The following is a 57,671-nucleotide window of genomic DNA, read 5'->3' as shown; positions in this document are numbered from 1 at the left end:
CAATTCCTTTAATTGCTTCTTCAATTATGTCTAAGAAACTTGCAACTGGTTCAAATTGCATTTTGCTTGACGTTAAATGCGGTAATGGTGCATTTATGAAAAATTTAGATGAAGCTAAAAGACTTGGTACTTTAATGATTGCCATTGGCAAAAGACTTAATAGAAAAATTGCTGTTGAAATTACTAATATGAGCCAACCTTTAGGTAAAACTATTGGTAACAAAATTGAAGTTTTAGAAGCAATTGAAACCATTAAAGGAAATGGACCAAAAGATTTTAGCGAAATAATTTATTCATCAGGAGCAACACTTCTACAACTTGCAGGTAAAGCAAAAAATGAAAAAGAAGCAATATTAATGATTGATGAAGTTATTAAAAATGGCAAAGCATATGATAAATTTGTTGAGTGAATCAATGCACAAGGTGCAAGTGAAAAACAGCTTACATCTTCATGATTTAATCCTAAGTACAAACACGAAATTATTGCTACAGAAAGCGGTTTTTTAAAAATCAACTCTGCAATAGATTTCGGAATTGTAGCAATGAAACTTGGTGCTGGAAGAGTTAAAAAAGAAGATAAAATTGACTTTGAAGCTGGAATTTATTTAAACAAAAGTACTAACGAATTTGTTAAAAAAGGTGAAGTACTATTTACCTTATATTCTTCAAAGAAAATTGATAAAAACCTTGAACAAGATCTTCTAAAGGCTATTGAATTTTCTAAGACACCACTTTCTATAAAACCAGTTTTGGCAAAACTAATTTAAAATAAAATAAGGAGAAATATGGAATATAACAGAATAATTGACCACACTTTATTAAAACCAGAAGCTACATTAAAAGACATTACGAAACTAATTGATGAAGCTAAACAATATAATTTTTACACAGTTTGTGTTGCCCCATATTGAGTAAAACATTGCAAAGAAAAACTTGCTAGAACCGACACCAAAGTTATTACCGTGATTGGTTTTCCTTTAGGATATAACGTAACCAGTGTTAAAGTTTTTGAAACTAAAATTGCTATTGATCATGGTGCTGATGAAATTGATATGGTAATCAATATCGGTGCCTTAAAAGAAAAAAAATATGAATATGTTTTAAACGAAATTAAGGCAATCAAAAAAGAATGTGGAAACGTTCCTTTAAAAGTTATTGTTGAAACTGCGTTATTAACCGAAGCTGAAATTAGAAAAGTAACTGAACTTGTTATGCAATCTGGTGCAGAATTTATAAAAACATCAACTGGTTTCTCATTCCGTGGAGCATCATTTGATGACATCAAGATTATGAAAGAAATTGCTAAAAACAAACTTTTAATCAAAGCATCAGGCGGAATTAAATCTGGAGACGATGCAATTGAAATGGTAAAACTTGGTGCAAGCCGTTTAGGAATGTCAAAATCAGTTGATATCATGGAAGATTTAAAAAACAAAAAATAAATAATTAAAAAAACTAGAAAAGTAACTAATTAAAATTAGTTGCTTTTTTTTAAAATTTCTTCTTTAATTCAATACTTTCTTTAATAAGCATAAATTTCAACCTAACCATTTTTGTGTTATAATTTGTGCAAAATTATTACTACTATACTTAACAAAAATTAGCAAATATTTTGAAAGGAAAATATGGCAAAAAATAAAGATTCAAATGAAAGAAGATTTCTTTTTGCAATTGACCTAGATGGGACTTTATTAGCTGATTCAGCAGCAGGAACTATTCATCCTAAAACTGAAGAAATGATTAAAAAAGCTATTAGTCTTGGTCATATTGTATCAATCATTACCGGTAGACCATGAAGAAGTACCAAGCCTATTTATGAAAGACTTGGAATGAATGCAATTGTTGGAAATTATAACGGAGCACACATTCATAACCCATTTGATCCATTCTTCATTCCATCAATTCAATATTTAGACTTAAATGAAGTTTTATATATTTTAGGTGATGAAAAAGTAAAAAAAGAAATTACGAACTATGCAATTGAAGGACCAGATTGAGTCCAACTTATGCATCATGATGAAAACCTTGAAAAAGTTTTCGGCTTTAATAAGGCTACAAAATTTAGAGAAGAAATTAATCTAGCAAAAATTCCACTAAAACCAACCGGTATTATCTTCGACTGTAAACCTGATACAGATGCAGTTGCACTTGTAAGTTATTTAAAAAGAAGATACGGTGATTTAGGAGAATTTACTACTTGATCTAAAGGTGCTGGACTTTCGCCAGTTATGGATATTACTTCAATTGGTGTAAGCAAGGCAAAAGTTATTTCATTAATGCTTAGATATTACAACATTGATCCAGATGATTCTATCGTCTTTGGTGACTCATTCAACGACGGACCTATGTTTGAAGTTGGAAATGTTGGTGTTGCACCAAAAAATGCAGAACCATATATTCAACAAAAGGCGCTTGTTGTTATGCCTCAAACTAATAAAGAAGGGGCAGTTGGCTATTTTATAGAAGCATTTTTGAAAAATCCTGACAAATACATTAAAAAAGGTAAAAAGAGAAGAGAAAAACTTGCTGAAGAAGCAAAAATTGTTTCTGCCGACCACTTTTACAGTGAAAATGAAAATTAGTTAGGACATAAAATATGAAAAATGAAAATTTAGATTTAGTTGTAGGTGTTGATGAAACTGGAGTTGGTGATTACTTTACACCTATAGTTTCAGTTGCTTGCATTATCAAAGAAGAAAACTTATCAAAAGTTTTAGAACTTGGAATTAAGGACAGCAAAAAATTAACTGATAAAAAGATTGAAGAAATTTATCCAGAGTTAATTAAACTTGTTAGTTTCACTAAAACAATTATGAGCCAAAAAGGTTATAACAACCTAATTGATAAATACTTGAATAATAATGAAATTAAAACTTTAATTCATTCAAATTCAATCAATAGACTTTTAAGAATTAACAAGTTAAAAGATGCAGATGTTTTAATTGACCAATATGTTTTTAATGATGAAACATTAGAAAAGCATTTTGAGAAAATTGAATCTATTGATTGAATGAAATTTAGCAGACCTAATGCTAATATATTACTAATGACAAAAGCTGAAGATAAATCTCTTTCAGTTGCAGCAGCATCAGTAATTGCAAGAAAACTTTTACTTGATTGAATGAAAGAACAAGAACAAAAATGAGAATTAAACTTTCCTCTAGGTGCAAGTGATAAAGTAATTGAAACATGCATAACTTTTATTAAAAAATATGGAAAATTTAAATTAAATGAAGTTGCAAAAGTATCTTTCAAAACTACAAATAAAGCCTTAGAACAAGCAGAAAATCAAGAAATTGAGTAAGACAAAATCAAATAAAAAATCCAATGTTGAAACAAGTTGGATTTTTTTATATTTCTATTTTTTTTCTTTAGTTTCTTTTTTAGCTTCTTTTGATTTTTTTAACATTTCTTCATAAAATGCTTTTGAAGTTTCACTTTGTTTTTTAGTGAATTTTTCAACTTCCTTTTTAACTTTTAAATAGTCTTCTAAAACTTTAGGTTGATTTAATTTTAAAAGAAGTTCTGCAACTTTATCACGGTATAAAGTATCAGCAATTTTTTCGGTTGAAATATATTGTTTAATTGTTGAAATTGGTAGGTTATATAGATCTGCAAAGATTTGATATTCTTTATCAAACTCTTCATCTTTAAGTTCAATTTTGTTATCTGCAACAATTTGACCAAAAGTAAAGATTTTACTCAAGTTTTTCTTGGCTTGTTCAGCGAATTGTTTTTCAAGCCCTTCGGCAGTTGTTTTAGTAAGTTCTAAATATTCTTTTAAATTAACATCTTGTTTTTTAAGTTTCCCAACTAAATCTTGCATGTAACGATTAGCTTCTTGATGAATTAAACTTTCATTAATATTCATTTTTGAAGTTTTTGCAACTTCAATTGATGCAGTGTCAACATATTCATTTACAGCACTGGTTAATTTGTTTTTAGTTGCATCAAGTTTAACTGCTTCATCAAAATCTTTTTTGCTTTTAATTCAAGGAAAGTTAAGTTGTTTAACAAAATCTTCATTAACTTCTGGATATGTTTTGGTTTTAACTTGTTTAATTATCACTGTAAAGGTTGCTGGCTTTCCTGCTAATGTATCTACATGATAATCTTTAGGGAAAGTTACTACTAAATCTTTAGTTTCACCTTTTTTAAGTCCAATCATTTGATCTTCAAAGCCTGGAATAAAAGTATTTGATCCAATTTCAAGTTCAAAATCATCTGCAGAACCGTGTTCAAAAACTTCTCCATTAACTTTTCCAATAAAATCAAATATGGCAATATCACCTTTTTTAATAGGACCTTCGCTATCAAGAGTAACCATAAAACGAGCAAGTAAGTTTTGTTTTGCATCTTCTTCGTCGGGTGAAGTTAATTTGAAATTTGGCATTTTAGTTTTAAGTTTTTTATAGTCGCCCAAAATTACTTCTGGTTGTACTGGAAAATCAAATTGTAAAGTTAACTTATCAAGTGATACTGAAATTACTTTAATATCAGGTTGTCCAAAAAGTCTGTCTTTTTTAACATCAAGTTGTTTGTAAATCTTATCATCATAAACTTTATTAATAATTACATCAACTGCTTTGTTAAATAGTTCGTATATATCAATTCTTTTATCAGCTTCTCTAGTAGGAGCATGTCCTTTACGATATCCTTTAACGGTAATGTTTTTTCTAAGTTCTACTCTAACTTTTTCAAGAGCACTTTCTCATTCTTCGCCTTCACTTACATATTCAATTCTAATAAGTGATTCTTTTTTTAATAATGTTTTTGACATTTTTTCTCCTTATTTTTTATTAAAATTGCTTTATTAATTATAACTAAAACATTAAGTTTTAAGTAAATAAAATTACAAGTAATTCCTAAAATTTTAGGTAATATTTTTTAAGCAAAAATTTCGTAAATTTTTCTTTCATTTTCATTTAATTCGTCTTTATTTTTATCGCCTAAAAGCACTTGAGTAACATTAATAATTGCTTGTTCATCATTAATAGTATTATTGAATAAAATTTCATCTCAATAAGTAAAAAGATAACCAGTAAATACTTTTGAAGCAGTTTTATATTTAGCAATATCTTTTTCAAAAAAGCCAAGCACATGATCTTGTGCTTTTTTAATTTCGCTTTTATCAGCAAGATTTCCTAATTTCTTCGGATTAATTTTTCTTTTATTAACGATAAAGTCATAATCAATTTTTTGAAATGCTAAAAACTCATAAAGTAAGGTTTGAAAACCACGTGCTTGAAAATCGTTTTGATTAAAGAAAAACTGAAACTCGCTAGCATAGTCTTGAACATCATCTCTTGTTTTAAGCTCGTTATATATAACCATGAAAGCATGGTCCATTTTTTTATTTTTAAGACAGTTTATTAATTTTAAAGTATCAAGTTTTGTTTGAGCTTTTAAATTTTTTCTTTTAAGTTCAAAGATAATGCTTTCACGCATTGCATTTATTTCTCGAAGTTGAGCTTCTATGAATGTTTTTTTGCCAAGTTCATCTAAAAGAAATATGGCTTCAAGTAAATCTTTTTCTCTAACAATTTGTATATCATCAAGTGTTTTTTGAAATTCTTCTTCTTTCATAATAAAAATGATACCTTAATTTATAAAATTATCATTTAAACTTTTGGTAAAACTTTATTTATATCTTTTATAATTTTATTATTAGTTTTTACAAAAAATTAATTGAAAATAAGGAGAAAAATGTCAAAAATTTTAAAAATTCATGCTCTTGAAGTTTTAGACAGTAGAGGAAATCCTACTGTTAAAGTAGAAGTTACTACTAATAAAGCTTTTGCTGAAGCATTTGTACCTTCAGGAGCTTCAACCGGATCAAAAGAAGCACTTGAAATGAGAGATAAAAATACTCAATATGAAGAAAATTGATTCGGTGGAAAAGGTGTTCAAAGTGCAGTTGATAATGTAAATTCAATTATTAATGATAGCCTTGTAGGAATCGAAGTTAAAAATCAAAAACAAATTGATAAAATCATGCTTGAACTTGATGGAACTGCTACTAAATCTAAATTAGGTGCTAATGCTATTTTAGCCGTTTCTCTTGCTTGTGCAAAAGCAGCAGCAATTGAAAATAAAATGCCACTTTATGCTTATTTAGCAAAACTTGACAAAAGAGATGCCTATAAAATGCCTGTTCCAATGTTAAATGTTATTAACGGTGGAGAACATGCTTCAAATACAATCGATTTTCAAGAATTTATGATTATGCCAATTGGAGCAAAAAGCTTTAAAGAAGCTTTACAAATGGCAAACTTTGTTTTCCATACTTTAGCAAGTCTTTTAAAAGAGGCAGGACATGGAACACAAGTTGGTGATGAAGGAGGCTTTGCTCCAAACTTAAGAAGCCATGAAGAAGCATTAAATTTCTTAGTTAAAGCAATCAAGAAAGCTGGTTTCAAACCAGGAACAAGCGGAAGAAAAGCAATTGCTATTGCTCTTGATGCTGCTTCAAGTGAACTTTACAACCCTGAAACTAAAAAATACGTTTTCAAAAAACTTAAGAAAGCCATTGATGAAAAACGTAGTGGATTCAAGAAATTTTATAATACTCAGTATGAATTCACAAGTGATGAGTTAGTTGAATATTTCGGTAATTTAATTAATAAATATCCAATTATTTCAATTGAAGATAGTCATGATGAAAATGATTGAAATGGTTTTAGAAAAATGATTAAACTTTATGGCGATAGAGTTCAAATTGTTGGTGATGATTTAATTGTAACTAATCCAAAATACATTAAAGAAGCAATAAGCAAAAAAGCAATTAATGCTTCTTTAATTAAAATTAACCAAATTGGTTCATTGACTGAAACTATTGAAGCTATTAAGATGAGCCAAAAAGCATCATTAGTTCCTGTTATTTCACACCGTTCAGGTGAAACTGAAGATACATTTATTGCCGACCTCGCAGTTGCTTTTAATACAGGTGAAATTAAAACTGGTTCTCTTTCAAGAACAGATAGAATTTGTAAATATAATAGACTTTTAAAAATTGAAGAAGAACTTGGCAAAAAAGCAAAATACGAAGGTTTAAAATCATTTTATAATCTTAAAAAAGATTAAATAATACTTGACAAAAGCTAGTTTTCAATAAAACTAGTTTTTTTGTTAATTTAGTAGTTTTGATAATATAAAATGTTGCCAAACTATGCATTTATGCTAGAATTTGGTTGTGCAAAATTTCTTATTTTAAGTTTTATTATTGTGAAATTTAGCACAATTTTTATTGTAAAAATTTTGAAGTAAACTTAAAAAAGCAGACGCTCAGGTCTGCTTTTTTTCTAATTTGATTATAGTTCAATTTTAACTTTAATACTTGGGCTCATTGTAGTTGAGATTGTAATATTTTGAACGTAAGTTCCTTTAACTGCAGTTGGTTTTAATTTCTTAATAGTTTGAATTAAAGTTTCAGCATTTTCTGCAAGTTTTTGAGTTGGCATTGATTTTTTACCAACAGAAGCGTGGATAATTCCACCTTTATCAGCACGATAATTTGCTTTACCTTTTTTAAGTTCTTCAACTGCCTTAGCAGGAGTTAATGTTACAGTTCCAGTTTTTGGGTTAGGCATCAAACCTTTAGGTCCAAGTTTTTTACCGTATTTCCCTAAAACTAACATCATTTTAGGATCAGCAACAATAACATCAAAGTCATATTTATCAGCTGCTAAAACCTCTGGAAGTTCTTGAGAACTGTAAACGAAATCAGCTCCGGCTGCTTTTGATTGTTTTTGTAAATTAACATCATCAGTAACAACCATAACTCTTACAGTTTTTCCGGTTCCGTGAGGTAAAACTACTGCTCCACGTAGTTGTTGATCACTTTTTCTTGTGTCAAGATTTAATTTGATTGCAATATCAACTGATTCATCAAATTTTGCAAATGAAACTTTTTTTGCTAAATCAATAGCTTCTTTTAGAGGTAAAACTTCGTTTTTGTTAACAAGTTTTTTTGCTGTTTTTACATTTTTTGAAAGAAATCTTGCCATTAGTTTTTACCTTCTTTCAATCATTCTTCATAGCCTTCAACGCTAACTCCCATTTGTTTAGCAGTTCCGGCGATTTGTTTCATTGCTGAGCGAACATCTTTTGTATTTAAATCGGGTAATTTATATTGAGCAATTTCTTCAAGTTGTTTTAAAGTTAAAGATGCAACTTTTTGTTTGTTAGGAGTTGAACTTCCTTTTTGTAATTTTAATGCGTTTGCAATTTTATAAGATGCTGGAGAAGTAAAAATTTTAAAATCAAATGATTTGTCCTTGTAAACTGTAATTTGTACAGGAACAGGTTCTCCATTTCTATCTTTAGTTTGATCATTAAAAGCCTTAGTAAATTCAGGCATGTTAATTCCGACACCAGCTAGTGCTGGGCCTGGTTTTGCTTGACCAGCTAGGAATTGTAATTTAGCTACTTTTACAATTTCTTTAGCCATAAAAATAAATCCTTTCGATTAATGTGGTGCAAATGAATTTTTGAAATTCTCCCACTTGCTAGAGGGCAATGTAATAATTGCTTTTTTATTATACTAAAATTTGAAAATTTTTAAGTTATTTGCTTTAAATAATTTAATTACTTAAATTCTTTAGCATGTTCTTTTAAAACTTCTAAATTACTATTAATTCACTCATCCGCATTTTTAGTTTTATCTAAAAATTCTTTTACTTTTGTTCCAGCAATTACTATTGGTTTAGTAACTTGCATTCCTAAGAATTCAAAAGTTCCTTTCAAATAAGATGTTGTGTTAGAAAATGGATATCAGCCAAGAGGAGCACCTTGTGAACTAATAATTTTTACTTTTAAATTATTTAAAAGCCCAACACTGCCATTTTCTTTAGCATATTTGTATGAAAATGTCTTATTTGCAACACAAATGTGGTCAAGATAATTTTTTAAAGTTGCAGGGACGTTGAAATTTATCATTGAAGAAGATACGATTAAATAATCGCTTTCTTTTAATTCATTAATAAAAAAGTCGCTATCTTCTTCATTTCAATAAGTTTTCATATTTTGACTTGTAAGAGTTTTTTGACTTATTTTTTCTAAGTTTAAATCTCTAACCTTAAACTCTCAAGTCGGGTTAAATTCTTTTAAAAATTCAACAAATTTTTCACATGCTTTATATGAAAATGAGGAATCCTTCAAAATCGGGCTTGAATGTAAAATTAACACTTTTTTCATTTTTCACTTCTTTCGTTTTTTTGTTTTCTCTCTTTAATTTTACCAAGCTTATTACTTTAATATATATACGAATCAATAATATTAAAGAGTAGGTGTTTATTAATAAAATATAGCATAAAAACTCGGTCAAAAATTGCGGTTTTTTGCAAATTGTAAAAATGAATTTTTTTACACAAAATTTTCAAAATTGCATTTTAAATGTCATATAATGCAGAAGCAAGTTAAGGTTGCGAAAAAAATAAAATAAGGAGAAATATGTATAGAGATAAAAAAACTGGAAGACTTGTTTGAGAAAGTGCTGAGATAGAAGAAGCACAAACTCTTAAAAGTTTAAATGAGGAATATAGAAGAAGTCCTTTTTATAAAAAGGGCGAAGAAATTATTTCAGATACCAGCGAAGAGGGATTAGAATTTTTCTGTAATTACGATGAAACTAAAATTGATGATGAAGATGATGAAGACGATGACTATGAAGAATACAATTAATTTTTGAGTTTAAAAGTTTAATAAAAAGATTAATTAAAAAAGCGATAGAGTTATTCTTTCGCTTTTTTTGTCTTATTTATTTCTTAATAACGTCTTATCTTATTAAATACAGTTAGTAGGATAGTGGCAACTGCTGCTAATCCTAGAAGTAACAAAATATTAAGAGCAAGTCCAGCTTTTGCACTATTTCTTAGTGAGGCTGAGATTTTAGGGCGTGCTAGAAGAGTTTCTAGGTCTAAAATTTCTTGTCTAATTTTTGCAAGATCAGCAGAACTTGTTGCTTTATTGGTTTTATCTTTAAAGTTATCTTTTTGTCCTTGGTTAAGTTTGGCATTATTATCAATTTCAGTTTTAATTTATCTTTTTCTGCTTGTACTCTTAAAAGTCCATCTAGGTTATCCTTAGCGTCATTTGCATTTTTAATTAAAGTTAAAACTTCATCATTTGCTTTGCCATCAGTAAATGTTAATGCTTGGTAAGCATTATCAAATGCTTGTTTTTTAGATTGTTCTGCTTCTTTATAGTTAGGTTTATCAAATACTGGTTTTAGATCAACTATTAATTCTTTTAAGGTCTTCATTGTTTGATCAAGTGTTTGACCTTTATCATATTGAGTAAATAATTCAGTGATTTTGGTTAATTTACCAGTTTCAGTTTTAAGTTGATCGTTTTGTGCTTGATTTAAGTTTACAAGTTTTTGTAAATGATTTTGTAGCATTACTTTTAAATCATTTGTAACTTCAGAAATAGTTTGGGCAATAGTTGCAGAAGTCATTTTGTCAGCTTTTTGAATTAGAGAAGTTTTTTCACTAGATGTTGTTCATTGTGATGCATTGATTTGATCTTTTAAAATGTTTGCATCACCATTTAAGGCATTTTTAGCTAAGAATAGAGCATGTCTTAGGTTAGAAACTTCACTGTGCCATTTAAAATCGATAAAGGTAGAGTTTGCAAAAGCTTCATCATAAGCCTCTTTTTTATCTTGATCAGCTTTTAGATAATTGTCAGTTGTTATTACGGTTGCGTATTGGTTTCTTTCATCATTTAATCTCTTCATATAATCATCAAGTTCTTTTGCTTGCATCGCTCAAGGTTTAATTGCTACTTTATTAAGAGCCATCATGTTATCACCAATTTTATCATTAGAAGCTTCATAATTAGGAACTAGACCTTTATAATAATCCTTTTGAGCATTATTTAAATTAACTAATCTTCTTGCAATATATTCATTTTTAAAGTCGTTTGTTATTAGATTATAAATATAACGAGTTTTACTATGAACTTGATCATCTTCTCATTTAAAAGTTTCTCAGTGTTGAGGGGTAGAGCCAGTAAATTCACCTATTTCTTTCTTCATTACACTTTGTCAAACAGTGTCAGTTTTCCTTCATTCCACCCGTGGAACAAGATTACATAAAAAATTTCAGATTTTAAAAGTACCAGTTAAATTATTTTCTGCATTAATTATTTCTTCAGATATATGATTTAATTCTGAAACATCAATTGAAGTTATATTTTTAATTTCAGCAATTTTTCTGTCATATGTCTCTTTTTTATTTTGATCGGCTTCTTCAATGTAATTAATTGATTTTATTCTCTTTGAGTATTTATTTTCAAGACCACGAATTAAGCGCATTTTGTCATTAATTCTTACATATGTGTCAAATATTGTATCGATTCTTAGAATCATTCACTGCTTAATCAAATCAGTATTGAATTCCTTAGTTAAAATAAATTCATCAAGAGTTTTTGGTTGATTTGGCAATTCTCATAATTTATTACGTTGATTTGGTGTTATATAATAGCCAAATCTAGATATAAATTTTCCATTTATTAAGTTAGAAAAGTAATTATAGTAAACACTGTAAAATTGCGTTTTAAAATCATTTATGTCATTCGTGTCAGGTTTTCAAATTAATAATTCTTCAAGTTTATTTTTTAGTATTGCATCAAGATTTATATCATAATAATATGAATTATTACTATTTATAATATTTCTTAATTTGCTTTTAAAAAAATTGACATCTCAATCAAGCGATTTTTGATATAATTTCGCCTTAGCATTTAAAATTTCAGTTAAAGCATCCGAAACATCTTTATAATCTTTAAAAGTTTGTAATGATTCATAAATTTCATATACCTTTTTTTTACACACTCTTTGTTGTTCTAAAGTTGAGCCAATATATTTATAATCATGTGTGAGATTTCTATATGAAAAATCTATTTCTTTCAATTCATCATGTACTTTTTTAAATTTGTTAGTAAAACTTAATATATTGTCTTGAAAAAGATATTCGAATCTAGAAAATTGCTGAAAAACAGTGCCAACAGCTATGCCCCCTTGCTTAACAATTGAAAAAAATACCTTATAATCTGATCCAATATGTGGTAAATTAGAATAATCTTTTTTTATTTTCAGCCCAAGTGTCATTGGATTATGCATAAAGATTAAGCTTTTGTTTACTAAAAAACTAAACATTTCACCTATTATTAAATCTTTGTTATCAATGTTTGTTTTATCAAACAATTCCATATAAGCACGTAAGGCATTGTTATTTAGGTAGGTGCCCTCAGTAATATTGAAGTCTGATATTTTTAAATCAGACAAAAGAGAAGCTTTTAAATTTTGATCTAATCATCATGCTGAATTTATGTTGGATAAAAGGCTATTATATGCTTGCTCTTGTCAGGTTTGTGCTCTAGTAGTTCTTAATTCATAATTATTATTTTTCTTGTCAGTTTTTAAAGAAATACTTGTAAGAGGTAAAACCGTTGCGGGTAAAAGTGATAATAATACAAGTAATTTCTTAAATTTTGGTTTAGACATAAATTTTTCCTTATAAAAAATTTTTAGTGAATAAAAAAATACTTACTAACTCATAACGTAAAGAAATAGTTATTTTAAAATAACAAATGAAATATAGTAAGTTATAAGATGAGTTAATAAGTTTATTAATTAATAATAATTAATATAGTTAATATTTTTTTATTCATTAGAAAATATAAGGAAAATGGTAATGAATTTACCTAATACCAAAGGTATTTAAACCTTCTTTTATTGAATAAAATTAACTTTTCTTCTACTTTTTTTGCTTTTTTTTTTTTTTTTGATTTGCGAAAAAAAGGAACTAAAGGTTATTTCTAAAGAAATGAGGCAAAAGAAAGGGGGTAAAAACAAAAAGCGAAAGTTTTCTCCTTCGCTTTTTATAATTGTTTTTTATAGTTAATTATCTAAACTTTTTGAACACTGTTAGTAGCATTGAAACAATAGCAGCAAGTCCTAGGAATAGAAGAATATTAAGAGCAAGTCCAGCTTTTGCACTATTTCTTAGTGAAGCTGAGATTTTATCTTGTTTAGAAGGAACAGGCATTGCATCGCTTGCTTTTTTATTAAGGTCCTTTACTCTTGGAATTAAGTCTTTTATGTCGTTAAGGTCATCATCTTGTTGCAAGTCTTTTTCTCCATCAAGAGCAAGCAATTGTTTTGATTTTTGTTTAACTTCTGTGTAACCTGGCAAGGTTTTTGCATATTCTTCTTTAGTTAATAAACTTTCAAATTCACTTTTTAGAATCTTCATTAAGTTGTCAAGTTCATGAGCGTTGTTTAATACTGTGTTAACGTCAATTGAATGTTTTGCAACTAAATATTGTTTTTTAGTTCAATCTTTTTGAACTTGAGTTAAGTATTGTTTTTTCATCAATTCTTGTATTAAATTCACCAGTTCTAATTCATTTAATTTTGTAATTTCACTTTTCATTGAATTTACAAGATCAATATTAATTTTGTTTGGATCTTTTCCATCTAAAATTAATTGTTTTAATTTTTCAACAGATGCTTTAATATCTAAATTGTTGTGCAATGGTTGAGTTTTTTCAATCAATGTTTCAGCTTCAGCTGTTGCTCTTGCAATTTGTTTTTGTAAATCTTCTAAGCTTTCTTGTTCATTGTTTAATTTACCGTTAAGTGCTTCTTTAGCTTCACGAGCTTCTTTGATAATAGCAATAACTTCTTCTCTGTTTTTGTTTTCTGAGAATTTCAAGTTTAAGTAAGCTATATCAAATCTATCTTTTTTAGCTTGAATATCATCTAGATAAATACTTAAAGTTGTAACGTCTTTATAATCATTAATCAAATCATTTACTATTTTCATTTCTTTATCTAAAGCTTCAGATTCAATAAAGATTTGATTCATTGTTTTTACTTCACCAAAAGTTTTAAGTTGGTCTTTAAAGTGTTGAGTTTGTGAACTATTTAAATTTGTTAAACCTTGAACAAAGGCTTTTAGAATGCTTAATAGTTCGCCAGTAACTTCATCTTTAATAACATTAAAGTTTTGTGAAGCTGCAGCTTCTACTTTTTTAATTAATTCTTGTTTTTTACTATTTTCTGGTCATTTAGTTTGATTAATTAAAGTAATTAGTTTAGCTTTACTTGCATCTAAATCTTCAAGATCAGAAATTTCTTTTCTAATTGCATCAAGGTCAGCAAAACTTGAAGCAGCGTCAACTTTACCTTTAAAGTAACTCTTTTGACTTGGATTTAATTTAGGATTGTTTTCAATTTCAGTCTTTAAATCTTTTTTAGCTTGTTCAAGAGTTGAAACACCTTTTAAAGCATTTTTAGCTTCTTTAACGTTTTCAATTAAAGTTTCAACTTCTTGTTTGGTTTTAGCATCAGTGAAAGTTAAGGCATCATAAGCTCTGTCAAATGCTTCTTTTCTTTCTTGTTCATCTTCAGTGTAAAGTGCTGATGTTTTAACATCTTTGTAAGCGTATTTTATATCAGCAAGATCTTTCATTGCTTTTTCAAGTTCTTTAATTTTAGTTACTAAATCGTTTAAAGTTGAAGCGGCATTTTCAGGTAAAGCTTCACCTTTTAGTAAATCTTTTTGAGCTTGATTTAGGTTTAATTGAGAATCTATTAATAAATCAAAGGCATTTTTGATTTTGTTATTTATGTCAAGTTCTACAAAATCAATAGTTGTAATTGTAGCATCGTCAATTGTTGTAATAATTGCAGGTTTTGCACTAGCTTCAATTATTTCTAAGGCATTAACTTTAGCTTTTAGAGCTTCTTTTTTAGCATTAAGTTTTTGTTTATTTTCTAAACTTAATTTGTCTTTTAAGTTTTTAACAGTTCAAACTTCAGCCATAGTATTTGCTTTATTAACTTCATCACCTAGCATTAGTTTTTGATCTGAAGTTAAGTAAAGATCATTGGTAATTTCAGTTCTTAGTTTATCTTTTTCAGCTTGAACTCTTGCAAGACCGTCTAAATTATTTTTAGCATCGTTTGCGTTTTGAATTAAAGTAAGAACTTCATCATTTGTTTTACCATCAATAAAGGTTAATGCTTGGTAAGCTTGCATAAATGATTGTTTTTTAGCTTCTTCTGCTTCTTTATAGTTAGGTTCATTAAAGACATCTCTTAGACTTTCGATTAAGTCTTTTAAAGTCTTCATGGTACCATCAAGTTGGATGGCTTTATCATATTGAGTAAATAGTTCAGTAATTTTTGTTAATGAACCTGCTTCAGTTTTAAGTACATCTTTTTGAGCTTGGTTTAAGTTAGCAAGGGTTTGTAGATGAGATTGAAGCATAATTTTTAAATCATTTGTAACTTCTGCTACTGTTTGTAAAATAGTTGTAGAAGTCATTGCGTCAGCTTTAGAAATTAAAGAAGTTTTTTCACTAGGTGTTGTTCATTTTGAGTCGTTAATTTGTTGTTTTAATGCTTGTTTAATTAGATCTAGGTTAGATTTAATGTAATCTTCCATTTCTTGTCTAATAGGATCTAAATCAGCAAGTTTTGTAGCAGCAGCTACTTTTGGAAGTAAGATTGCTTTTTGTGAAGGTTCAAGATATGGATGGTCTTGAATTTCTTTAGTTAAAGCATCTTTTGCTGCTTTTAGAATATTCGCATCACCGTTTAATGAATTTTTAGTTGATATTAAAGCATTTTTTAAAGCGTCAACAGCAACTTTATCTTTAGCGTCAGTAAAGGTTGAATTTGCATAAGCTTGATCATAAGCTTCTTTTTTAGCTTGGTCAGCTTTTATGTAATTATCAGTTGCTATTACAATTGGATAATTTGCTTTTTCTTCACTTAAAGCAAGCATTGACGCATCAAGTGCTTTTGCATTAGTATATTCTGTTGCAAAGTTCTTTGAACTTGCATCTAATGTTTGAGGAATTTTTGCAATATAAACTTGTCTTTGAGCATCGTTTAAGTTAACAAGATTTACTAAAGAAGTTTGCATTGAAGCTTTAATGGTGTCTCATAAACTTGTTTTAACTGACTCTAGGTTTCTGATATTAGTAATTGTTGTAACAACATTTTTTCATTCATTAGTTACAGTAGTTTCTTCTCAGTTAACTGCGTCAATGAAACTGTTAAATAGTGCTTTTGTATCAATAACAGTTTGTTTATTTGCAGTAACTTTGTTTTCAAATTTTTCTCTTACTGCCATTAATTGAGGAATATCAGTTGCATTGTCAACATCTTGCAATAGTTCTGTTTTTTCATTGTCAAGTAAGTCTTGACTAGCATTAATTTCTGCTCTTAATTTATCTTTTTCAACACCTAATTCAAGTTCATCTCCATTTAAGTTATCTCTGGCAGTTTCTAGATCAGTTATTAATTTATCAACTTCATCTTTATTTTTATAATCTGTAAAATTTGATGCAGTGTAAGCATCATCATATGCTTTTCTTAAGCTAGGGTAAGCATATTTATAAACAGTTTCTTTAGTGATTGATGTATATTCTTTTCTTAGTCTATTTAACTCTTTCATTCTTTTTTCTAATCATAATGCTTCCTCATATAAAGCAACCATATTAGACATATTGGTTAAGTTTTCTTCAACTTTTTTATTAATAAAAGGAGGGCGTTTATTTAATAAAGTTTCGTTTTGTTTTGCATTTACATTTTTAAATTTATTAAAAGAGTTTTTTAAACTTAGATCAAATAAATCATATGTTGTTTTGATATTGTTGTAAATAATATCGTCATTTCAATATTCATCAACTTTTCAAGAATCAGGGTTTCCACCCATTTTAGTAAGAATTTCATTTCTTTCATCAGGTTTTAATCAAATTCCATTTTTGACTGCATCTACAAACTTTAATCTGATCATTTCATGACCATTTACTTCACTTTTCGCATCTAAAATATTATTTTGTATTTGTAAAAGTTCAGTAGTATCAACAGTAGTTAAATTTTTACCTTTTTCAATTGCTTCATTATATTTACCAGCTGTTTCAGCACTGGCATATAAAAAGTTCAATTTAGTTTTTAAGCCACTAGAGTCTTTAATTAATTTGTCAATATTTTCACAAGTTGCAAACGCAAGATAATATTCTTCTGATTCAGATGCTATAATGTCTAAATTCATTTGTCATTTTGATTGAATAACATCAAGATTATCATTATCAAAAAGATTAGATGATTTATCGGCAAGTATTTCTTTTTGCTTACTTGTTAATATTTTGTCATATTGAGGATGTCTGAAAATTCCACTAGATGCACTAGGTGGATTAACTGCAAAAGCTAATTTGAAAGAATTATTAATTTTATGCAATATTATATTAATTTCTTCTATTGTTTTAGCAGTCTTAATATCATTTAAAAGTGAGGATGACAAAGAACCATTTTGGTTTATAAAATATTGTGTTTTAGTTTTTACATAATTTTCAAGAAAGATTTTTGATGCATTTACATATTCTTGAGAATTTTCAATATTTTTTCTAGCTTGTGCTAATAGATCTTGGACAGCTTTGACTTTACTTTCAACATCATATACCCTATCAATCTGTGCATCAGTATAAACTTTCATATAAGCATCTTGTAAAGATTTGTTTGCAGCTTTTCAAGCATAACTTTCATTAAATGGCTTACTAGTACGATGATAGTTTGTATATAATTTCATTTCGTCTTTTAAATTTTTAAATGCTACATTTAATTTATTAAAAGTGTAAGGCAAATACATTAGCATCCTTAGTGGCCCATAAGGAGATAATAACGGTTCAAGAGAATAATTTGTGCCAGCGTCTTTATCTTCATTCATTCCAGCCATAGAGTTTCGAAACTTATCAAGAAACATTTGTTTGGTTGCCTTATTCATATAATAATACTCGCCACCAATATCAAGTTTCGCTTCCTGTAATACAATTCTTGAAGTATATCTATAAAAAAGTTGGAAAAACTTCTTTTTAAATTCAATGATATTGCTTAAGGTAACATATGTAGTATTTTTTACATAATTATAAAGTTCTGTGAATTCTAGGCCGTAGTTCATTGGATAAATCATGTATTCAGGATTATTTATAAATTCATTAAAAAGGGATTTCAATTCGTTAAAATCGTCTTGCACCGTTTTTTTGTAAAGATTATCTTTTGCTTTACTAATTGTTTTTTCGAGTTGAATTGAAGCTTCTATTGTGTCATTGTCAGATGTATCATATAAATACTGTGATGCAGTAATTAAATGACTATCAAATGCAGTTTGATTCTCATCTGTAGTTCCTATATACATATAAGTTTTCATGACATTAGCTCTATCTAGTCTATAGTAATCATTAATTTTTGTCATAGCATTATCTAATTCACGAAATTTCCTTGCGAAAGGAAGCAAGTCATTTTGTAAATGATTATTTAGCTTTACGTAAGTGCTTTCAGCTTTTTTGTCTAAATCATGAATTTCATTTATAGGTCATTTAATCTTAGGGGTGTTATATCTTTTTATTATTTGTTTTTTTTGTGACCCGCTTATATAAGAATCTGATGCCCTAAGCCTTTCAGCAACATAATAAGCTTCACCAGCTCCTTTATTTTCTGGGTTTAAAAGTGCTTGAATAGCAACAATAACAACTTGCCAACTAGTAGAATTTTCTTGAAAACGCGGGTCTTTTTGAGCTATATTTAAAAAACTTTTTTTTGTCACGCTAGGAAGTCATCAACAGTCATTTATAAGTTTAATGAATCTTTGTCTTTCTCGTTCGATTCAAGCAGGATCTGCTCTTGTCACATTCATAAGTTCATTTTTATTATTGTTTTGCTTATCAGTTTTTAAAGAAATACTTGTAAGTGGCAAGGCCGTTACAGGTAAAAGTGTTAATAAAACAAGTAATTTCTTAAATTTAGGTTTTGACATAAATTTTCCTTTTAAAAATTTGTATTGAATAAAAAAAAGGCCTATTAACTTAAACAAACGAAGTTGATCTAAACTGTCAAGTTATAAGATAAGTTAATAAGCCGTTTAATATATATTTATATATTAATCGTTTTTTCATTCAAACACATAATAAGCAACTTATTAAAAAAGTATTTAAAAATAAAAAGAATATTCATTATATTGCATTTAATATAACCTAAACTTCTTTTTTATTTTGCTTTTTTTTTTTTTTTAGTTTGAGAAAAAATAGAGCAAATTCAAAATTGAATTTATTGATCTTTAAAATGTATAAAAATAATCGGGTTTTTTATTGAAAATCATTGCTTTTTACTATTCAATATATTGAAGTGCTAAATTTCCGAATTTCTTCTTAAATTCATTACTTTTTTTGCTTTTAACTACGTTTTTTGAGCAACTTTTTAGCATTTTCTACATACTTCAATGTTATTTAACAAATATTGCAACAAATTTCGCCTTTTTTTCTTCTTTGTTAGACCTTAGATTTTATTTAAAAAATTTCAAAATATTAATAGAAAAAATGATGTAATAAGGAATTTTGAAAAACAGGAATAAATTCAACTAATGCTCAATTAAAGTTTTATATTATTTTGACTCTTATTTAATAAAAAGAGTATTAAAAAACTCATGTTTTTATATAAAAACAATGAGTTATTTAGTGAATGTATTTAAGAGTTAAATTTTTAAATTTGTTCTTAAATTGTTTGGTTTTTTGTTTTGGGATGATTATTAATTTGCTTTTGATTTTGAAGCTGCTACTAAAGCAGGGATAATGATTGCTAATATGCAAAGTAACATTACAACATTGACTGCCAGTGTTAATTTTGCATCAACTTTGTTAGCAGTTCAAGAATCTTTATCTTTATCTTGCGGCTTACTTGGTTTTGTAGGATCCTGAGGATTGCTTGGATCTTGAGGTTTGGTTGTTGCCTTACCATCCAATGCTTCTTTGCAAGTTTTTACGTTTTTAATTAAACTTTCAACTTGTGTTTTGTCTTTAGCATCAGTAAATGTTAAAGCATTGTAAGCATCATCAAATGCTTTTTGTTTTTCTTTAGTATCTTCAAGATATAAAGTTGATTTAGTTACATCTTTATATTCTGCCTTAATATCAACCAATGCTTTCATAGAGATGTTCAATGCTTTTGCATCATTGAAAGCTTGGTTAAGTTCTTGAGCAGGTTTTGAAACGATAATTAATGATTTATAATGATCTTTTTGAGCCTTATTTAAATAAGTTAGAGAATCAAGTGAGTTTGTTAAGATTAGAACAATTGCTGAATTAACTTCGTCTTCTACGCTTTCAACGCTGTCAACAGTTGCCTCATTTATTTTATCTAGTAAATTTTGTTTAATTGGATTAGTAATCTCTTCAATAGTGTTAACTTTTTCAGTTAATTCTTGCTTTTTGTTTTCAAGGTTTGCTTTGTTAGTTGAACTTAATTTATTCTTTTCAGCTCTTATCTTTTCAACATCAGCAAGGTTTTTAGCATCATCTGTTTTATTTGAAAGTGTTACTTTATTTGCAATTGTTAAATAAGGATCATTTTGAATTTCCATTTTTAGCACATCTTTAGCACTACCTAATCTAGAATCACCATTTAAGTTAGCTTTAGCATTTTCATAATTAGTGATTAAAGATTGAACTTGAGCCTTATCTTTGTTATCAACAAATGTTAAAGCATTTAACGCATTATCAAATTCAGTTTTCTTGTTTGTGTCACTATCAATATATCTTTGACTGGTTAAAAGAGTAGTTCCTTCAGCTTTTTTATCTTGTAAAGTTTGCATAATGTTAACTAAATTAATTACTGTAACATCATAAAGAGTAATGAATGTATCTATATCTAATTTAGAAGTTGCTTCATTTCTTAAAAAGTCTTTTTGTGCTTGGCTTAGATTTACAAAACTTTGAATTTTTAGTTTCAATCAATCTCTTAAAATATTTGTAACTTCAGTAAGAACACTTGGATAAGTTTCCAAAGTCATAGCATCAACTTTAGAAATTAAATGATTTTTTTCGCTAGGTTCTGTTCATTTAGTTGCATTAATTTTATCTTTTAAATTATTTTTAAGTTCTTGTAACTTTACTTTATGATAGTTAGCTATTTCTTGTCTAATAGGATCTAAATCAGAAACTTTAGTTGCAAGATTAACCTTCGCAATTAAAGATTGCTTTTGGTGAGATTCAAGATATAAATCTTCTTGAATTTCTTTAATTAATGCATCTTTAGCAGCTTGCAGGTTATTTATTTCACCGTCAAGTGCATTTTTAGTATTTTGTAAAGTTTGAAGCAACATATCAACTGTTGCTTTATCTTTTGCATCTGAAAAGTTTGAACTAACATACGCTTGATCATAGGCATCTTTTTTACTTTTAGTTGCATTAGTGTAATTTATTGTTTTAATTACATCAGCGTATTTTGATTTTTCATTATTTAATGCTTCCATTGACAAGTTCAGTAAATCGAGTTCAGGTTTTAAATTATTTAATAAATCAAATTTAGCAAAATTTTCATCAATTTTTAGTTCTTCAAAATTTAAAATCTTGCTTCTATATAAATCTTTTTGAGCTTTGTTTAAATTTGAAATTGAATTCAAATATTTTTCAAATTCAGCAACTGCTTTATTATATGCATCTTTAATTGAATTATTAATTTCAGCACGATTAGCGTCTTTTCAATTAGTATCTATAAATTGTTTAGTTTGAGTTCTTCATGTTTCTTCAGTATAAGTTACTTCATTAATTTTTTGTTTTAATGCATCTTTAAGTCTACTTGACAATTGAAGATTATTTCTTCCTCGTTGTAATGCTTCAATTCTTACTTCAATTGCATTGTTATCTAAAAATTTATTGTCATCAATTTGTGATTCTTTAAATGCATCATTATAATGAGCTTTTAAAGCGTGGGGAGAGCCTTTATATAAAGAAGTTTCAATTAAAAATAAATATAACTCTCTTTCTTCTTTTAAAGTCTTCATTAGCTCATTCATTTTCTTAGCTTCTATTTCATACGCTAGGATTGCATTAATATTTTTTACATATTCTCGGTAATGTGTTGCACCGCCTGTAACTTCTTTTTGAGACAGATAATAGTTTTTTTGAGCAGTGTTCAAATTTGCTGTATTAGAAATAAACTCTTTTCAAGCATCAACCATTGGTAAATAAACATCTCTACATAAAACTTCTGATGAATAATCTCAATCTTCATAATTGAAGTCTGCTTGTTTAATTGCATCAGCATTTTTATTATGCAGTTGTAAATTCTGAATAATTGCTTCTCTCTGATTTGAATTAAAAATTTTAAAAGCATTAACTTTGCTTATTAGCATATTGTAAAAGTTTTCTGTTCCATCAAGAGCCATACGAGCTTCTTTTATTTGCTTTAATTTTGGTTTTAATTCTGGTACAGGGATGTATCTACTTAATAGACCTTCTGTGAATATTTGATTTCATCAAAATTGATATTCATTTTTTTTATTTGAATTTGCATATTCATATGCCGCTGCACCACGATAAAATACTTCATCCATAAATTCTTTTTCATTAGTTAATTCAGATAAAAGAGCTATATGTTCTTTCATCTCATTGTCTAATACAAATAAGTCATCATAGTTTTTATATCAATTAGGATATTTTGCATTGTAAGGTAAAATTCTTTCATAATAATAAAAGCCCTTATCATCTCCACCTAAGTACAAACTATAATCTGTATTTTTTGTAATTTGTCTAAGTTCAGCTGTTAAAGTACTTTTCAATGATTTATAGATTCTTTCTCTAAGCGGAACAAAATCTACCGCATCAGCATTTTGCACTTTTGAGGATAAAGAATCTTTTTGCTTTTTTGTCAATCAATTAGCTCTTGCAATATAACCATATAACTTGTCTTTTTCTGCATCAAGTTCTGCAGGAGCCAATAATAATGCTTTAGTATGTATCATCTCTTCAACTGTTGTTTCAACAAATGAAAAATCATAATAACTTTTAGTTCCATTCTTGATGTTTGTTGCTTTAGTTCAAATTCAATCATATGCATCTTGTTGTTTTTGATTTGCGTTTACATAACTAGTGCTATTTTTTAAAGCAAAGAATTCGCTTTCTAATGATTTAAATTCCTTCATAATAAGATTAAGCTCTTTAAGCTCAGGCACAACAGTAAGAAGTAATTCATCATGCAAACTGTTAAGGTTGTCTCTAAAATGTTTTGAGTCTAGAAGGTTTGCATCATTTTTATAAGTAGTAACTAATGTTCCGGTGCTACTATTAGCAAAATGTTCTCTTTGCCCACCATTAAGATAGTTATTTTCCCCATCAAATAAAAGATTTTGGGTATTAACATTTTTTATGGCGTTAATTAAACTTCCAATGATGTCATTTTCTCACAAAGTCTTTTTAGCATATGGAGCATCTGGTTTGCTGCCGATTCATGACATGTTTGTTTCATTGTAACTTGGAATTTCATGATCAATTAATTGAGTTTTTCTTTCACTGCTAATTCATGGTGAAGTTTTAACAATATCTGTTAATACTTTTTTATCCAAACTTAGATTACCATTTAGCTTTTCATACTCTTTTTTAAGTTGCTCATCGATTATTTTTCTCACATTTGCTGGAGGTTGAAAAGCTTGAAAATCGGTTCCAAGAATAAAAAATCTTTGTTCTACCTTGCGTCATCCATCAGCTACTCTTTTATCTGAACCTATAAATAGATATTTTTTAGTTACTTTGTTTTTTCCTCCGTCAATTGTTTCATCATAATAGCTTCAAAACTCACGCATTACGTCTACAAGTTCTTGGGCTTCAGCTCACAAAGGATAGCGCTTATCAAAATATTCTTTGGTGCCGGGATCATTTTTATAATTGTCGTAATAAGAACTAACTTTATCTTTTTGTTTATCATACAAATAATTTTTAGTGTTTCTTGAATCATCATGACCTTGGCTTATTCTGTAGATAGCATAAATCATATCTTCGAATACAACTTTATAAAACCTATTGACATAATCTGGAGTCTTAGGATGACCTCAATTTTCCTTTAAAAATTTAAGTATTGATTCAATTTCCTTTTTTGATTCATCCCGTATAAATGTGCTCTTTTTATAATCATCAAATAATTCAGCAAGAGTTAAAGAAGCTCTAGTGCTTCTTGCTTCTAATTTCTTGTCAGCTAAAGAAATGCTTGTCAGCGGAATTGTGGTCACCGGTAAAAGTGATAATATTAAAAATAGTTTTTTTAATTTTGCCATATTTTTTTTCTCTTATATTCCTTTTTATTTAATAAATAAAAAGATACTATAAAAATTAAAAATTTAATAATATTAATATTATTATTGACGTCTTAAGTTGGAAATTTTACCTTTAATTCAATTTTTATAGCATTTTTTTTAATCCGTGTAAATTCAAACAATAATAAAAACATTGAATAACATTGAGTTATGTTGTTCAATATATTGAAGCTTTAAATTTCCGAATTTCTTCTTAAATTCAATAGTTTTTTTAACCAAATATTTTATTTTTCAATAAAAATAAACATAAAAATTGTTGTTCAATGTTTTGTTGAATGCTATTCAAACAAATTGAATAAATTTCAGTATAGTTTCAATGCCATTTTGTGTCTATTTTATCTTTATTTTTTTCTTTTAATTCATATATTTTGACTAAGAAATATGTTTAAAAAGATAAAACAAAAAAGTGAATAATTTCAATAAAAAAACACACATGCTTCTAAGCACATGTGTTCATTTTTTTAAAAGTTTTTCGTTATTTTTTACTTATTTTTCAACTAACGATTTGTGATTTTTTCTAAAATTTCATTATATTTATCTTGATTTATTATAACAGCTTGGCCATTCCCAAACCAACTGGCATTATTATTGACACGTGATTTAAATCATCTAGCACCTTTTTGTCCATACTTGAAATTAATAATTTAGCACCGATTTGCTGTACTTTCATTGCTAATTGATCCTTAACAAGATCTAGTCCAATTAATTTACTTGTAGTAAAAGGGTTTTTCTTATATTCAATCAAGCCTTTATTTTCAATGTAGTCTTCTTCACCTTCAATAAATATAATTCCATTATATAAGCTTTTATAAGCCATAATTAATCAGTATCTCTTTCAAAAATACAAATGGCTTCTTTTCTTGTCCCTCCAAGAAATCCAGGAACTTCGACACTAAATGCCGTAGCGACTCTTCAGCCTTGTTTTCCATATGCATTTAATGCTTGTTCCAATACAGTAGGGTCAAATTTACCGCTAAACTATTTGTCTTTTTGTGATAAACTTTGTATTCTTTCATTTTTATTTCCTCCATAAATATTAAAAATATTTATAAGAACATTTATTGCTTGATGTCTGAAAAAATGCTTTTTTTATTTTCAATTAAAACAATGCAACAAAATAGGTAAGTAAAATAAAAAGCATCCCACTAATTATCGTAAGATGCTAGGCACTTGGTATGGTGCGGATGAAGGGAATCGGACCCTCGTATTCAGATTGGCAACCTGATGTTCTACCATTGAACTACATCCGCATGGTGCGAGTGAAGGGAATCGAACCCTCGTATTCAGCTTGGAAGGCTGAAGTTCTACCATTAAACTACACTCGCTTTTAGCATTGTTTATTATACTAAAATTTTTACTTTCTTCTTAATTTTAATCTAAGTTTTTTAATAAATAATATAAATTGAAAAACTAAAAAAAGAAATAAAAAAAATGGCGATCGCGGCAGGAATCGAACCTGCGACAACAGGCTTAGAAGGCATGTGCTCTATCCCCTGAGCTACGCGACCGTGTAGCATTAATATTTTAGCACAATATTATGTGGAGCAAATAAATTTCATAATTTTTAAAATAATAAAAAAATGGCGATCGCAGCAGGAGTCGGACCTGCGACCCCAAACTTAGGAGGTTTGTGCTCTATCCACTGAGCTATGCGACCACTCATTAAATTTTACATCATTAAAAGTATTTATAATTTTATGGTTTTATTTTGAGTCAATATTTTTTTAAATTTCTTCATTAAATAAGTCATTTTTTAAGATTATTAAATCTTTGGTTTTATCGTAATCTTGAAGTCTATTTAAAGCGTTGATATAAATTTCTAAACTATCTTGCATTTCTTTAAAAGTATAGTGTTCATTTGGTCCGTGCATTAAATGCATTGATTTTGTAGCACCAAATGCGACACAACTATCAAACAATCTTGCATAAGTTCCGCCACCAATTGCAATTGGTTTTTCATCAACTTGTAAACACTCATTATAAGTTTGCATTAGTATATTTACAAGATTGCTATCTACATTTAAATACTTTGCAGGTTTATGACCAATTTGGATAATCTCAACCTTTTTATTAAATGAAGCAAAGTATTTGGTTAAATCAGCATAAACTGATGTCTTATCAAATGTAACAGGAACACGTAAATCAAAACTTAAAGTTACGTGTTTTCCAGTTGTTTTAATCTTGCCTAAATTTGCACTTAGTTTTCCAGAAAAATCTTCATATTCTGGAAAGATTTTTGGAAGCGAAAAATCATTATCTTGAAAGTTTTCATTAATAAATTTAACTAAAGAATGTCCTTTTCATTCAGGAAATGCTTCAGCAAAGGCTTTAAAGAATTTAATAATTACATTGTCTCCTTTTTCGGGAGTAGAACCATGCCCACCCTTACCTTTTACTTGAATAATTTGTTTATCTTCTGAAAGTTGTGAATCATTTACTAAAATTTCTCTTACTTTTTCAATTTCGCCAAAACTTGCATAAAGTGTGTCAGGAATTTGATTTACTACTTCTCCTGCTTTTACTACTAAATTATCAAGTCTTGGAAATTCTAAATCAACATGATAAACCAGTTTTTCTGCATATATTAAAGGTCATTCCCCATCCGGAGTATATGCAACGTAAGGAAGACCAAACTTATTTAAATACATTTTCATTGAATACATATTTGTTTCTTCGCTTAGTCCAAATACTAATCTAATTGAAACATCATCGCTTAATAAATCATTATCTTGTATATATTTCATAGCATAAAGTGAAATAATTGCAGGTCCTTTATCATCAAGTGTTCCTCTACCAAAGATTTTATCTTCTAAAATTAAAGGTTTAAAAGCTTCACTTGTTCATTGACTTTCATCACCGGCCGGAACTACGTCCAAATGAGCCATGATTGCAATTACTTTTTTACTATTACCAATTTGTGCAAATCCAAAATAACCTTCTGGATCTTTAAATGTTCTAAAATTAAAACTTTTTGCTAAGTTTAATGCAAAATCAAGTGCCATGTCAACTTCTTTAGAAAAAGGAGTAACACTATCTTTTTTAAATTTTGAAATTGAAGGAATTGCACAAATTCTTGCAATATTTTTTACCATCTCATTAAACTCATTTTCAGTTTGCTTATACTTAATTAACTCTCTCATTTCGCTCCTTTAAGTATTCTAATTATAAAGTTTGGAACGAAAAACTTGCAAAAATTAAAAAAACCTAGCACATACTAGGTTAATAGGTTTTAAAGTATTGTAATTCCTTTGTTGTGGAAAACATAATCTTTGTTTCCACCAAAAACAACATCAATTAATTCAGGATAATCCGTAAACGGATTTCTAATTTTTTGGTGTTTTGCAATTCCATTATTTCTTCCTACATCAAAAGCACTAACTTGATCAGCTTTTGCTCATCTTAAATAAGTTGGTAAATATTTTGAATTAATTAATCCTTTATCATCAAATACTCTTACTCCGGCACTTATATTTAATTTATAATCACGATAAGTTAAAGAAAAGTAAAGATAAGCTCTGGCGATATCACCTTTAAATTCAAAGATTGGTTCACATACTAAAGCATTATCTTCTTTAGAAGCACCAATTTTGGTTCCCATTGTTGAAACAAAGGTTGCTCTTTTCTTAATTTCACCGTAAGGAAAGTTTGAGTGTTTTCCATTAACAAGTCCATCTCCTGGTCAAACGTGGTGAGCATCGTTATACATTGGAACTGATTTAGGATCTTGGCCTGCTATTACTTTGCTAATATCAAATCATGATTTAGGAACCATATGTTCTCTTGCTAAGAATCCGCCTTCTACATTTCAATTATCATGTTTCATATCTCAATAAGTAAAAGGATCTTCACCATATGGATTTTCAGTATATATATCTATATAACTATCATCTTTTTCATAATATTTATCTAAAAAAGCTTCATGATAAGTATTATAAAGGGCTTGATAACCGTCATGATAAAGGGTAATGCCTTTTCTTGCTTCTTTTTGAAGTTCAATTAAAGCATTAATTAACTCATCGCCTTTTTTGCCTTCTAAACTCGCATAGTAATTGTCTGCTTGATATTTTAAAATATAAGGATCTCTTGGTTTTGTGCCAACTACAACTTCACCTAAAAGTTTAGTTTTTGCTTTTTCAAGCTTTTCTAACATCTTTTTGCATTCATCACCGTTTTTTGAAAGCTTAACTTTTTTACCTTCTTTTAAAAGCTTTTCATAGTCTTTAACGGCATATTTTGAAATTGCATTTCGTCCAATTTCTAAATCTTCTGCTAAAGGTTTAACATCAAACTCAGAAGTTCCACCTATTAGTTTTTGGACAGTATTTTCAATTAAAAAGAATCCAAGTTGTTGAATGTATTTATATGATTGTTTTTTATCACTTGGATTAGGGTTGGGTTTAGGTTGTTCTTCATTATGACATTTAGATGCCACAAAAGGAAGGGCAGTCAGTGTTAATGAAGAAAGCAACACTGATAATATTTTTTTCATTTCATTTCTCCGTATTAACAAGGTTAATACGCAAAAATTATATAACTTAAAAAAGTTATAAAATTAAATTTTCAAAATATGAAGAATAAAAAAATAAGCCTTATAAAAATGCTTACTTTTTGGTATATTTCTTTGATTTTTTTATAAAAGATTATGAAATTAAAAAGCTTTAATAAATTATTTTGTTTTAGCAAGAGCACGTGCTTTTCTTCTATCGTCTCTCGCTCTTTCTTTTGCTAATTTAATTTGTCTTTCTTCAGCTCTTTTTTTGTTTCTAGCTCTTACATCTTTTCTCATATTTTTTCCTTTTAGCTTTTTAAGTAATGTTAATTATATGGTAAATTTAAAAATTTATTTTAGTTTTCCTAGTAATTCATCTAAATCAATTAGTTCAGCTGCTTTTAATTTTTTATCAACTGATTCTTTAGTTGCCCTTTTATCTTCTTTGACATTCTTTTCTTTGAAAACTTCTCCAACGTCAAGAGCAGATTCATCGGTTAAAGTAAAGTCAGTGTCAACATGATCATCTTCTAATAAATCTGTGTCAGTTAAGTCAGTTTCTTCAAACATGTTTTCTTTTTTGATTTCAGGTTTTTTCGTTTCTAAACTTTTTTCAGCCACTTCAAATAAAGTGAAATCTTCATCATCTTCACTTTCATTTGCAACTATTTTTTCTTTGCTTTCTTCAATGTTTTGATTTTTAACAAAAAGGGCACTTTCTACAGTTAATGTTAAATCTTCATCAATGGCTTTTTCGAGTTTAGCTTGTCTTCTTGCTTTAACTTCTTCATTTTCATTATCATCAAGTTTATTAACTTTAACAGGTTGCACTAAACTACCAACGTTGTTAAAATCTTTAATTTTAGGTGCTGACATAATTACACCAGGTTTACATGATTCAACATTTTTTAAATTAAATTCAGTTGGTTCATTATTTTTGTTAGTGTAAATAAGTTGAAGTTTTGTTGTAATAACATCACTGGCAATAATGTCTGAACGAAGACGCTTTGCAGGGACAAATAAAATCTTTGGTCTATTTGTTCTTTTAACCGGCAAGATATTAGCAGCTTTCATTTTATTAATTTGACCTTTGTTTGTTAGTATTATTGCCTTTTGGCTTGAGTCTAAACAAACAAAAGATTGAATTACTGTATCTTCAGTTAATTTAGAGAATTTAACACCTCTAGCTGATAGTTTTGCAACTGGAATTGAAGAGGTTTCAAAATAGTAGTAAAGTCCTTTTGAAAGTAATACTAAAACTGATTTTTGATCATTTGTAACTTTAGCATCAACGAGTTCATCTTCTTTTTCATTTAATGGTAAACATGAACGTTTTCTTGATAAAACTTTGATATCAAATTCACTAAATTCAACACGTTTTGCAAGCCCTTTTTTTGTTATTAAAAGTAAGTTTGCATAGTTGTCAAAGTTTCTAATTTCAATTACTCTAATAATCTTTTCATTTACTGAAAGTGGAACATAACTTGAGACGTGTTCTCCTAAATCTTTTCAGCCATTTTCTTTGAAAACGTGAGAGTCTAAAACAAAGAAATTTCCATGATTTGTAAAGAATAAAATCTTTGATAAAGAGTTAATGAAATCATAGTGCAATATTCCATCATTTTCCTTGAGTTTAAAACTTGAAAAAAGGTTGGATATAAAGGTCTTTTTTGAAATTTTCTTGATGTATCCTTGTTTGGTTACAAAGATATAAAAATCTTCATTTTTTATTAGAGATTTAGTATCAATTGTGGTTGAAATTTGTTCATCACTAATAATGGATTTTCTTTCTCTTCCATATTCCTTTTTAATGTCTTTTAAAAGTTCAATTAAATACTTATTAAATTCAGCTGAATCTTCTAAAAGTAGTTTGCATCTTTTAATTAATTCTTCTAAATTTCTAGCTTCTTCTTGAAATTGAACTTGGTCCATTCTTGAAAGTTTATAAAGTCTAAGTTCAGCAATTGCTGTTGCTTGTAAATTAGTAAATCCAAATACTCTTTCCAAAGCTTCAATAACACCTTTTTTAGAATTATCACTTGCTTTAATAACCTTAATAACTTCATCACTAATTTCTGCAACTCTAATAAAACCTTCAACAATTTCAAGTCTAATTTTGTAACGTTCTAAATCGTAAAATATTCCTTTAGTATTAACATCTCGTAAATGCATTAAATAAGCAATTAAAGCAGATTGTAAATTCATGACTTTTGGTGCGTTTTCATCAATTGCAATCATGTTGTAATTGTAACTAACTCTAAGGTCAGTTTTGGTCATTAAATAAGTAACGATTGCTTCTGCATTTGCTTCATTTTCAAGTTCTAAATAAATACTAATTCCATCACGGTTTGATTGGTCTCTTACTTCTTTAATTCCACTAATTGTTTGCAGTGCAACAAGTGTGCCAATATCACCTACAAGTTTTGATTTAACAACCCCAAAAGGTATTTCAAAGAATTCAATTCCAATGATTTTTTTACTATTTTTTGGATCAAAAACATATCTGTATTGACTTGAAATGTAAATTTTTCCTTGCCCAGTTTCAAAGGCTTGCTTAATTCCTTTTAGGCCATTAATTATTCCACCGGTTGGAAAGTCAGGTCCTTTTACATATTCCATTAAATCTTCAATTGAAGCAGTTGGTTTTTTAATTAATTTAATTGTTGCATCAATAAGTTCATTTAAGTTATGAGGAGGAATTTCAGTTGCAAAACCAGCAGCAATTCCTTTTGCTCCATTTACTAAAAGGTTGGGAAATAGTGCCGGAAGGACGATTGGTTCATATTCTGAGTCATCAAAGTTTGGTGCTAAATCAACAACTTTTCTGTCTAAATCTTTTAGTAATAATTCACTAATTTTTTCAAGTCTTGATTCAGTATAACGCATTGCAGCAGCAGGGTCATCGTCAATTGATCCTTTATTTCCATGCATTTCAATTAAAGGATAGTTGCTCTTTCATTCTTGACACATTCTAACAAGTGCTTCATAAATAGAACTATCACCATGTGGGTGAAAACGGCCGATAACATCCCCAACAATTCTGGCTGATTTTTTAAAAGGAGAAGTATTTTTAAGATGTAAGTTTCACATTGAATAAAGTATTCTTCTTTGAACAGGTTTTAGTCCATCACGACTATCAGGAATTGCACGTTGTTGAATAATATATTTTGAATATCTTCCAAAACGTTCGCCCATGATGTCAACCATGCTTTTTTCAATAATATTTTCAATGTATTGATCTATTTTATGTTCTTTTGATTTATCCATGATTAACCTCTATTTTGCTCAATTTTAAAATCATCTTCTAATGAAAAGTCAACATGATCATTGATTCAACTTTTTCTGATATTAACATCATCACCCATAAGGGTGCTTACTGTTCTTTCAGCATTAATTGCATCATCAATATTAACTCTAATTATAGTTCTGGTTTTTGGATTCATTGTTGTTTCTCAAAGTTGATCCGCGTTCATTTCTCCAAGACCTTTGTAACGTTGAATTTCATAGTTTGAGTATTGATTAGTAAGTTGTTTTAATTCTTCTTCATCTCAAACGTAAATGTCTTTGCTTTTTGAAGATTTAATAGTAAGTTTATAAAGTGGAGGCATGGCAATATATACTCTTCCTTCTTCAATTAAATCCTTCATATAACGGAAGAAGAAAGTTAAAAGTAGACATTGAATGTGGGCACCATCAGTGTCAGCGTCAGTCATTATTATGATTTTTCCATATTGAGCATTTTTAATACTAAACATGTCGCCAATACCAGCACCTATTGTATTAATAATAGTTGCAATTTCTTCATTAGCAAGCACATCACTTAATTTTGCTTTTGCAGTGTTTATTACTTTTCCACGTAAAGGTAAAATAGCTTGAGTTACACGATCACGCCCCATTTTTGCAGATCCACCAGCAGAATCACCTTCGACTAAAAATAGTTCTTTTGCATTTACATCTTTACTTTGGGCTGGAGTTAACTTTCCAGATAGAATTTTTTTGGTTTCAAGTTTAGTTTTAGCTTTTCTTGTTTCATTTCTAGCATTTCTTGCTGCAACTCTTGCTTCATAAGCTCTTTTGATTTTGTTGATAATTTTATCTGCTTCAGCTTTATGTTCATTTAGATAGAAAGTTAATTTTTCGCTAAAAAAGAATTCAACAGCATCACGTGCTTCAGGAGTTCCAAGCTTATCTTTAGTTTGACCAACAAACTCTAAAATTGATTCAGGAATTTTTAAAGAAATAATTGCAATTATTCCTTCTCTAACATCATCTCCTTCAAAAGAACTTTTGCCTTTAATTAAATTATTTTTAATAGCATATTCATTAATTGTTTTAGTAAGTGCTGTTTTAAAAGCAGTTTCATGTGTTCCGCCATCACGGGTTTTAACATTATTTACGAAGCTAAAAATTGACTGACTGTATTCGTCAGTATAAACCATTGCAATGTCAATTTCAATATTTTTATTGCTTCCGCTTACATAAAAAATTTCACTTGAAAAGTGTCTTCCTTGACCAATGTATTTAACATATTCTTTAATACCTTCATTGGTTTGATATTCAGTACTTTCGCCAGTAATTTCTGACTTAAAAGTTATTTTTAAATTAGGAATCAAAAAACTTGATTCATGTAATTTTTCTTTAATAATTGAATCTGAAAATTTTGCTTTTTTAAATATTTCAAAATCGGGTCAAAATTGTACTTTTGTCCCTCTTTTAGTAGTGCTTCCCACTCTAGTAGTTTTTTGAATGATTTTGTTTTGTTTAAATTCAGTAATATACTCACTTCCTTCTCTAAAAACTGTCGCAATCAGTCTTGAAGAAAGGGCATTAACTACTGAAGATCCAACACCGTGAAGACCACCACTAGTTTTATAAACACCTTCATCAAATTTTCCTCCAGCATGAAGTTCAGTAAAAACTAGTTCAACTCCTGATTTACCAGATGAGTGTTTAGTAATTGGAATTCCCCGCCCGTTATCCTCAACAACAACAGAACCATCTTCTTTCATGATAACTTTGATAGTCGTCGCAAAGCCTGCAAGTGCCTCATCAAGAGAGTTATCAAGAATTTCTCAAACTAAGTGATGAAGTCCTTGAGCGTCAGTTGAACCAATGTACATTCCTGGTCTTTTTCTAACAGCATCAAGCCCCTTTAAAACCTTCAAATCACTAGCTTCATATTTATTAAATTTATTTGCCATAATTACATTAATTATAAACTATATAAAACAGTATAAAAAATAAAAGTTTTAAATTTTATTTTAAGTTTTTAATAGCAAATTTTAAGAAAAAAGTGAAGATTAATTAATTAAAAATTTATTGAATTGTTTTTTCCAAATTTACTCTTAAATTTAAATGTTTTTTGAAATTTTGGATAATAAAAAAGCTGGCTTTGTTTTCCAACTTTTTCTTTTTATTTATTTTCTTTGTTTTGTTCAAGTTTTTTAGCTAGTTCTTGTTCATAAGTTTCAAGATTTTTTTGGTGAAGTTTAAGGTTATCTTGTTTCTCTTGAATCTTATCTTTTGCTGCTTTTGAAATAAAGTTTTTGTTATTTAAAAGTTTCTCATTGAATGCTATTTCTTGCTTAGAAAATTCAATTAATTTATTAAGTGCTTCAATGTCTTTTTTCTTTTGTTTTTCATCTTGTTTGATTTTAATTTTGCCAAATGAAAGGTTAATTACAAAGTCATTATTTTCTTTAATTTCAAAGTTTGCAAGTTTTCTAATAATATTTAATTCTTCATAACTTAGACCAAAATCTGCAAAGAAATAAAGTGTTTCTGATTTAGAAATATTTTTGTCTTCTCTATATTTTCTTAAGGTTGTAATTAGTTCAATTAATTTTTGAACTTTAACAATTTTTGTATTTTCTTGAGGAAGAGAAAGTAAAGTTTTCTTAGCTTCAAGAAGTTCTTCGCCATACATATTTTCAAATAAATAATCAGTAATAAATGGCATAAATGGATGTAATAAAATTAGAATTTCTCTAAATAAAATATGAATTAAAAAGTTGTTATTTTTTAGTTTTAAAAACTCTAAATATCAGCCTGAAAAATCATTCATTATAAATGTTTGTATGCTTTTGAAAATCAAGGTAAATTCATAATTTTCCATTGATTTATCAATGCTTGATTTTAAGGTTAAAAACTTATCAATAATTCATAAATCAAACTCATCATTTAAGGATGAATCATAAGCTTTTGTTAAATCAACATTGATGCCTTTAATTAGCCTTGCGATATTCCAGAATTTGTTTAAGAATAATTTTGCAGTTTTAATTTTTTCTTCGCCATAATTTAAGTCTTGACCTGGTGATAAATTAAACACTAATGACATTCTTAAAACATCAGATCCATGTTGGTTAATGATATCAATTGGATCCACACCATTCCCAAGAGATTTAGACATTTTTCTGCCTTCATTATCTCGTACAAGCCCGTGAATATAAACTTTTTCAAATGGTTTATCTTCCATAAAATATAAACTTTGGAAATACATTCTTGCAACTCAGAAGAAGATAATATCAACTCCCGTAACTAAGAGCGATGTTGGGAAATATCTTTTGATCTTATTTAAGTTTTGAGGTCAACCTAAAAATACAAATGGAGCAAGTGCCGAACTAAATCAAGTATCAAGAACATCTTGGTCTTGAGTTCATTCTTCGCCAGGACTTTCAATTTGAACTTTTATTTCATCGTCTTTATATCATGCAGGAATTCTATGTCCTCACCATATTTGACGGCTAATTGTTCAATCTAAAACATTCTCCATTCATTTTGTTAAAACTTGGCCAAAACGTTCCGGCACAAATTTAACTGCTTCAGGTGAAGCGAAGTGTTTAAGAAGTTTTTTGGCTAAAACATTCATTCTGACAAATCATTGAGGTTGAACTAAGATTTCAATTGGATCTTTTGATCTTTCTGAGCAACCAACACTGGAAATAACTTCTTCTGTTTTTATTAAAAAACCTTCTTTTTTAAGTTTTTCTTCAATTTTTGCTCTTGCTTCAAAGCGATCTAAGCCTTGAAATTCCATAGCATTTTGATTTAACTTACCTTTTTTGTTAATACATTCAATAATTTGCAAATGATTATGCTTAATAATTTCAAAGTCATCCATAGCATGAGCTGAAACTTTCATAAGTCCAGTTCCAAATTTCATATCAATTAAATCTGAAGTAATAACTGGAATTACTTTTTTGGTTAAAGGATGAACAATCTTTTTATTTAATAAAGTTTTAGTTCTTGGATCTTCAGGATGTATTGCAATTGCAACATCTGAAAACATAGTTTCAATTCTTGTGGTGGCAATTTCAAGAAAACTTTTGCTTCCTTGAATTGGATATTTAATGTAATACATTTTTTGTTTAGTTTCTTTTGCTTCAACTTCAATATTTGAAAGTGCTGTTTCAAACTTGCAATCTCAATTTATTGGTTTTGTATCACGATAAATTAATCCATCATTATATAAATCAATGAATACCTTTAAGACAGCTTCGTTAGCATCTTTATCCAAAGTAAAGCGTTCACTTTCAAAGTCAAGTGCTAAACCTAACTTATTTCATTGTTTAGTAATATTGTCTGAAAATTCATCTTTTCATTTTCAGACTTCTTTAATAAATGCTTCTCTGCCAAGATCATATTTTGTTAGGCCTTTCTCTTTTAGCTTCTTCTCAACAACGGCTTGAGTAGCAATACCGGCATGATCTTTTCCGGCAACTCACATAACATCATAGCCTTGAAGTTTTTTATATCTAATTATGGTGTCAGGAATATATGTATCAAGTGCATGTCCTATGTGAAGTTTTCCGGTAACGTTTGGAGGAGGCAAGATGACTGTGAATGGTTTTTTATTAATATCGTGGGTCATGAAAAATTTTGCTTTAATTCATTTTTCATTTCTTCCTTTTTCAACTAGTTTGTGATTGAATTGTTTATCCATTTCATCATCTCCTTTTTCAAATTCAAGTCCTTCTAAACTAAAGATTGTAGTTTCTTCAAATGTTTCTTTGTTTTTAATTTGGGTAGTTTTGCTTGTTAATAAATTATCGGTCGTAACGATAAAAATTTTCTTAAGTTTTTCGTTTTTTAGGTTTCCTTCATTTACTCACTTATTAAGTTCAGAATAAGTTGATCAAATAAAGTGATTTTCGTCAATTTGATAACAGTTGATATTTTCAAAATTATCATTATGTGAAATATATTCATTGTAAAGTTTAATAGTTTGTTCATCATGATGTTGAAGTTCTTTTTTAACCAAGGGGTTGATTGGATTTTTGATAATTTGTTGAGTTGATCCTTCTTCAATAACCTTTGAATTATTTACTATGTATAGTTGAGTCGTTACTTTTTCAGCAACTTTATAATCACTTAAAAAGTAAATTCCAATAATATGATTTTCAAGAACATATTTATTTAGTTTACTTAAAATTTCAAGTTGTTTTTCTTGAGTTAAAATATTGATTTCATTTCCAACAATTATAAGACTTGGTTTGCTAATTAAAATCTTCTCAATTTCAATATTAATTCTTTCATTTAAAGTAAGGTCTGAAATTTTGAATTTCAACTTGTCTAAAGATATATTTGCCCTTTTTAAGATTGTATAAAATAGTGATTTTGAAATAAATTTTTGCAGCATTGATTCACTTACAATTTTGCCATTGGTAAATAGTTGTGTGAAGTTCAAAAAATCATTGAATTGTTCTCTTATTGTTGGTATTATTTTTCTTATTTTTTCGCTTGTTGCTTTTACTCTTTTTTCACTATTATCATCTACGCTTTTGCTATATGATTGAATAATATTAGAAAGTGTTTTTAGAAAGTTTGCAATAATAGAAAATTTGTTTTTGTTTTTATTTACAAGCTTATCAAAGTTATAACGGATCTGAAGAGTTTTATGTTCAAGTCTTTTACCAACTGAACGTAAATTTCATTCATATTCATGCTTAGCGTTTAAATAAATTTCTTCAGCAATTTTTACTTTTTCAAGAGTGATTAAACCTTGTTCGCCTTGAAATGCTTGAACTTCTTGATTATAAATTTCTTCAATCTTGTTTCAATAATCTTCTTTATTTTGATTAATGATTCCTTCATATTGACTAACTTTTAAACTAAAGTTGTGTTTTACAACATAATCAATTTCTTTGGCAATTTTTCTTCAATTTTGTTGCGTTGAAATTAAGTTAATTTCATTTGAAATTGTGTTTTTTAAGAGGTTTATGTCGGATAAAAAGTTAGTAAAATTCTTTCTAGTAAATCAAGATAAATTGACTAAGTTTTTGTTAATAAAATTTCGTATTTTTTTAGATAAAATGTAGTTTTTGTAATTAAAAATAAATGATGTTGGATTGTCTGTACTTTTAAATTTTATTTTGCTTATATTTGATCTTAAAACTAAATCTTCGCATGTTTTCTTTAATAATTTTAAAACGTGTTTGTGTTCATATCAAACTTCGTTTTTTATCTTATTAATTTGATCAGCTTTAGTTTGTTTTATGATCTTTTTCAAATCATAAGATTTGTAGAATTTGTTTTTTAAACTTTCATAATTATTTCTAGCTTCAATATAATCTTTTTGATTTAGAAATGATTTACTTTGATCATAACTATTATTAATAGCATATGCAAGTTCCATAAGTTCATATTCATAATTTTGAAAGTTTAAAAGAACATTTTTGAATTGAGATAAGATTGTTTTTAAATCTTCTTCGATAAAACTTAAGTGAAAGAAAGAGTCTTTAGTTTTTTCATGAATTTTACGAATAGTGCTACTTATTTTATTGAGACTTGTTTCATTTTTGAGTTCAAGTTCATATGAGTATTTGGCACAATTATTTTCAAGTAAAATGCGATAATCTTCAAATGATTTTTCTCAACTCGTAAGAAATGATTGAACACCAATTTGAAGAACGTTATTTTGTTTAAAGTAATTTAAAAGTTTTTGAAATAAAGTATCTTCATTGTTATTAATGAATTCATGGTCAAAACCAAAACTTAACCCTTTTGAATAAAAGGGTGTGTCTTTACATAAATAGTAATGATTGTCAATTTTGCATTCAATAAAACCTAAATAGGTGCTGTAAGGTAAAGAGTTGTTTGTTAAAAGATTGTAAATTAAGTTTTTAGTTTCACTATCTTTACCCAAAAAACCTACTATGCTGTTTTGATTAGCTAAAAAAGAAAGGTTATTGATTGCAATTTTAGGATTTTGTTTTTCATAAACAATCTTTGAGAGATTAGTAACTCTCAAAGAATTCATTATTTTCTTAGCCACTAAAATCTATCTCCTTCCCTTGATTTAACTAAAGGTGCTACTATTTTGTAAGTTGCTAAAATAATGGCAAGGTTTCAGAATATCTTAATTGGATTAGTAATTGCTTGCCCAGTTAAGTTAACAAAAAAGTCAGTTTTTAAAGTTTCAGTATCAGCTCAAGCTAGTAAAAATACATTAATAAATTCAAGTATTGCACAAAAACTGACTATTGCCATTATTTCTAAAAATAGTTGAAATCTTTTTCTGACAAAAACACGATAAAAAATTAATGCAACGCTCATTGCAAGAAGACCTGAAATAACCAAGAATAAATAAAAGTCTTTATTTTTAATAAAACGGTTGTGTTCGAAAATTGTTGGATCTAATTTTGAAAAAATTACTAAAGTTAAAGTTATTTGAAGTGCTAAAAGAGCAAGAGTTGATATAAAACTAAAATTAATCATTGCCTTTGGTTTAGTTGTAGCTTCTAAAGCAATAACTTTAACTTGAAATTTAGCAATTTGTTCACTAAAATATTGAATATCTTCATAATTTTGCTTAGTTAAAGCATCGTCATATTGACGTTTGTAATAAGAAACTATTTGATTAAACTTGAAAAGACGATATTTCTTTGAAAATAAAAGTTCGTTCAAGTTAAAGTAGTAGTAAGCACAAAGGCCAGGAATAAAACCTGAAATTGAAATTACGATTGTATATAAATAATGGTAGTAAGTTGGAACCAAAGCAAAGGATATTAAATCGGCTAAAACACCAGTAATAATTCCAACCAATGGTCCAAAAAGAAATCCAGTGATTTTAACAGGGAGCCCAATAAAGCTGAACTTAAAAGAAGGAAGTGCTGAGATTGGAATGATTCTAACAGAAACAATGAAAAATACAACGCTAATTGCAATTAAAACTGAAACAAAAGCAATTCTTTTTGAGTTTCATTTTCGCGTTGTTAAGCCTGTTTGAATTCTTGCTCAACGAAGATAATGTCTTAAGCCGCCAGGCAATTTTTCTTCTCGCATTTTCTTTCCTTTCTTTTTATTGAATAAGCACCTTTTTTCTTACAAAAATTGGTTCATTAATGAAGCTTTTATAAAAGCTTGCATTAACAATCAAACCAGCGTAAATAAAGTATGACATATAACTTAATAGTAATAATAAATACATAAATGTTGCAACTGGTCCAAACTTATTATAGTTAATTATTGAAGTAAGTGAACCAAAGATAAGCACAAAAAATGCTGTTGGAATAGCAGAAATTAAAGCTCCTGGGTGAATATATTGAAATTTAAGTTTAAAGTTTGGTGAAAATCTGAAGAAAAACAAGAAGCCTAAATAAGTTCCAATTGGCAAAAAGATAACTAATGAGAAATAATAAACAAGTCAAAATTCAACTGTTAAATTTAAGTCCTTGGCATTGGTAATTTTAGTTAAATCAGCAGGGAAAACACCATAATTTGCTTTTTCAATTAAAAAAGTCATAAGTCCAGTTGCTGCCATAAAAAGAAGTGTCAAAATTAAGGTAACAATTAGACTAAGCAAAATTCCTTTAAGTCTATTTTTGAAAAATGAGTTTCCACCTTTATAATCATAAAGTGCGTTGATTGAACCAATCATTTTACTATAACCGCCACTAGTTAATCAGATAACTGATACGAAAAAAAGAACTAAAACAGCAGCTTGAGCAGGATCTTTTCAAAGAAGTCCCATATTAGGAATAGTGCTTTCAATTCCAGGAATTATTTTCCCTAAAATAATAAATCTAACCACTATGTCATATTTGGGTGAAATTGCTCCTAAAACACTAATTACAATACAGACAATCGGAATAAAAGATAAGAAAAGATAAAGAGCATAGCCTGGAGGAATAAACTTAAATTCATTAGAGTTAAGCCTATCATAAGCAATTGAAACAACGTCCTTTGATTGTTCCTTGTTTTGTTTTACAAAACGAGGAATTGCAATTCAAAGAATGCCATAAATAATCGCCTTGATTATTTTTTCAAAGACGGAACTTTTTTTCTTAACTCTAATTAACTGATCGTTGTCTTCTCAGTTAGGCTTATTCTTGCTCATTTATTTTTTTAACCTTTCTTTTGCCAAAGTCTCAATTTCTTTAACATTAGCTTTTCCCATTGTTTTCTTCATAGCTTGACCTAAAATAAATTTTAAAGTTTTATCAAAATTTTTGTCAGCTTCTTGTTCAATAGTTGCATTTTCTTTAAAAATTGAATCCACTATTTCTTTTGAAGAAAAAACTTTAACTTCAACAAATAAATTATTTTCTTTGATTAATTTATCAATTGATTTTTCACTATTTTTTTGTTTTAAATCAATAATTTTTTGAACATTTTGTTTGTTTATTTTGCTATCTTGTACATAAGATATAAGAATGGCAAATTCATCTTCTTTTATTTTCAAATCTTGAATTGAGAGTTTGTTTTCATTTAAGTAAGCAACTAAATCTGAGAAGAAAAGATTTGCTGATTTTTTGAAGTCTTTATATGGGATTTTATCTAAATAAGTTGCATACTCTAAGTTATTTAAAAGTTGTGAAATTTGAACATTATTTAGATTATTTTTAACATATCTTTGCTCCCTTTCAAAAGGAAGTTCTTCAATTTCAACACTTTTAATTAATTCATCTGTAAGTTCAATGTAAGGTAGGTTTGGATCTGGGAAATATTTATAATCAATTGCATCAGATTTTAATCTCATAACACTTGTTTGTAACTTGTCTTCATCAAACCTTTTAGTGCATTGAATTACAGGCTCATTTTTTTCATATTTTTCAATTTGCAAGTTAGCTTCATAATCAATAGCTTTGGCAATATTTGCAAGCGAATTTAAGTTCTTAATTTCGCATCTAGTTCTTAGCTCTTTTTCGCCTATTTTTTTAACTGAAATATTAACGTCAGTTCTTAAGCTTCCTTCATTAAGTTTGGCATCTGAAATATTTAAGGCTAAAGCAGTTTGTCTAATCGCATCAACGTAGGCACATGCTTCTTTTCCGCTTGTTATAACTGGGCGTGAAACTATTTCAATTAAAGGCACACCTGAACGGTTGTAATTAAGATAAGTTAACTTATTATCGTGAATAGATTTTGCAGTATCTTCTTCCATGTGAATTCTTTCAATTGCAATTTCTTTTCAATTATTATCAACTTTAATTTTTATTGTCCCATCAGTCCCAATTGGATTAAATTGTTGAGTAATTTGATAGCCTTTTGTAAGATCAGGATAGAAGTAATTTTTTCTATCGAAACGAACAATTTTATTGATTTCCATTTTTAAAGCTTTTGCAAGTTTTATTGCCTTAATGATTGCATTTTTATTAACTAAAGGCAAAGTTCCAGGATATGCTAAATCAATAAAAGAAACATTAGTATTTTCTTTATCGCCAAATGAATTTAAAGCAGGTGAAAACATTTTAGTTTTGGTATTAAGTTCAAGGTGAATTTCTATGCCAATCACCATTTCTCAGCCATTTTTAATCATGTTTGCCTCCTAAAATTTCTTCTATATATAAGGCAAAATTTAAAAGTTTCTGATCTTCATAAATCTTCCCATCACAAGCAATATTGAAAGGAAGTTTTTCTTCATTTTCGCCAAGCTTAAAAGTGATGGAAGGATTTCCAGTTAAGTTTGAATTTGTTAAAATAAAATCCATGTAACTTGGTTTGTATTCTTTGCCAATTAATGGTGCAACGTCATTAGAAGCAGGGTAAATAAAAAGGTCATATTTTGTATGAATTTCTGTAAAGTAATTTGCTAAATAACGGCGCATTTTTTTTGCTTTTAAAAAGTATTTTATTTGGTTATTATGTTCTAAAAAATAACTTCCTAAAATAAGTCTAGATTGAACCATTTTTCCAAGTTTTTCACTTCTTGTTTTAATAAAAGTTTGGCTTCAATCTTTATCTTCTTTTTGCACGCCAAATTTAAGTCCATCAAGGTTTGCTAAATTAGAGCTCGCTTCAGAAAAAGCGATAACCTTATAAAGTACATCAATAGAATTTAAAAGGGTTTCATCAGGCTTAATTTTAGCAAGTTTAATACCTTCTTTTTCAAGTTTTTTTATTAAATTTTCATATGCTTTTTTTACTGATTTTTCAAGTAAATCAAAGCAATCTAAATAAGCAATAGTTTTAGGTTTAACTGACTTAATTTTTTTTGCCGAAAATTCAACTTTTACAGATGAAAGATCATGCTCTAAATCTTGCTTAAAAAGAACTGAAGAAAGTAAGGCAGCATCATAAATATTATGAGTAAAATAAGCTACTGTATCTAATGAAGTTGCAAAGGCAAAAAGCCCAAATCTGCTAATCGCTCCATAGCTTGGTTTAAAGCCTACTTTTCCAATATTTGATGCAGGTTTTCTAACTGAATCTCCAGTATCAGATCCAATTGCAAAAGTTATTTCATCTGAAAAAGTTGCTGCAGCTCCTGAAGAAGAACCACCTACTAAATGTTTGTCATTTTTTGGATGTTTTATTAGTCCAAATGCTGAATATTCGCCACTTCCGCCAAGACCAAATTCATCAAGGTTAGTTTTAGCAATTAAGGTTGCTCCTGCGTTGTCTAAAAGTGTTCTAATAGTTGCATCATAATGAGGTTGAAAATTTTCTAAAATGAGAGATGAAGCACGTGAAATTGCATCTTTGGTTGCATAGTTATCTTTTAAAGTATAGATTGAACCTTTTAAGCTTCCTTGATCTTTAAGTTTTGCATCTTTGTAAACATAAGAAATGGCGTGATTTTTATCTTCTAGAAGATTTTTTAAAGCTTTTTTTAAATCTGTTTTATTATGCTTCATTGATTACCTTCTTTATTAAAACAAAATCGTCATTATGTTTTGATGTATTTGCTAAAAGATCTTCTTTTTTGATTAAAAATTCTTTGTTCTCAACATCATCTCTTAATAAATCAAAGCTTAATTTTTTTTCTGAAATATGGCTCATTGGCTTAACATTATCAAGATTAATTTCATCAAGTTTTTTTAATTCTTTGTCAATTGAACTTAGAAGTTTTTTTGCCATTTTGATAATTTCATCGCTTGGTTCAAAAAGCAAATCATTAGCTAATTTCTTAAATTTTTCATCGTTCATTTTAACCTCTTTTATCATTTAGTTGGTGCAATAAAAGTTTGTTCGTTATATTCTTTAAATTTTTCACTTAATGAATGAAATGTAATTGAATAGGAATGTAAAAACATTCTTTTTGCAAATTTTCCGCCATATTTTAAATCACCTAAAATTGGACAATTTAAATGTTGTAAAGTTGCTCTAATTTGATGTTTTTTTCCAGTCAATATTTGAGCAAATTTTTTATTATTTTCTTGTCAAAAAATTGTTCTTGCTTTTACACCAAAAGTTTTATCAACTACCATTTTTTCATTATCAATATCTTTTTTAAGATGAACTGTAATATCTAATTTTTTCTCATTAAAATCACTTACAAATTGATAAACTTTGTCAAAAAACTTTGTTTTTGCATCAAATTCTACTAATGTTTCATAGTTCTTAGCATATACAACTAAACCTGAAGTTTTTTTATCAATTCTTCCAATTGAAGCTGGGATGAATGAACTAGTTTTTTTGTAATTTAAGTATTTTAAAACTTGATAATCAAGGCAATTTTCTTCGCTATGCATTGCAATGTTTATTGGTTTATCAATAATTAAAATATTTTTATCTTCGTAAATTAGCTTAAATGAAATTTCTGCTTTAGGCAAGACAAATTCTTTGTTTGCTTCAGTAATTCCATAAACTAAAATTTCATCGTTTTCTTGAATTTTGTATTGTTTATCATTTGTTTTTAAGCCATTGATTTTAACATCTTTTTGTCTAAAAATTCTTTCAATTCTTGAAACTGGAACATTATCCAAGATTTTTACTAAAAATTTAAAAAGTGTTCTGCCAATATCGTTAGTTTTGGCTTTAATTTTAATCATTATCGCCCGCTTCAGCGATTAATATACCATCATTGTTAGTATCTTGTCTTTGTGAATCAAATAAGTTAAATTCTTTATCAATAAGTTCGCCTTCTTCTTCCTCATTTGAGTATTGATTAAACTCAGGAAATGGGGGAAGTTCAGCTAAAGTTTTGATTTTAAAATAGTCATAAAACTTATTAGTAATTCCATATAAAATTGGATTTCCAGGTGTAGGTGAAACTCCAACTTCTTCAATAATTCCTTTTGCTAGTAAATTAGCAACAATTGAGTTAGAATCAACACCACGGATGTTACTTATCATTGAACGAGTAACCGGTTGTTTATAAGCAACTATTCCCAAAACTTCCATTGATGCCATTGATAAACTTTGTCTTCTAGTTGCTGTTACTAAATCTTGAATATAAGGTTTCACACTTTCAACAGTTAAAAATTTAAAGTTATCATTGAATTCATGAACTTTGATTCCACGATCTAGTTTATTAAATTCAGCCATAAAATCCTTTAATACTCTTCTTGCTTCTGCTACAGTTTGTAATTTAAAAACATTTTTTACTTGTTCAGAGCTTAGTCCTTCTGAACCTTGAAAAAATATTAAAGCTTCAATAATTTTATTCTTCATACATTTCTCCTTTTCTGAAATAAATTAGTCCTTCATCTTCATCTTGCCTCATTATAACAATTTGTTGTCTAGCAAGATCTAAAATTGCTAGTAATGTTATTACAAAGTGGCCTGTTGATGGAACATTGAAAACTTCTTGAAATTCAAGTTCATCTCTCCCTTTAAAAAGTTGAATAATTCTTTGTTTTTGCTCTTCTGGCGAAATAGCAATAGTAGTAATAGTAACGTTACGAATTAATTCAGCATAAACTCTTTCAAACATTTTTCTAATTGCAACAACTAGCCTTGAACTATTTGCATGTCCTTCAAGCACCGTTGCATCAATTGGACGTTCAAATTCAGCAGTTTCTTCTGGATCTTTAGTATAAAAGTTTTGTCTAATTTCTTCTTGTTTTTTAAGCACTTGACTAATTTCTTTGAATTTTTGATATTCAGCAATTTGTTCAAGTAATCTTTTCTTTTCTTTCTTTACTTCTTCTTCAACTTCAGGATCGGCAAGTAACATTCTTGCTTTAAGTTGAAGCAAAGTTGCACCCATGACTAAATATTCACTAGCCATGTCAAATTCATAAGGTTCAATGTTTTTAATGATTTCTAGATATTGACTTGCAAGTTCGGCAAGGTCAACATCAAAAATGCTAACATTTTTTTCTTTAATTAACGTTACTAGTAAATCAAGAGGTCCGTTGAAATTGGCAAGGTGAAAAGTATGCTTTTCGCCGGCATTTTTTACATTTTCTTTTTCTTTATCTTCACTTATTGAAATTTCTCTAACGGTTGGTTTTTTTAATTCTTCAGGCATAATCTAATCTCTTTTTGAATAAGTATTTTTTTGTGTTTCTGGTGAAGTTATTACTTGTTCTTTATAGTCTTTCTCAACTATTTTTTGTACATAGTCGGCATAAACTTTAGTTTCAACAGTTTGAAATTGTGCTGGTTTTAACATTGGATGGAATATTACTTCAACTTCAAGCATAGCGTCACGATTTTTATCCATCGCATTTACTGCATTATTTATAGTAACAGGGACTACTGGTAAAAAGTTTGCTTGAGCAATTTTGAATGCTCCTAATTGAAAAGTTCCAATTTTTCCATCGCGAGTTCTTGTACCTTCAGCAAAAACAATTCCACAAGTTTTATTTTCTTTAACAATTTTCCCAAACTCAATTAAGGTTTTAACGGCTTCACGAGGATTTGCTGTGTCAATGAAAACTGTTTCAATATATTCAGCAATTAGTTTAATGCCTTTCTTTTTAGCAACTTCATTTTTTGCTAAAAAATTGAAGTTTTTTGATGTTTTTTCACCATCGCCGCGATTTGAAAGAGCATAAGCCATAATGATTGGGTCTAAATATGTTGAATGGTTTGGAATTATAAGGCATGCACTATCAGGCACATTTTCAAAACCTTTAACATTTAATTTAATTCCATAAGCATTTAGAGCTTTCTTTGCTTGTTTTTGGAAATAGTTTGTTTTTTCAATTCTTGAATAAAAATCAGGCATTCTTTTTGCTCTTCTAGCTTTTGCTTTTAAGCCACAATAGGCACTTAAAAGTGCTCCAGAATGTCAAAACAAACGTGTTTTTAATTTCATAATTTCTCCTTATTTTTTTGCAATTGCAATAATGTAGTCATCTTCTTTACTAGTAGAAATTTCAAAATCTAGAAATATATATCTTCCTTCTTCATCTTTTTTAAGAAAAACTTTACTAAAATCTTTGAATTGATTGTCAGCTTTAAAAATTGCTTCTTTGATTGCTCAACGAGTTGCTAAAAATTTTGCTTTATCATTAGTTTTTTCAAACTCTTTAAATTCATCTTTGTGCAAAATTTTTTTAATCACATTTAAACTTAGATTTTCAAATCTTTTGATATTCGTTAAGTCTATTCCGATCATGTTTTTCTCTTTTAAATTACTATCTTTTTATTTTACTAAAATTATAAAGATTAAATAATAAAAGTAAGTTAATATTACTAAATTATTAAAAGTATATTTTTAAAGAAAAGGTTGTATTTTTTATTAAAAAAAATAGGTAAAAAACTAAGATATAAAAACTAGCAAAAAATTTTGCTAGTTCAGGTTAGTTTTAAATAATTGGATCAAAAGGATCGAGTTCAATAACAGGTTTATTGAATGCATCTAAAACTTCTTTTGGTAAGTATTTTTTATCAACAATTGCTTGGTAATTATATTCATCAAATCATTCATCTGACATTGAAAAAATACCTTTTTTGCCAACTTCTTCACCTCATGAGTTTTCAACTTTTCAATTTAAAGCTTTACCATCTTTATCAAGGTTAACTCCGACCATATTCATTGCATGACTTATTAAACTTGCACGCATTTCAAAACGATCTTTTTTACAAAATTCTGGAGTTTTTGTTAAGGTTAAATCATAGTTATAAAGACTTGGATCTAAAATGCCTAATTTTGTATGTGAAAATGTAGAAACATCGCATCCAAATCAGCAAGCATTTCCATCTTTTATTGAGTTAATCAAAGCTTGCTTCATATCTTGTAAACTAATGTTGATTGCATTAACTCCATCATCTTCATAAACATTTTTAATGTATTGTGAGTGAAGTAATCTATTTTTTGGAAATTTATCACGCGGATCAGCGATTAAATCAACTTTATTTTTCAAAGTTTCGCCAACATATTTTTTATAAAATTCAACTGGACTCATTTCATCTAAGCGATGGAATTTTTTATCTTTGTCATAGTATTCTAAAGTGAATGTTTTTGGTGGGTGGCCAAGTGATTTAACTAAAATATTGTAAGCATCTTCTAAAGCTTCTTTTTTGATTTCATCAAGATCTAAATTATCTTTGAAAGCCTTTTCCATTTTTTTAGCATAAGCTTTCATTCTTCAATCAAGTTGAGTCAATAAATCATGGTTCTTTTCTGATTCAAAAGTTTCAATCATAAATTCTTTGGGGCAAACACCATATTTTTCAATAATTGCTACGAAGAATTCTCAATATCCGCCATCAGGGACAGAGACATCATTGTAAAGTCTAAAAAGTCTGTCATCTGGTAAAATCTTTTTATTTTCTTGTAAATGTTTATCAATAAAGTTTAAATAAACATTAGCCTTTTCTAGAAGATCATAAAAGTTAATGTAGTTTTGTGAAATTTCAAAACTTTCTAAATTTAGTTCTTCAATTATCTTTGAACGGCAAACATTTAATGCAGCAAAAATTCAACAACGACCTGAAAATTTTTGGTCAGTTATCGATCCAATTTTTGTTTCATTTGAGAAATTAAAAGTATGTTTTTTAACTGCTTCATTATTGATTGAAGCCATTCTAATTCCGTTTTTAATAATAGCGTTTTCTACTACTAAATTTTTTGTATCTTTTAAGTATTTTTGTTCAAATTTTTTGATTAATTTTTCATCAATTTTATTCATTTTTTTCTCCTTTTTTTATATATTTATTTTTTTAATAATTCATTGCTTTTTCATATTCATCAAGTGCTCCATAAAATAGAAAACTTTCATCTGGTTTTATTTCTAAAATTACGTTTGCACATTCTTTAATAAATGCTCTATTATATGTTGTAAAAATGCATGAACTTTTGTAAAGTTTTATTGCTTCAATGAATGAATCGATTGCTTCACTATCAAGGTGATCTAATGGTTGGTTAAAACTCAAAAAATTACTTTCTTCAAGCATAATTTTAGAAAACATAAGCCTTACTTTTTCACCACCACTTGTCACATTAACTTTCTTAAATACGGTATCATTTGAAAAAAGCATTCTTCCTAAAAATGATCTCATTCTTGAATCTGAATTATCTTTAGTTTCTTGTGTTGAATTATTCAATGGTCATTTGCTAATTCACTCTAAAATTGTCTCATTATTTTGAAAGAATTTTAGATTATTATTTGGAAAGTAATTAGGCTTAATTGTTATTCCTCAAGTTACTTGTCCAGTAGTAGGTTTTACCTCGCCATTAATAATTTCTAAAAGTTTGGTTTTTGCAATATCATCTTCACCAATCACAACCATTTTGTCATGTTGTTTTAAGGTAAAGGAAACATTTTGGAAAAGTCATTCACCTTTTTCATTTTTATAACCTAAGTTTTCAACAGAAAGTACTTGTTTCCCAGGCTCTCTATTAAGTTCAAAACGAATGAAAGGGTATTTTCTTGATGATGGTTTTATTTCATCAATAACTAATTTTTCAAGTAATTTCTTCCTGCTTGTTGCTTGTCTTGATTTTGAAGCATTTGCTGAAAACCGAGCGATAAATTCTTTAAGTTTTTGTGCCTGCTCTTCTTTCTTTAAGTTTTGTTTTTGTCTCATTTCTAAAATAAGTTGACTTGATTGTTTTCAGAAAGAATAATTTCCAACAAAAAGTTTTGCTTCAGAATAATCTATATCAACTGTATGGGTACAAATTTCATCTAAAAAGTCAGAGTCATGGCTAACTACAATAACAATATTTTCGTAATTTGCTAAAAAGTTCTCTAGCCATTTAATTGTTTTTAAATCAAGCCTGTTTGTTGGTTCATCCATGATTAAAACATCAGGGTTGCCAAAAAGTGCTTTTGCAAGTAAAACTTTAACTTTTTCACTTGCTTTTAAAGTTGACATTTTAGCATTCCATTTTTCTTTAGCAATTCCTAAATTTGATAGTAAAGTTTGAGCGTCATTTTCAGCATTTCATCCGCCCATTTCGCCAAATTTTTGTTCAAGCAAACTTGCCTTTTCATAATCTTCCATTGTTGCATTTGGATTTTCATAAATAGCATTTTTTTCTAAATTAAGGTCATAAAGTTCTTTATTTCCCATAATAACAACATTGGTTGCAATATAATCATCAAATTCATTTTGGTTTTGAGAAAGTACGCTTAAACGTGAATTTTTATCTTTAATTACACTGCCTTCACTAGCTTCAATTTCACCACTTAAAATTTTAAGAAATGTTGATTTTCCAACACCGTTTGCACCGATAATTCCATAAACATTTCCAGGCAAAAACTTTAAATTTACATTTGTGAAGAGTTTTTTGTCTGGAAATATTTTGCTAAGTCCTACTACTTCTAACATTTAAGCCTCCATAAAATCTTTATTTATTTTAATACATTTATTTTTAAATTAAGCCTTTTGTTAAAAAACTTTCACATTTGTGAAAGTCTTTACCTTTTGTTTAGAAAATATTCATAAATAGATTTTGCTTTAATTTTATCAACTATTTTGCAAAGTTCTTTTTCTGAAGCATTCATGATTTTTGAAAGATCACCATCAAAATAACTCATTAATTTTTCAATTGTTTTCTTGCCAATTCCATCAATATTCTCAAGTTCATTTCTTTCTTCAAGTTTTTTCTTTTTAACATTTCTTTTAAATTTAACATAGCCATCAATTTTGGTTTGAATGTTACTTAAAAATTTAAATACTTTAGCATCATTTATTTTTATTTCATTATTTTGGGCATCAATTAATTTCTCAGTTTCATGTTTTTTATTTTTAACTAATCCAAAAACTTTAACATCTTGAAGATTTTCTTCTTTTAAAACTTGCTTAACAGCATTGATTTGAATCATTCCGCCGTCACATAAAATAACACTAATTTTATATTTTTTGTTATTTCTAGAAAGTTCAAGAATATATTTTTTAAAGTTTTGATACATGTAACTACTATCGGATTTCCCATTCTCTTGATTTAGATTGAAATGACGATTGAGGCTTGTAATTAATCTTGAATTTTCAAGATAGAACGCTGCACCTTTAACTATGTTGCTATTGTATTGAAATGAGTTATCAAGAATTACCATTCCCTTGATTAAAGGAATATTTAAAACTTTAGCAAGTTTATCAAAAATCAAAGGATCTTTTGTTTCTTTAGTAATGTAATGTTTTGCATTTTCATTTGCAGTAAGAACAAGAGTTTCAAGTTTTTTATTTTCAGCAAAAGTAATATTATCTCCATGAAAATTGAAGTTAAATTCTTTTCATTTTTTCTCTAAAATAATTTTGTCTGCAAATTTAACTTGATTGTAATATCAATGTAAAAAATTATTGAAAGTCGCAACTTCATCTTCTACAATATTGAGTACAAAATATTCAGTTCTACTTTGGATCCCGAGCACATATTTAATAATAAAAATACACAAGGTTTTATCATTTGAAAAAGTTCCAAAAACATCTTGATTAATGCCGGAATTTAAAATTTGGGTCTGGCTTTGTTTATTGAATTCTAATAGCTCATAAACATCTTGATTTTTCTTGCTTTCTTCAAATAATAATTGCTCATTAAAAAACTTAATTCTTGAGTCTAAAATTTTCTTTAGTTCAAGACGATTAGTTAATAATTTCTTGCCTCATTCAAATTTTTGTTTTCAAAAATCATAGTCTTTATTTTGAATTAAAGTTCCATCTTGATAGCAAAGAAGATGTTCGAGCAATTTTATTAATTCAGAATATTTTTTGTTACTAATTAAAGGTCCAAAATAAAATGTATTTTTCATTTTTTTAAATTCTTTTATTTTAATTTCAAGACCTTTATTTTTAGTTAAATGCAAAGAAAGATAGGGAAAACTAGATCTTATTGGAAAAAGTTCATTATATTTTGGATTGTATTGATAAATATAATTTCTTTCTTTAATAAATGAATCTTTTTCGCTAGAGGTTATTTCAATTTGAAAATCATAAATTAGTTTTTTTAAAGAAGGCGTTTTAAAAGAATTTTGCATTTTTGGATCAAAATATTGAAGCATTCTTTTTCTCAAATTTACTGCTTTTCCAATATAAAGAATTTCACCTTGTTTATTTTTTCAAAAATAAACACCCGGTTTTTCAGGAACCTCATCAATAATTCTTTGTTTGGTTAAATTCATTAAAAGTCCTTTGCCTTTTTATAGTCAAAGAAAATGGTTAAAAGTCGGTTGAAACGTTCAAATGGATCAAGTTCAAAAATATTAGTTTGTACATTAAATGCTTTTTGAAAAATTCCAATTTCAAGCTTCTTTTGTTTAGGCTCTTTATTTTTTGTATAAGTTAATATATATTTTAATTTATCTTTAGAAAATCAACTTTTATCAACATCTTTAAATTGAGAAATTAAACTTGTTAATTTAATTTCAAAATTATCTTTTATTTCATCATCAAAAAACATTGATCAATAATGAACACCAGTTGCAAAATCTTTTCTGCCAAATATTGTTAAAGCGATGTATTTTTTGCCTGAATCTTCAATGCAAATTGCGGTTGTATTTAATATTAAAGATATTGGTGATTTTTCATCAATTTTGTTATTAGTAAAAATTAATGCAAAGTAAGGATGAGACATTTTTTCAATTAATTCAAAGTGTTCATCGCTTGCTTCAAATAAGAAGATGCCATCAAAAATTGGAAGGTCTTTTGAAAGTTTTTCAATTTCTAAAAAAGATTTTAAATTTGTTTCATTTTCTCTTGGGTCTTTTGAGTTTAAATACTCTTTTGGAACAATGGCATATTTTCCGATTTCTAACTTTGTATAAACATAAACTTCCTCAAGCACGTCTTGTTCGTCTTCAAGATAAACTGTTTCTAAAAAGCGTGAATATTGAGGAAAAAGTTCTCATCTATCAATTGCAAAAAGTTCATCACTAGTTATTTCAAAAACTGTTCCTACAACTGAACTTTTGATATCTTTTTTTATTAAGAAATAATTTGTTTCATCCATGCATTTTGCATATCCATTTAATGTTGCTTTAAATTTTCTAGTTTCGGGTGAAAAGATGTTTTTATAAAAGTTTTCATCTTGTAAAGTACCATAACTGAAAACATAAACTTTGCCGACTTGTTTTTCCATAAATTTCTCCTAGTTAAATTATAAATAAATAAGTTTATATTGGCTAATTATCTCATAACAAGGCCTACTTTTTAAAGGGTTTATGATATAATAAAAAAGCCACAAGAACAATAACCTAGTAACCTGGTCAGGATAGAGATATAGCAGCCAAATCAAGAAGTGTTGTGTCGTGTGGTCTTTTTTTATTCAGTTTTTATAATTATTGATAAAGTGAAGATTGGATGATTAAGTTTTGGAATTATAAAAATAAAAAATTTATTTTTTAGCTAAAATTTCAACAACTTTGTCAGCCAATTTTTTTGCATCACTTTTTTCGTATGCTCTAAATTTTGCTTCCATTTCTTTTACAAATTCTTTAATGTCAGCATACTTTTGTTTTTTAATATTTTTGCTTTTTAATGTTTCCATAATTCCTCCATGCCTAAATTTTATCTATATTTATTATAAAATTTTCAAAAATAAATTTTAATATCGCTTCAATTACAGGATTATCTAAAATATCATCACTATTATTTTTGTCATGAGCTAATTCAACAAATTTAATAATCTCATTTGCATATTTTATACTTGAGCTTGTCATTTTTTTATTTGAATCTAATTTAATATTTAAATTCGTAAATGTTAAAAGCAATGATAATAAAAGGGTGAATGTAATTCTTTTGTTTCCGTTTATTAACAAATGATTTCTAATAAAACCTTCAATAATATAAGATACTAGATAAAAAACATCAAATTGGGTAAATTTGCTATAAGCATCATTATTATGAATATATGAGAAAAAGTTATTGAGTCTTAAAAGAAGTAAATTTTGAACTTTTTCTTTAGTTTGATTGTCTTCATCAATCGGTTCATCTGATAAAAGTTTTGCATGAGAAAAAGCAAGCGTGACAATGCTTGGCACAGTTGCTTGTGAAATTTCTTCATAATCAAGCTTATCAAAACTAACTAAAATAGTTTTGCCCTCAAAAAGAAATTGCAGTTCATTTGTATTTAAATTGTTTTCAGTTTTTTCTAATCCTTTGAAGGCAAAAGATGTTAAATACTTTTCTTTTAGATTTTCTAAGTTATCATCATTTAAAAGTCATATTGAAAATTTTTCGGTCATTTGCCTCCTTGTGATTTTATTTTACAACTTTATATAATTTCCATTAATGATATAGTATAAAGATTCACAAATATTTACGATGTGATCTCCAGCTCTTTCTAAACTATTTACTAGATTAAGCAAGTAAACACGTTCGCTGATTTCTTCTTCTGTGTGTTTTCTTTTTGAAAAAGAAACAATTAATTCGCGATTGACTTCAAGTGTTTTAGTATCCACTAAATCATCATTTTCAACTAATTTCAAAATTCTTTCATTTCTTTCTTCATTGATGTTGTCGCTTAATTCCTGCATCATGTTTAAAACAGCGTCATAAATATCTTTGATTCTTCTAATTGAACTTGCACTTGGCTTTTGAATATTTATAATAAATCTAGCAATATGCTTTGCATAGTCACCTAGCCTTTCAAGCTCTTTTGAGATTATTAAATAAGAAACTGATCTTCTTAAATATTTAGCCAAAGGTTCTTTGGTTAAAACAAAGCTAATATCGTTTTTGATTCCATCCATTTCAGCATCAACTTTCAAATCACCTTCAATAACTTCTTTAGCAAGTTTTTCATCATGTTCAATTAAAGCTTTATAAGCCTTTTCGTGTTGTGAAAGGACTAAATTTGAAAGATTAATGATTCTTTGTTTGATTCTTAAAATTTCATTTGTTACAATTGAGTTTGGCATAAATTACCCCATCTTTCCGTTGATATAATCAGCTGTTAATTTTTCTTTCGGGTTAGTAAAGATTACACTTGTTTTATCAAATTCTATTAATTCACCCATGTAGAAAAAGGCGGTTAAATCACTAATTCTTGCTGCTTGTTGCATTGAGTGAGTAACTATAATAATTGTATAGTTTTGACGTAGTTTATCAATTAATTCTTCAATTTTGGCAGTTGCAATTGGATCTAGTGCACTAGTTGGTTCATCCATTAATAAAACATCAGGTTTTAATGCAATAGCACGTGCTATACAAAGACGTTGTTGTTGGCCACCACTTAAACTTGCAGCATCATCTCCAAGTCTATCTTTAACCTCTTCTCAAAGAGCAGCATTTTCTAACGCTTCTTTAACAATAACATTGAGTTCTTTTGGATTTTTAATTCCGTTGCTTCTTGGCCCATATGCTATATTGTCATAAATTGACATTGGAAAAGGTGTTGGCTTTTGAAAAACCATGCCGATTCTACTTCTTATTTCAATAGGAGAAATTCTTTTTTGTGCAGGTTTTGTCTTTTCTTTTTCTTTATCTTTGTCTTTGTTTTTATTTCTTTTAAAAAGCGATTTTAATCATTCGCCAAAGGTTTTTTTACGATTAACTATGTTAATGTCATTGAAAATAATTTCACCTTCAATGTTTGTATTAGGAATTAAATCATTCATTAAATTAAAGCATCTAATGAATGTACTTTTGCCGCATCCACTTGGGCCAATAAAGGCTGTAACTTGATGTTTTGGAATATTGATATTAATGTTTTTTAAAGCATGATTTTGTTTTTTATTGTAATAAAAATCAAGATTTTTTACTTCAAAGATATTATCCATTTTTAACCTCCACTTTTTCTTCTTTTTCTTCAAGTTTTAAAATGTTTTTATTAAATCTCTTTTTCCTTTTGCTTTTAATAAGATTCATAATCGGTTCAATGCTATATGAGAATATTATTAAAAGCGTGATTATAAATATTGTTACAAAAGCAAATTTATAAGATTGGCCAATTCTATGTTCCATGCTTGTAATTCCATGAACTTGATTTTCTAATATTCAAGTAGTTAGAGTTTGACCGTGATTTAAAAGTCCATATTTTGGATTAAAAGTCATACCTAGTGTTAAGAAAATAGGGGCAGTTTCACTGATTATTCTTGAAATTGATAAAATTGTTCCTGAAATTATTCCTGAGATTGCTAAGGGAAGAACAATTTTTCTAATAGTTTCTCATTTTCCTGCTCCAAGAGCAAGAGACGAATCGCGAAGTTCTTGTGGTATATTTGAAATAACTTGTTCAATACTTCTTGTATAAGTTGGAAGTATAACCAAAACCATCGTTAAAGAACCTGCCATTAAACTTGTACTTGCCGTTCCTTTGATATTCATAACTTCTAAAAACATCACCATACCAAAGATACCAAACAATATGCTTGGAGTTCCTCCGAGTGAGTCAAGGAAAAACTTAATAAGTTTTCCGTACCATTTATCCTTAGCATATTCGGCCAGAAATAGTGCCGTAAATAAAGCAAGCGGGAAAGTTAAAATTATAGTTATTAAAATTAAAAGAAGCGTCCAAATCAAAGAGTTCATTATTCCATTTCGCTTGTAATTGAAGTCTCAAGATTGAAGTTTTGGAGCACCAATTGCAATAATATCAACTAAAATTCAAAGCACAATTGAAGTGACTAAAAGAGCACAAATTATTTCAAAAAATCAGCACATTGAAAGATGAAAAATTTTAGTGTTATGAATATGTCTTTCTTTTTTGATTTTAAAAACCTTCACAGCAATTTGCCTGAAAAGTAAGCTTATTGCATAAGAGATATTTGTTAAAATAAAGCGAATTGCAAATCCAATATAATGGAAAACATAATAAATGCATGTAAAAGGAAGTTTAATTGTATCTAAAATAATGGATTTTGCATCTTTTTTAGAATAAGGGCGTCTAACTTTAATTGTTTTTTTAGTTGAAAGTCTTGTAACTAAAGCAACTAAGATCATAACAATTATAAAAAGACTTAATCCCATAGCAAAAGCATGTTCAACAACAGTTTCGTCACTACTATCTGTAAACATAAAGCCAGCAATTGCTGTTGCAAGTGATTTATAACTTTCATTGAAAAGTCCGAATCCTTTTTCAAAAGGATTAGCTGGAGTTGTAGCATTTAATAGAATTGATGTTGCCATTGTTTCACCAATTGCCCGGCCAAGGGCCACAATTGCTGCAACATAAATTCCTGATTTGATTGATTTTAAAGAAACGGTGTAAATTGCTCTAGTTTTAGTATTTCCAAGTGCAACCGATGATTCAATTTGTTTATCTGAAACTAAATAAAGTTGGTTAGTGATAAGTGAAACCATAGTAGGAATAATCATAATTGCAAGCATTATGATTGCATTAAAGATAGTAATATTCGTTTTGGTACCTGAAATAAAACCAGAAAGTTTGCCTAATGAATTTAAGGCAAAAACCCCATAAATAATACTTGGAACACCAGCTAGAATGTCAATAATTACTCTAAAAAATCTTCCAAATCTAGTTAACCTATATCTAATAAAAATGGCAATTCTAATTGAAATTG

41 protein-coding genes, 4 tRNA genes and 1 other RNA gene (2 of these 46 only partly in view) are annotated in these 57,671 nt (G+C 28.0%); 7 read left to right on the top strand and 39 right to left on the bottom strand.

Translation table 4 applies throughout. The annotated features are described in order from the left end of the window. From R9C05_RS00930 to R9C05_RS00915, 4 genes are all read left to right on the top strand, one after another. Positions 1-767, top strand: partial view of a thymidine phosphorylase gene (locus tag R9C05_RS00930; protein ID WP_211320130.1) — the 3' portion only. 526 nt of this gene lie to the left of the window's left edge; 767 of the gene's 1,293 nt are visible here — the last part of the coding sequence; the start codon falls outside the window, past its left edge; the stop codon is at positions 765-767. An 18-nt stretch (positions 768-785) separates the two neighbouring features. Then, positions 786-1,442: a deoxyribose-phosphate aldolase gene (gene deoC, locus R9C05_RS00925; RefSeq protein WP_211320129.1), complete on the top strand. Its 657-nt coding sequence runs from the start codon at positions 786-788 to the stop codon at positions 1,440-1,442. A gap of 183 nt (positions 1,443-1,625) precedes the next feature. Further along, a complete protein-coding gene (locus R9C05_RS00920; RefSeq protein ID WP_121940922.1) occupies positions 1,626-2,582 on the top strand; it encodes a Cof-type HAD-IIB family hydrolase in 957 nt (318 codons plus the stop codon). Positions 2,583-2,596: 14 nt separating this feature from the next. Next, a complete protein-coding gene (locus R9C05_RS00915) occupies positions 2,597-3,304 on the top strand; it encodes a ribonuclease HIII (protein ID WP_121940921.1) in 708 nt (235 codons plus the stop codon). Positions 3,305-3,358: 54 nt separating this feature from the next. Here R9C05_RS00915 and tig read toward each other — a convergent pair whose 3' ends face one another. Continuing rightward, positions 3,359-4,780 carry a trigger factor gene (gene tig / locus R9C05_RS00910; RefSeq protein ID WP_121940920.1) on the bottom strand — a complete coding sequence of 474 codons (1,422 nt, stop codon included), beginning with the start codon at positions 4,778-4,780 and terminating at the stop codon, positions 3,359-3,361. A gap of 107 nt (positions 4,781-4,887) precedes the next feature. After that, positions 4,888-5,586 carry a hypothetical protein gene (locus R9C05_RS00905; RefSeq protein ID WP_121940919.1) on the bottom strand — a complete coding sequence of 233 codons (699 nt, stop codon included), beginning with the start codon at positions 5,584-5,586 and terminating at the stop codon, positions 4,888-4,890. A 120-nt stretch (positions 5,587-5,706) separates the two neighbouring features. Between R9C05_RS00905 and eno the strand changes: the two genes are divergently transcribed. After that, positions 5,707-7,083 carry a phosphopyruvate hydratase gene (eno, locus tag R9C05_RS00900; protein WP_121940918.1) on the top strand — a complete coding sequence of 459 codons (1,377 nt, stop codon included), beginning with the start codon at positions 5,707-5,709 and terminating at the stop codon, positions 7,081-7,083. Between the two features lie 227 nt (positions 7,084-7,310). Here the strand turns inward: eno and rplA are convergent, their stop codons facing one another. The 3 genes from rplA to R9C05_RS00885 form a co-directional block, all read right to left on the bottom strand. Continuing rightward, entirely contained in the window at positions 7,311-8,006 is a 696-nt protein-coding gene (gene rplA / locus R9C05_RS00895) for a 50S ribosomal protein L1 (RefSeq protein ID WP_121940917.1), read from the bottom strand. Further along, positions 8,006-8,449, bottom strand: coding sequence for a 50S ribosomal protein L11 (gene rplK / locus R9C05_RS00890; RefSeq protein WP_121940916.1), 444 nt, complete (start codon positions 8,447-8,449; stop codon positions 8,006-8,008). The genes rplA and rplK overlap by 1 nt, the downstream gene beginning before the upstream one ends. A gap of 137 nt (positions 8,450-8,586) precedes the next feature. Next, positions 8,587-9,195, bottom strand: a complete 609-nt coding sequence (locus R9C05_RS00885) for an FMN-dependent NADH-azoreductase (protein ID WP_121940915.1) — start codon at positions 9,193-9,195, stop codon at positions 8,587-8,589. Between the two features lie 255 nt (positions 9,196-9,450). Between R9C05_RS00885 and R9C05_RS00880 the strand changes: the two genes are divergently transcribed. Beyond that, a complete protein-coding gene (locus R9C05_RS00880) occupies positions 9,451-9,681 on the top strand; it encodes a hypothetical protein (RefSeq protein ID WP_121940914.1) in 231 nt (76 codons plus the stop codon). Between the two features lie 83 nt (positions 9,682-9,764). On the opposite strand, the gene R9C05_RS02920 is transcribed toward R9C05_RS00880, so the two are convergent. From R9C05_RS02920 to R9C05_RS00740, 29 genes are all read right to left on the bottom strand, one after another. Further along, on the bottom strand, positions 9,765-10,025 hold the full coding sequence (locus R9C05_RS02920) for a hypothetical protein (RefSeq protein WP_404810263.1): 261 nt from the start codon (positions 10,023-10,025) through the stop codon (positions 9,765-9,767). Beyond that, positions 9,917-12,508 carry a hypothetical protein gene (locus tag R9C05_RS00875; protein WP_121940913.1) on the bottom strand — a complete coding sequence of 864 codons (2,592 nt, stop codon included), beginning with the start codon at positions 12,506-12,508 and terminating at the stop codon, positions 9,917-9,919. Before R9C05_RS00875 ends, R9C05_RS02920 begins: the two co-directional genes overlap by 109 nt. Before the next feature lie 400 nt (positions 12,509-12,908). Next, a complete protein-coding gene (locus R9C05_RS00870; protein WP_318613932.1) occupies positions 12,909-18,833 on the bottom strand; it encodes a synaptonemal complex protein 1 in 5,925 nt (1,974 codons plus the stop codon). A gap of 768 nt (positions 18,834-19,601) precedes the next feature. After that, a complete protein-coding gene (locus R9C05_RS00865) occupies positions 19,602-24,119 on the bottom strand; it encodes a GA module-containing protein (protein ID WP_121940979.1) in 4,518 nt (1,505 codons plus the stop codon). 586 nt (positions 24,120-24,705) lie between these two features. Then, on the bottom strand, positions 24,706-24,975 hold the full coding sequence (locus R9C05_RS00860; RefSeq protein WP_121940978.1) for a hypothetical protein: 270 nt from the start codon (positions 24,973-24,975) through the stop codon (positions 24,706-24,708). A 2-nt stretch (positions 24,976-24,977) separates the two neighbouring features. Then, positions 24,978-25,109, bottom strand: coding sequence for a DUF4177 domain-containing protein (locus tag R9C05_RS00855; RefSeq protein WP_121940977.1), 132 nt, complete (start codon positions 25,107-25,109; stop codon positions 24,978-24,980). A 225-nt stretch (positions 25,110-25,334) separates the two neighbouring features. Next, positions 25,335-25,408: transfer RNA gene (locus R9C05_RS00850), tRNA-Gly, on the bottom strand. Position 25,409: 1 nt separating this feature from the next. Then, positions 25,410-25,483, bottom strand: a tRNA-Gly gene (locus tag R9C05_RS00845). A gap of 107 nt (positions 25,484-25,590) precedes the next feature. Beyond that, positions 25,591-25,666: transfer RNA gene (locus tag R9C05_RS00840), tRNA-Arg, on the bottom strand. 73 nt (positions 25,667-25,739) lie between these two features. Next, positions 25,740-25,815, bottom strand: a tRNA-Arg gene (locus tag R9C05_RS00835). A gap of 67 nt (positions 25,816-25,882) precedes the next feature. Beyond that, the gene (locus R9C05_RS00830) at positions 25,883-27,298 is read right to left on the bottom strand and encodes a Sapep family Mn(2+)-dependent dipeptidase (protein WP_121940976.1); all 1,416 of its coding nucleotides are present in this window, start codon (positions 27,296-27,298) and stop codon (positions 25,883-25,885) included. Positions 27,299-27,387: 89 nt separating this feature from the next. Then, the gene (locus R9C05_RS00825; protein WP_121940975.1) at positions 27,388-28,647 is read right to left on the bottom strand and encodes an endonuclease; all 1,260 of its coding nucleotides are present in this window, start codon (positions 28,645-28,647) and stop codon (positions 27,388-27,390) included. Between the two features lie 351 nt (positions 28,648-28,998). Continuing rightward, the gene (gene parC, locus R9C05_RS00820; protein ID WP_121940974.1) at positions 28,999-31,914 is read right to left on the bottom strand and encodes a DNA topoisomerase IV subunit A; all 2,916 of its coding nucleotides are present in this window, start codon (positions 31,912-31,914) and stop codon (positions 28,999-29,001) included. Positions 31,915-31,916: 2 nt separating this feature from the next. Further along, positions 31,917-33,848: a DNA topoisomerase IV subunit B gene (gene parE, locus R9C05_RS00815; protein ID WP_121940973.1), complete on the bottom strand. Its 1,932-nt coding sequence runs from the start codon at positions 33,846-33,848 to the stop codon at positions 31,917-31,919. A 212-nt stretch (positions 33,849-34,060) separates the two neighbouring features. Further along, positions 34,061-38,920: a valine--tRNA ligase gene (locus R9C05_RS00810; RefSeq protein WP_277870189.1), complete on the bottom strand. Its 4,860-nt coding sequence runs from the start codon at positions 38,918-38,920 to the stop codon at positions 34,061-34,063. Beyond that, positions 38,920-39,930 (bottom strand): ECF transporter S component, encoded by a 1,011-nt coding sequence (locus R9C05_RS00805; protein ID WP_318613931.1) that lies wholly within the window; start codon positions 39,928-39,930, stop codon positions 38,920-38,922. Before R9C05_RS00805 ends, R9C05_RS00810 begins: the two co-directional genes overlap by 1 nt. Positions 39,931-39,946: 16 nt before the next feature. Further along, complete coding sequence (locus R9C05_RS00800; protein ID WP_121940971.1) at positions 39,947-40,984, bottom strand: YhjD/YihY/BrkB family envelope integrity protein; 1,038 nt, start codon at positions 40,982-40,984, stop codon at positions 39,947-39,949. Further along, positions 40,985-42,406 carry an Asp-tRNA(Asn)/Glu-tRNA(Gln) amidotransferase subunit GatB gene (gene gatB, locus R9C05_RS00795; protein ID WP_277870188.1) on the bottom strand — a complete coding sequence of 474 codons (1,422 nt, stop codon included), beginning with the start codon at positions 42,404-42,406 and terminating at the stop codon, positions 40,985-40,987. After that, positions 42,399-43,724 (bottom strand): amidase family protein, encoded by a 1,326-nt coding sequence (locus R9C05_RS00790; protein ID WP_121940970.1) that lies wholly within the window; start codon positions 43,722-43,724, stop codon positions 42,399-42,401. The genes gatB and R9C05_RS00790 overlap by 8 nt, the downstream gene beginning before the upstream one ends. Then, positions 43,714-44,016, bottom strand: a complete 303-nt coding sequence (locus R9C05_RS00785; RefSeq protein ID WP_121940980.1) for an Asp-tRNA(Asn)/Glu-tRNA(Gln) amidotransferase subunit GatC — start codon at positions 44,014-44,016, stop codon at positions 43,714-43,716. The genes R9C05_RS00790 and R9C05_RS00785 overlap by 11 nt, the downstream gene beginning before the upstream one ends. Positions 44,017-44,027: 11 nt before the next feature. Then, a complete protein-coding gene (locus R9C05_RS00780; RefSeq protein ID WP_121940969.1) occupies positions 44,028-44,861 on the bottom strand; it encodes an RluA family pseudouridine synthase in 834 nt (277 codons plus the stop codon). Beyond that, positions 44,854-45,483 carry an SMC-Scp complex subunit ScpB gene (gene scpB / locus R9C05_RS00775; protein WP_121940968.1) on the bottom strand — a complete coding sequence of 210 codons (630 nt, stop codon included), beginning with the start codon at positions 45,481-45,483 and terminating at the stop codon, positions 44,854-44,856. Before scpB ends, R9C05_RS00780 begins: the two co-directional genes overlap by 8 nt. Then, positions 45,473-46,285, bottom strand: coding sequence for a segregation/condensation protein A (locus R9C05_RS00770; RefSeq protein WP_121940967.1), 813 nt, complete (start codon positions 46,283-46,285; stop codon positions 45,473-45,475). The genes scpB and R9C05_RS00770 overlap by 11 nt, the downstream gene beginning before the upstream one ends. A gap of 3 nt (positions 46,286-46,288) precedes the next feature. Beyond that, a complete protein-coding gene (locus tag R9C05_RS00765; RefSeq protein ID WP_121940966.1) occupies positions 46,289-47,077 on the bottom strand; it encodes a lysophospholipid acyltransferase family protein in 789 nt (262 codons plus the stop codon). Between the two features lie 9 nt (positions 47,078-47,086). Beyond that, positions 47,087-47,380 carry a 4'-phosphopantetheinyl transferase superfamily protein gene (locus R9C05_RS00760; protein ID WP_121940965.1) on the bottom strand — a complete coding sequence of 98 codons (294 nt, stop codon included), beginning with the start codon at positions 47,378-47,380 and terminating at the stop codon, positions 47,087-47,089. A gap of 190 nt (positions 47,381-47,570) precedes the next feature. Beyond that, on the bottom strand, positions 47,571-48,896 hold the full coding sequence (locus R9C05_RS00755) for a C1 family peptidase (RefSeq protein ID WP_121940964.1): 1,326 nt from the start codon (positions 48,894-48,896) through the stop codon (positions 47,571-47,573). 31 nt (positions 48,897-48,927) lie between these two features. Continuing rightward, positions 48,928-50,541 (bottom strand): ABC-F family ATP-binding cassette domain-containing protein, encoded by a 1,614-nt coding sequence (locus tag R9C05_RS00750; RefSeq protein WP_121940963.1) that lies wholly within the window; start codon positions 50,539-50,541, stop codon positions 48,928-48,930. Positions 50,542-50,630: 89 nt separating this feature from the next. Further along, entirely contained in the window at positions 50,631-52,331 is a 1,701-nt protein-coding gene (locus R9C05_RS00745) for a GIY-YIG nuclease family protein (protein ID WP_121940962.1), read from the bottom strand. Further along, positions 52,331-53,287, bottom strand: a complete 957-nt coding sequence (locus R9C05_RS00740; protein WP_121940961.1) for a gamma-glutamylcyclotransferase family protein — start codon at positions 53,285-53,287, stop codon at positions 52,331-52,333. Before R9C05_RS00740 ends, R9C05_RS00745 begins: the two co-directional genes overlap by 1 nt. A 92-nt stretch (positions 53,288-53,379) precedes the next feature. On the opposite strand from R9C05_RS00740, the gene ffs reads away from it, so the two are divergent. Next, positions 53,380-53,473, top strand: an RNA gene (gene ffs / locus R9C05_RS00735) — signal recognition particle sRNA small type. 69 nt (positions 53,474-53,542) lie between these two features. On the opposite strand, the gene R9C05_RS00730 is transcribed toward ffs, so the two are convergent. The 5 genes in view from R9C05_RS00730 to pstA are tightly spaced (at most 21 nt apart) and all read right to left on the bottom strand, a layout consistent with a single transcriptional unit that may run on beyond the window. Next, a complete protein-coding gene (locus tag R9C05_RS00730; protein WP_170141533.1) occupies positions 53,543-53,695 on the bottom strand; it encodes a hypothetical protein in 153 nt (50 codons plus the stop codon). A gap of 13 nt (positions 53,696-53,708) precedes the next feature. Beyond that, positions 53,709-54,392, bottom strand: a complete 684-nt coding sequence (locus R9C05_RS00725; RefSeq protein ID WP_121940960.1) for a Fic family protein — start codon at positions 54,390-54,392, stop codon at positions 53,709-53,711. 21 nt (positions 54,393-54,413) lie between these two features. Continuing rightward, positions 54,414-55,067: a phosphate signaling complex protein PhoU gene (gene phoU / locus R9C05_RS00720; RefSeq protein ID WP_121940959.1), complete on the bottom strand. Its 654-nt coding sequence runs from the start codon at positions 55,065-55,067 to the stop codon at positions 54,414-54,416. 3 nt (positions 55,068-55,070) lie between these two features. Then, a complete protein-coding gene (locus R9C05_RS00715; protein WP_121940958.1) occupies positions 55,071-55,928 on the bottom strand; it encodes a phosphate ABC transporter ATP-binding protein in 858 nt (285 codons plus the stop codon). Next, positions 55,921-57,671, bottom strand: partial view of a phosphate ABC transporter permease PstA gene (gene pstA, locus R9C05_RS00710; protein WP_121940957.1) — the 3' portion only. 253 nt of this gene lie beyond the right edge of the window; the window shows 1,751 of its 2,004 coding nt (coding positions 254-2,004); the start codon falls outside the window, past its right edge; the stop codon is at positions 55,921-55,923. Before pstA ends, R9C05_RS00715 begins: the two co-directional genes overlap by 8 nt.

Origin of the sequence: Metamycoplasma subdolum (genome assembly GCF_033546815.1) — a bacterium.
In the GTDB taxonomy this organism is placed as follows: Bacteria; Bacillota_I; Bacilli_A; order Mycoplasmatales; family Metamycoplasmataceae; genus Metamycoplasma; species Metamycoplasma subdolum.
Note: the sequence above shows the minus strand (reverse complement) of the source record. Positions and strands in the feature narration are given on the sequence as shown.